This window comes from Sphingopyxis sp. H115 (assembly GCF_001468465.1).
GTDB lineage: Bacteria > Pseudomonadota > Alphaproteobacteria > Sphingomonadales > Sphingomonadaceae > Sphingopyxis.
The window spans coordinates 1-55,401 of record NZ_LNSA01000020.1 but is presented as its reverse complement, the minus strand read 5'-3'; the positions used below and the strand labels follow the sequence as shown (position 1 = coordinate 55,401).

General features: G+C 65.0%; 59 protein-coding genes (1 of these 59 only partly in view). 32 read left to right on the top strand and 27 right to left on the bottom strand.

Features of this window, described 5'->3' with window-relative positions:
* The 3 genes from ftsY to ATE71_RS14505 form a co-directional block, all read left to right on the top strand.
* Positions 1-410: the final stretch of a signal recognition particle-docking protein FtsY gene (gene ftsY / locus ATE71_RS14515; RefSeq protein WP_058804083.1), read on the top strand. Its footprint begins 517 nt before the window's first position; the window shows 410 of its 927 coding nt (coding positions 518-927); its start codon lies beyond the left edge, outside the window; its stop codon occupies positions 408-410.
* The gene (locus ATE71_RS14510) at positions 407-1,078 is read left to right on the top strand and encodes an inner membrane-spanning protein YciB (RefSeq protein WP_058804082.1); all 672 of its coding nucleotides are present in this window, start codon (positions 407-409) and stop codon (positions 1,076-1,078) included. The genes ftsY and ATE71_RS14510 overlap by 4 nt, the downstream gene beginning before the upstream one ends.
* Positions 1,079-1,158: 80 nt before the next feature.
* Positions 1,159-1,731: a urate hydroxylase PuuD gene (locus ATE71_RS14505; protein WP_058804081.1), complete on the top strand. Its 573-nt coding sequence runs from the start codon at positions 1,159-1,161 to the stop codon at positions 1,729-1,731.
* A gap of 148 nt (positions 1,732-1,879) precedes the next feature.
* Here the strand turns inward: ATE71_RS14505 and ATE71_RS14500 are convergent, their stop codons facing one another.
* From ATE71_RS14500 to ATE71_RS14485, 4 genes are all read right to left on the bottom strand, one after another.
* Entirely contained in the window at positions 1,880-2,437 is a 558-nt protein-coding gene (locus ATE71_RS14500; protein WP_058804080.1) for a gamma carbonic anhydrase family protein, read from the bottom strand.
* Positions 2,434-4,689 (bottom strand): spermidine synthase, encoded by a 2,256-nt coding sequence (locus ATE71_RS14495; RefSeq protein ID WP_058804114.1) that lies wholly within the window; start codon positions 4,687-4,689, stop codon positions 2,434-2,436. The genes ATE71_RS14500 and ATE71_RS14495 overlap by 4 nt, the downstream gene beginning before the upstream one ends.
* Positions 4,690-4,738: 49 nt before the next feature.
* Positions 4,739-5,737, bottom strand: a complete 999-nt coding sequence (gene hemB, locus ATE71_RS14490; RefSeq protein ID WP_058804079.1) for a porphobilinogen synthase — start codon at positions 5,735-5,737, stop codon at positions 4,739-4,741.
* Positions 5,738-5,798: 61 nt separating this feature from the next.
* Complete coding sequence (locus ATE71_RS14485; protein ID WP_058804078.1) at positions 5,799-7,343, bottom strand: M23 family metallopeptidase; 1,545 nt, start codon at positions 7,341-7,343, stop codon at positions 5,799-5,801.
* A 273-nt stretch (positions 7,344-7,616) separates the two neighbouring features.
* Between ATE71_RS14485 and ATE71_RS14480 the strand changes: the two genes are divergently transcribed.
* The 7 genes from ATE71_RS14480 to ATE71_RS14450 all read left to right on the top strand — a co-directional run bounded on the left by ATE71_RS14480 (position 7,617) and on the right by ATE71_RS14450 (position 16,924).
* Positions 7,617-10,385 (top strand): helicase-related protein, encoded by a 2,769-nt coding sequence (locus tag ATE71_RS14480; RefSeq protein WP_058804113.1) that lies wholly within the window; start codon positions 7,617-7,619, stop codon positions 10,383-10,385.
* Entirely contained in the window at positions 10,385-10,684 is a 300-nt protein-coding gene (locus tag ATE71_RS14475) for an RNA-binding S4 domain-containing protein (protein WP_058804077.1), read from the top strand. The genes ATE71_RS14480 and ATE71_RS14475 overlap by 1 nt, the downstream gene beginning before the upstream one ends.
* A 171-nt stretch (positions 10,685-10,855) precedes the next feature.
* Positions 10,856-11,194 (top strand): ferredoxin FdxA, encoded by a 339-nt coding sequence (fdxA, locus tag ATE71_RS14470; RefSeq protein WP_058804076.1) that lies wholly within the window; start codon positions 10,856-10,858, stop codon positions 11,192-11,194.
* Positions 11,195-11,344: 150 nt separating this feature from the next.
* Complete coding sequence (clpP, locus tag ATE71_RS14465; protein ID WP_058804112.1) at positions 11,345-11,995, top strand: ATP-dependent Clp endopeptidase proteolytic subunit ClpP; 651 nt, start codon at positions 11,345-11,347, stop codon at positions 11,993-11,995.
* A gap of 189 nt (positions 11,996-12,184) precedes the next feature.
* A complete protein-coding gene (gene clpX, locus ATE71_RS14460) occupies positions 12,185-13,453 on the top strand; it encodes an ATP-dependent Clp protease ATP-binding subunit ClpX (RefSeq protein WP_058804075.1) in 1,269 nt (422 codons plus the stop codon).
* Positions 13,450-14,049 carry a hypothetical protein gene (locus ATE71_RS14455; protein WP_058804074.1) on the top strand — a complete coding sequence of 200 codons (600 nt, stop codon included), beginning with the start codon at positions 13,450-13,452 and terminating at the stop codon, positions 14,047-14,049. Before clpX ends, ATE71_RS14455 begins: the two co-directional genes overlap by 4 nt.
* Positions 14,050-14,338: 289 nt before the next feature.
* Positions 14,339-16,924, top strand: a complete 2,586-nt coding sequence (locus ATE71_RS14450) for a TonB-dependent receptor (RefSeq protein WP_058804073.1) — start codon at positions 14,339-14,341, stop codon at positions 16,922-16,924.
* 275 nt (positions 16,925-17,199) lie between these two features.
* Here the strand turns inward: ATE71_RS14450 and ATE71_RS14445 are convergent, their stop codons facing one another.
* From ATE71_RS14445 to ATE71_RS22550, 10 genes are all read right to left on the bottom strand, one after another.
* Positions 17,200-17,610 (bottom strand): SufE family protein, encoded by a 411-nt coding sequence (locus ATE71_RS14445; RefSeq protein WP_058804072.1) that lies wholly within the window; start codon positions 17,608-17,610, stop codon positions 17,200-17,202.
* 132 nt (positions 17,611-17,742) lie between these two features.
* Positions 17,743-17,988 (bottom strand): hypothetical protein, encoded by a 246-nt coding sequence (locus tag ATE71_RS14440; protein ID WP_058804071.1) that lies wholly within the window; start codon positions 17,986-17,988, stop codon positions 17,743-17,745.
* 23 nt (positions 17,989-18,011) lie between these two features.
* Positions 18,012-18,272 carry a hypothetical protein gene (locus tag ATE71_RS14435; RefSeq protein ID WP_058804070.1) on the bottom strand — a complete coding sequence of 87 codons (261 nt, stop codon included), beginning with the start codon at positions 18,270-18,272 and terminating at the stop codon, positions 18,012-18,014.
* A gap of 29 nt (positions 18,273-18,301) precedes the next feature.
* On the bottom strand, positions 18,302-18,565 hold the full coding sequence (locus ATE71_RS14430) for a hypothetical protein (RefSeq protein WP_037554916.1): 264 nt from the start codon (positions 18,563-18,565) through the stop codon (positions 18,302-18,304).
* 11 nt (positions 18,566-18,576) lie between these two features.
* Positions 18,577-18,894 carry a hypothetical protein gene (locus ATE71_RS14425; protein ID WP_058804069.1) on the bottom strand — a complete coding sequence of 106 codons (318 nt, stop codon included), beginning with the start codon at positions 18,892-18,894 and terminating at the stop codon, positions 18,577-18,579.
* A gap of 13 nt (positions 18,895-18,907) precedes the next feature.
* Positions 18,908-19,207, bottom strand: coding sequence for a hypothetical protein (locus ATE71_RS14420; protein WP_058804068.1), 300 nt, complete (start codon positions 19,205-19,207; stop codon positions 18,908-18,910).
* A gap of 53 nt (positions 19,208-19,260) precedes the next feature.
* A complete protein-coding gene (gene pspC / locus ATE71_RS14415; RefSeq protein WP_058804067.1) occupies positions 19,261-19,641 on the bottom strand; it encodes an envelope stress response membrane protein PspC in 381 nt (126 codons plus the stop codon).
* Position 19,642: 1 nt separating this feature from the next.
* Positions 19,643-19,918 (bottom strand): envelope stress response membrane protein PspB, encoded by a 276-nt coding sequence (gene pspB, locus ATE71_RS14410; protein WP_058804066.1) that lies wholly within the window; start codon positions 19,916-19,918, stop codon positions 19,643-19,645.
* A gap of 12 nt (positions 19,919-19,930) precedes the next feature.
* The gene (pspA, locus tag ATE71_RS14405) at positions 19,931-20,593 is read right to left on the bottom strand and encodes a phage shock protein PspA (protein WP_058804065.1); all 663 of its coding nucleotides are present in this window, start codon (positions 20,591-20,593) and stop codon (positions 19,931-19,933) included.
* 102 nt (positions 20,594-20,695) lie between these two features.
* The gene (locus tag ATE71_RS22550; RefSeq protein ID WP_160328042.1) at positions 20,696-20,866 is read right to left on the bottom strand and encodes a hypothetical protein; all 171 of its coding nucleotides are present in this window, start codon (positions 20,864-20,866) and stop codon (positions 20,696-20,698) included.
* 178 nt (positions 20,867-21,044) lie between these two features.
* Between ATE71_RS22550 and pspF the strand changes: the two genes are divergently transcribed.
* Complete coding sequence (gene pspF, locus ATE71_RS14400) at positions 21,045-22,076, top strand: phage shock protein operon transcriptional activator (protein WP_058804064.1); 1,032 nt, start codon at positions 21,045-21,047, stop codon at positions 22,074-22,076.
* A gap of 119 nt (positions 22,077-22,195) precedes the next feature.
* On the opposite strand, the gene ATE71_RS14395 is transcribed toward pspF, so the two are convergent.
* Positions 22,196-22,720 (bottom strand): hypothetical protein, encoded by a 525-nt coding sequence (locus ATE71_RS14395; RefSeq protein ID WP_235588032.1) that lies wholly within the window; start codon positions 22,718-22,720, stop codon positions 22,196-22,198.
* A 225-nt stretch (positions 22,721-22,945) separates the two neighbouring features.
* On the opposite strand from ATE71_RS14395, the gene rplU reads away from it, so the two are divergent.
* From rplU to ATE71_RS14380, 3 genes are all read left to right on the top strand, one after another.
* Positions 22,946-23,434 carry a 50S ribosomal protein L21 gene (gene rplU / locus ATE71_RS14390; RefSeq protein ID WP_058804063.1) on the top strand — a complete coding sequence of 163 codons (489 nt, stop codon included), beginning with the start codon at positions 22,946-22,948 and terminating at the stop codon, positions 23,432-23,434.
* A 48-nt stretch (positions 23,435-23,482) separates the two neighbouring features.
* Positions 23,483-23,752: a 50S ribosomal protein L27 gene (gene rpmA, locus ATE71_RS14385; RefSeq protein ID WP_058804062.1), complete on the top strand. Its 270-nt coding sequence runs from the start codon at positions 23,483-23,485 to the stop codon at positions 23,750-23,752.
* A 240-nt stretch (positions 23,753-23,992) separates the two neighbouring features.
* The gene (locus tag ATE71_RS14380) at positions 23,993-24,601 is read left to right on the top strand and encodes a GNAT family N-acetyltransferase (protein ID WP_058804061.1); all 609 of its coding nucleotides are present in this window, start codon (positions 23,993-23,995) and stop codon (positions 24,599-24,601) included.
* 32 nt (positions 24,602-24,633) lie between these two features.
* Here ATE71_RS14380 and ATE71_RS14375 read toward each other — a convergent pair whose 3' ends face one another.
* Positions 24,634-25,236, bottom strand: a complete 603-nt coding sequence (locus tag ATE71_RS14375) for a DUF937 domain-containing protein (RefSeq protein ID WP_058804060.1) — start codon at positions 25,234-25,236, stop codon at positions 24,634-24,636.
* A gap of 172 nt (positions 25,237-25,408) precedes the next feature.
* Here ATE71_RS14375 and ATE71_RS14370 point away from each other — a divergent pair, with 172 nt between their 5' ends.
* From ATE71_RS14370 to ATE71_RS14360, 3 genes are all read left to right on the top strand, one after another.
* Positions 25,409-25,807, top strand: coding sequence for a DUF3597 domain-containing protein (locus tag ATE71_RS14370; protein WP_058804059.1), 399 nt, complete (start codon positions 25,409-25,411; stop codon positions 25,805-25,807).
* Positions 25,808-25,931: 124 nt separating this feature from the next.
* Complete coding sequence (locus ATE71_RS14365) at positions 25,932-27,776, top strand: DUF885 domain-containing protein (protein ID WP_058804058.1); 1,845 nt, start codon at positions 25,932-25,934, stop codon at positions 27,774-27,776.
* On the top strand, positions 27,773-28,708 hold the full coding sequence (locus ATE71_RS14360; RefSeq protein WP_058804057.1) for a DUF2268 domain-containing putative Zn-dependent protease: 936 nt from the start codon (positions 27,773-27,775) through the stop codon (positions 28,706-28,708). Before ATE71_RS14365 ends, ATE71_RS14360 begins: the two co-directional genes overlap by 4 nt.
* On the opposite strand, the gene ATE71_RS14355 is transcribed toward ATE71_RS14360, so the two are convergent.
* Complete coding sequence (locus ATE71_RS14355) at positions 28,705-29,154, bottom strand: hypothetical protein (RefSeq protein ID WP_058804056.1); 450 nt, start codon at positions 29,152-29,154, stop codon at positions 28,705-28,707. The two genes, ATE71_RS14360 and ATE71_RS14355, sit on opposite strands and share 4 nt — an antisense overlap.
* A 48-nt stretch (positions 29,155-29,202) precedes the next feature.
* Positions 29,203-30,804 carry a phosphoenolpyruvate carboxykinase gene (locus ATE71_RS14350; protein WP_058804055.1) on the bottom strand — a complete coding sequence of 534 codons (1,602 nt, stop codon included), beginning with the start codon at positions 30,802-30,804 and terminating at the stop codon, positions 29,203-29,205.
* Between the two features lie 246 nt (positions 30,805-31,050).
* Between ATE71_RS14350 and ATE71_RS14345 the strand changes: the two genes are divergently transcribed.
* The 8 genes from ATE71_RS14345 (at position 31,051) to ATE71_RS14310 (ending at position 37,205) form a co-directional block, all read left to right on the top strand.
* A complete protein-coding gene (locus ATE71_RS14345) occupies positions 31,051-31,761 on the top strand; it encodes a response regulator transcription factor (protein WP_058804054.1) in 711 nt (236 codons plus the stop codon).
* Position 31,762: 1 nt separating this feature from the next.
* Positions 31,763-33,376 carry a sensor histidine kinase gene (locus ATE71_RS14340; protein ID WP_058804053.1) on the top strand — a complete coding sequence of 538 codons (1,614 nt, stop codon included), beginning with the start codon at positions 31,763-31,765 and terminating at the stop codon, positions 33,374-33,376.
* 53 nt (positions 33,377-33,429) lie between these two features.
* Positions 33,430-33,876 carry an HPr kinase/phosphorylase gene (locus ATE71_RS14335; RefSeq protein WP_058804052.1) on the top strand — a complete coding sequence of 149 codons (447 nt, stop codon included), beginning with the start codon at positions 33,430-33,432 and terminating at the stop codon, positions 33,874-33,876.
* Positions 33,877-33,886: 10 nt separating this feature from the next.
* On the top strand, positions 33,887-34,825 hold the full coding sequence (gene rapZ / locus ATE71_RS14330) for an RNase adapter RapZ (RefSeq protein WP_058804051.1): 939 nt from the start codon (positions 33,887-33,889) through the stop codon (positions 34,823-34,825).
* Between the two features lie 14 nt (positions 34,826-34,839).
* Positions 34,840-35,268 (top strand): PTS sugar transporter subunit IIA, encoded by a 429-nt coding sequence (locus ATE71_RS14325; RefSeq protein WP_058804050.1) that lies wholly within the window; start codon positions 34,840-34,842, stop codon positions 35,266-35,268.
* Positions 35,265-35,543: an HPr family phosphocarrier protein gene (locus ATE71_RS14320; protein ID WP_058804049.1), complete on the top strand. Its 279-nt coding sequence runs from the start codon at positions 35,265-35,267 to the stop codon at positions 35,541-35,543. The genes ATE71_RS14325 and ATE71_RS14320 overlap by 4 nt, the downstream gene beginning before the upstream one ends.
* A 4-nt stretch (positions 35,544-35,547) precedes the next feature.
* Positions 35,548-36,363, top strand: coding sequence for a TrmH family RNA methyltransferase (locus ATE71_RS14315; protein ID WP_058804048.1), 816 nt, complete (start codon positions 35,548-35,550; stop codon positions 36,361-36,363).
* A gap of 131 nt (positions 36,364-36,494) precedes the next feature.
* The gene (locus tag ATE71_RS14310; protein WP_058804047.1) at positions 36,495-37,205 is read left to right on the top strand and encodes an META domain-containing protein; all 711 of its coding nucleotides are present in this window, start codon (positions 36,495-36,497) and stop codon (positions 37,203-37,205) included.
* A gap of 52 nt (positions 37,206-37,257) precedes the next feature.
* Here ATE71_RS14310 and ATE71_RS14305 read toward each other — a convergent pair whose 3' ends face one another.
* From ATE71_RS14305 to ATE71_RS14285, 5 genes are all read right to left on the bottom strand, one after another.
* The gene (locus tag ATE71_RS14305) at positions 37,258-38,616 is read right to left on the bottom strand and encodes a DNA recombination protein RmuC (RefSeq protein WP_058804046.1); all 1,359 of its coding nucleotides are present in this window, start codon (positions 38,614-38,616) and stop codon (positions 37,258-37,260) included.
* Between the two features lie 67 nt (positions 38,617-38,683).
* Positions 38,684-39,127 carry a PH domain-containing protein gene (locus ATE71_RS14300; protein ID WP_058804045.1) on the bottom strand — a complete coding sequence of 148 codons (444 nt, stop codon included), beginning with the start codon at positions 39,125-39,127 and terminating at the stop codon, positions 38,684-38,686.
* Positions 39,128-39,255: 128 nt separating this feature from the next.
* Positions 39,256-39,714, bottom strand: a complete 459-nt coding sequence (locus tag ATE71_RS14295) for a hypothetical protein (RefSeq protein ID WP_235588031.1) — start codon at positions 39,712-39,714, stop codon at positions 39,256-39,258.
* Positions 39,711-40,187 carry a hypothetical protein gene (locus tag ATE71_RS14290; protein ID WP_058804044.1) on the bottom strand — a complete coding sequence of 159 codons (477 nt, stop codon included), beginning with the start codon at positions 40,185-40,187 and terminating at the stop codon, positions 39,711-39,713. Before ATE71_RS14290 ends, ATE71_RS14295 begins: the two co-directional genes overlap by 4 nt.
* A gap of 7 nt (positions 40,188-40,194) precedes the next feature.
* Positions 40,195-40,731 carry a copper chaperone PCu(A)C gene (locus ATE71_RS14285; RefSeq protein ID WP_058804043.1) on the bottom strand — a complete coding sequence of 179 codons (537 nt, stop codon included), beginning with the start codon at positions 40,729-40,731 and terminating at the stop codon, positions 40,195-40,197.
* A gap of 166 nt (positions 40,732-40,897) precedes the next feature.
* On the opposite strand from ATE71_RS14285, the gene dnaK reads away from it, so the two are divergent.
* From dnaK to ATE71_RS14270, 3 genes are all read left to right on the top strand, one after another.
* Entirely contained in the window at positions 40,898-42,805 is a 1,908-nt protein-coding gene (gene dnaK / locus ATE71_RS14280) for a molecular chaperone DnaK (RefSeq protein ID WP_058804042.1), read from the top strand.
* A gap of 60 nt (positions 42,806-42,865) precedes the next feature.
* Positions 42,866-43,993: a molecular chaperone DnaJ gene (gene dnaJ, locus ATE71_RS14275; protein WP_058804041.1), complete on the top strand. Its 1,128-nt coding sequence runs from the start codon at positions 42,866-42,868 to the stop codon at positions 43,991-43,993.
* 100 nt (positions 43,994-44,093) lie between these two features.
* Positions 44,094-44,465 (top strand): VOC family protein, encoded by a 372-nt coding sequence (locus ATE71_RS14270; protein ID WP_058804040.1) that lies wholly within the window; start codon positions 44,094-44,096, stop codon positions 44,463-44,465.
* On the opposite strand, the gene ATE71_RS14265 is transcribed toward ATE71_RS14270, so the two are convergent.
* Complete coding sequence (locus ATE71_RS14265) at positions 44,462-46,774, bottom strand: patatin-like protein (RefSeq protein WP_058804039.1); 2,313 nt, start codon at positions 46,772-46,774, stop codon at positions 44,462-44,464. The genes ATE71_RS14270 and ATE71_RS14265 overlap by 4 nt on opposite strands.
* A 122-nt stretch (positions 46,775-46,896) precedes the next feature.
* On the opposite strand from ATE71_RS14265, the gene ATE71_RS14260 reads away from it, so the two are divergent.
* Positions 46,897-49,092 carry a TonB-dependent receptor gene (locus ATE71_RS14260; protein WP_058804038.1) on the top strand — a complete coding sequence of 732 codons (2,196 nt, stop codon included), beginning with the start codon at positions 46,897-46,899 and terminating at the stop codon, positions 49,090-49,092.
* Positions 49,093-49,095: 3 nt separating this feature from the next.
* Positions 49,096-50,181, top strand: coding sequence for a PepSY-associated TM helix domain-containing protein (locus ATE71_RS14255; protein ID WP_058804110.1), 1,086 nt, complete (start codon positions 49,096-49,098; stop codon positions 50,179-50,181).
* Positions 50,182-50,540: 359 nt separating this feature from the next.
* On the opposite strand, the gene ATE71_RS14250 is transcribed toward ATE71_RS14255, so the two are convergent.
* Entirely contained in the window at positions 50,541-51,761 is a 1,221-nt protein-coding gene (locus tag ATE71_RS14250) for a polyhydroxyalkanoate depolymerase (RefSeq protein WP_058804037.1), read from the bottom strand.
* A 233-nt stretch (positions 51,762-51,994) separates the two neighbouring features.
* Here ATE71_RS14250 and ATE71_RS14245 point away from each other — a divergent pair, with 233 nt between their 5' ends.
* The gene (locus ATE71_RS14245; RefSeq protein WP_058804036.1) at positions 51,995-53,794 is read left to right on the top strand and encodes an ABC transporter transmembrane domain-containing protein; all 1,800 of its coding nucleotides are present in this window, start codon (positions 51,995-51,997) and stop codon (positions 53,792-53,794) included.
* A 25-nt stretch (positions 53,795-53,819) separates the two neighbouring features.
* Positions 53,820-54,356, top strand: coding sequence for a DUF1993 family protein (locus ATE71_RS14240; protein ID WP_058804109.1), 537 nt, complete (start codon positions 53,820-53,822; stop codon positions 54,354-54,356).
* 22 nt (positions 54,357-54,378) lie between these two features.
* On the opposite strand, the gene ATE71_RS14235 is transcribed toward ATE71_RS14240, so the two are convergent.
* Complete coding sequence (locus tag ATE71_RS14235; protein WP_058804035.1) at positions 54,379-54,819, bottom strand: ExbD/TolR family protein; 441 nt, start codon at positions 54,817-54,819, stop codon at positions 54,379-54,381.
* 232 nt (positions 54,820-55,051) lie between these two features.
* Positions 55,052-55,401 (bottom strand): OmpA family protein (locus ATE71_RS14230; protein WP_152998793.1); only part of this gene is annotated, 350 nt, incomplete at its 5' end.

Sequence of the window (55,401 nt, the reverse complement as noted above, 5' to 3'; positions counted from 1 at the left end):
GCATCGTATTCGATGCGGTGAAACAGGCGACCGCGACCGGCATCGACGTGCTGATCGTCGATACCGCCGGGCGGCTTCAGAACAAGCGCGAGCTGATGGACGAGCTCGCCAAGATCAAGCGCGTGCTCGGCCGGCTCAATCCCGCGGCGCCGCACGACGTCGTGCTCGTACTCGACGCGACGACGGGGCAGAATGCACTGTCGCAAATCGACGTGTTCCGCGAAGTTGCAGGCGTCACCGGCCTCGTCATGACCAAGCTCGACGGCACCGCGCGCGGCGGCGTGCTCGTGTCCGCCGCCGAGCGCCACGGGCTTCCGATACATGCCATCGGCATCGGCGAAACAATCGACGACCTTCGTCCGTTCGATGCCGACGAGATCGCGGCTATCATTGCAGGAAATATCAGATGAGCGACGTGCTTCCCTCGGGCCCCGAAGCGGTTCCCGCGCCGCCGCCGGCGAAGCATGGCTGGCTCAACTTCGCGATCGACTTCGGGCCGCTGCTGATCTTCTTTCTCGCCTATAAATTTTCGTCGGGCGGCGAGGGCGCCTTCGCTGCGACCACCGCGGCGATCAAGGGCACGGTCGCCTTCATGGTCGCGATCATCATCGCAATGGCGGTGTCGAAATGGAAGCTCGGCAAGATTTCGCCGATGCTGTGGATGTCGAGCATCCTCGTCCTCGGCTTCGGCGCGCTGACGATCTGGTTCCACGACGAGCGTTTCATCGTAATGAAACCGACGATCATCTATGCCGCTTTCGCCGCGCTGCTTCTCGGTGGTTACTGGTTCAAGCGGCCGATGCTCAAATATCTACTCCAGTCGGCGCTCGAAGGGCTGACCGAGCGCGGCTGGCTTTTGCTCTCGCGCAACTGGGGAATTTTCTTCGCCGCGCTCGGCATCGCCAACCATGTGATGTACGAGCTGATCCAGTCGAAGCAGATGAGCTTCGACCTGTGGCTCACGATCAAGGTCTGGGGCGTCACCGCCCTCTCCTTCCTTTTCACGCTGAGCCAGGTGCCGGTGATGCTGAAGAACGGCCTCGCCGTGCCCGAGGAAGCCGTCACCGACAAAAATTGATGCATTTCCTTCTTGGACTGGCATAGCTGCGTCACGGCACCGGGTCGCACACGGCGCCACAATAAACAGGGGGAACTGCCATGGACAAATTTTTCGGAAATCTGCACGCGGTACTCGGCACAGGGCTGGTGCTGGCGATCGTCCTGATGCTGTGCCTGAACGGCCAGAATTTCGAGGACGGCATCGCCGCAGGCAATGCGATCATGCGCTGGCTGCATACCTTCTTCGGCGTGCTGTGGATCGGGCTGCTTTACTATTTCAACTTCGTTCAGATGCCTACGATGCCGAAAATTCCGGCCGAACTGAAACCCGGCGTGTCTAAACATATCGCGCCCGCCGCGCTTTTTTGGTTCCGCTGGGCGGCGCTGCTCACCGTGCTTCTTGGTCTCGCCATCGCCGGCCACGCCAAATATCTGGCGCCCGCACTCGGCCTTCAGGACCCGTACAAGCTGATCGGCGTCGGCATGTGGCTCGGCCTGATCATGGCATTCAACGTCTGGTTCCTGATCTGGCCCAACCAGAAGAAGGCGCTGGGCATCGTCGAGGCCGACGACGCGACGAAGGCGAAAGCCGCCCGGACCGCGATGATCTTTTCGCGGACCAACACCCTGCTGTCGATCCCGATGCTCTATGCGATGGTGAACTTCAGCTAAGGCGGTCAGCACGACAACAAAAGGGGCGCTTGGGGAAACCGGGGCGCCCTTTTTCGTTCCCGTTCGTGCCGAGCGAAGTCGAAAGCCTCCTCGCCATAGCGCCAAGCCGAGGGCATCTCGACTTCGCTCGATGCGAATGGGCTTAGGTTTAGCCTTGCTCGATCGCCGCCTTGTGCATGCGGCCGTTCAGCACATAATGCGCGACGCCCATCTGCATCCCTGCGGCCTGGGCATCGTCGATCTCGCGAACTCGCCGCGCGGGCGCGCCCGCCCAGAGTTCGCGGTCCGGAATTTCCTTATTCTCGGTCAGCAGCGCGCCCGCCGCGAGCATCGCATCGCTGCCGATCCGGCAGCCGTTCATCACCGTTGCCTTGAGGCCCACGAAGGCCCGGTCGGCCAACGTGCAGCCGTGGACCATGGCCATATGGCCGATCAGCACATCTTCTCCGATGATTGTCGGAAAGCCCTCGGGCCGATGCGGCATCGGGCCGTCGCAATGGACGATGCTGCCGTCCTGGATGTTCGACCGCGCACCGACGACGATATGGCTGACATCGGCGCGCAGCACACAATTATACCAGATGCTGACGTCGGGGCCCACGCGCACATCGCCGATGATCCGGCAGCCGGGCGCGATGAAGGCGCTGGAGTCGATCTGCGGCGTCTTGCCATTGACGCTGATGATGCTGACGTCGGTGTAGGTCATTCGTCACGTTTCCCGATAATGTGATCCCATAGCAAGACCGGCAGCGTCGAGGCGTAATCGTCGGTCCAGCGTTCGAAATCTGACCGCGATTCGAGCGGCACCCACGCGCCGTCATCCGATGCCTCGGTGCGCGGACGGATGCCGCCGGTCAATTGTCGCATCCGTTGCGGCGTCGCGGTCAGCGCGACCCAGTTCGATCCCGCCAAGTCGCCGAATTCATCGTCGGCCGGGCCGGGGTCCATGCGGATTGCCGCCGTCCAGCCACGCGCGCGCGCTTCTTCGGCCAACACCGGTTCCAGTCCGAAAAAACGGTTCGAGATATGAATGAGAAGGATGCCGTCGGGTTTCATCGCGCGCCGATAGATGCCGATCGCTTCCTTGGTGAGCAGGTGAAGCGGGATCGCGTCGGACGAAAAGGCGTCGATGACGATGATGTCGAACCGCCCCGCCGGTTGCTTCGCGATCTGAAGCCGCGCGTCGCCAAGGACGATCGGGGTGTTGCCGGCGCAGTCGGACAGAAAGGTGAACTTCGCCGGGTCGCGCGCGATTTCGACCATCGCCGGATCGATCTCGAAAATCGTCCATTTCTGCCCGGGTTTGCGATAGCAGGCGAGCGTCCCCGCCCCCAGCCCGACGATCCCGATCGATGCGTTCGGCCCGGCCAGCGCTTCGGCCTTGTCGAGGGTCAGGCCCACGCCCGATTCATGGCCGTAATAGGTGGTGGGATCGCGGCGATGCGCGGCATCGGTGCGCTGAAGGCCGTGCAGCGTCGTCCCGTGCGCTAGCCGCCGCTGGTTCGATGCCGGATAGTCGGTGACCGTATAGACCCCGAAATAGCTGCGCACGCGCGATCCTGTGAAGCTTTCCTGGATCGTGTCCCAGCCGCCGACACCGATCATCAGCAGCGCCAGCACCGGCACGAACGCCCAGCGCCAGCCGATGACGAGGATACCGATCGCGAAGATCGTCAGCCCCCACGCCGCGGTCGCGCCGTCGATCCGTCCCGTCCAATTGCCCATCATGCTCCGCGCCGCAAACATCGCGACGGCGATCAGGAGCAGGAGGACGAGCCGGACCGTTCGCGGTTCGAGCTTCAACCATCTGTTCCACGGGAACAGCGCGGGCAGCGGTAGCAACGCCGCTGCCGCAAGGATCAGGATCGGATGTTCGTACACCCAGTCGAACAGCAGCGGCGCGACCAGCGCGGCAAACAGCCCGCCGAGCACGCCGCCCGCCGACATGATGAGATAGAAGAGCGTCAGATGCTGCGCCGCGGGGCGAAGATGATAGAGATATCCGTGCAGCGCGGTCGCGATCACGAACAGCATCGCGAGGCTGGCGAGCGCGATTATCATCGATCCGCCGCCCGAGCTAAGCAGCCCCAGCCCGCCGACCGCGAGCAGGACCACCGGCGCGATCAGCGTGATGATCTGCGTCGGCCGCTCCATCGTCGAAAAGGCGATCACGAAACTCAGGAGATAAAGGCCGAGTGGCAGCACCCAGAGCAGCGGCATCGCGACGATGTCGGTCGTGAGGTGCGTCGTCGTCGACAGCATCAGCCCCGACGGGACCGCGGCGATCAGCAGCCAGTGAACCTGCCGCCGCCAGGTCGGGCGCGGCTCGTCGCCGGCGTCGGCGCCATGGGCCGCAGCTTCGGCGGGACCGTGCCAGCGCGCCGCCGCGCTAGCCGCGACGAGCAGCACGAGCAGCGCATAGCCCGCCGTCCAGCCCCAGCTTTGCGCGGCTAGCGGCAAGGTCGGTTCGACGAAGGCGGGGTAGCTGATCAACCCCGCAAAGCTGCCGAGATTCGACGCGGCATAAAGATAATAGGGGTCGCCAGCGCGGCTGTCGGCGGCGAACCAGCGCTGCATCAGCGGCGCCTGCGCCGACACGACGAAGAAGACGGGACCAATCGATGCGAGCAAGAGCAAAGGCACCCACAGCGCCTCCTGCCCCGCCGCGGGCGGCGCGATCTGCGCGATCCCGATCGGAAGCCACAGCGCCGCGACAAGGAACAGCGCCAGATGGATGATCGCCTGCTTGCGCACCGCGAAGCGGCCAAGCCAGTGCGCGTAGGCATAGCCGCCGAGCAGTAGCGCCTGATAGACGAGCATCGCGCTGTTCCACACCGCCGGCGCGCCGCCCAGCCGCGGCAACACCATCCGTGCCACCATCGGCTGCACCTGAAAGAGCAGGAAGCTGCCGACCAATATGGTCAGCACGAAAAGCCAGCGGCGCGGTGTGCCTGTCATCAAATCCCCACTTTTCCGGTTGCCGATTGGCCGGTCCCGGCGGTCCCCGTCATTGTCCAAGAAGCCGCGCCGCGTGCAGCGCATGATAGCTGAGCACGCCAGAGGCACCGGCGCGGCGGAAGGCGAGCAGGGTTTCGAGGACGAGCGCGTCGCGGTCGCCCGCGCCGGCCGCCGCAGCGGCCTCGATCATCGCATATTCGCCCGACACCTGATACGCATAGACCGGCACGGCGAAATTCGCCTTCACCGCCGTGACGATGTCGAGATAGGGGAGCCCCGGCTTGACCATCACGCTATCAGCGCCCTCGGCCAGGTCCTGCGCCACCTCGCGCAGTGCTTCCTCGCTGTTCGCGGGGTCCATCTGGTACGTTTTCTTGTCGCCTTTCAGCAGCCCGCGCGAGCCAACCGCATCGCGAAACGGACCATAGAAAGCCGACGCATATTTGGCGGCATAGCTCATGATCTGGACATGCCCGAAGCCTTCGGCCTCCAGCGCCTGCCGGATGGCGCCGATGCGGCCGTCCATCATGTCGCTGGGCGCGATAATGTCGGCGCCGGCGCGCGCCTGATTGAGCGCCTGCCCGACAAGCACCGCGACCGTCTGGTCGTTGAGCACGTAGCCTTCGGCGTCGATCAGCCCGTCCTGCCCATGGCTGGTATAGGGGTCGAGCGCGACGTCGGTCAGCACCCCGATCTCGTCGCCGAGCGCATCCTTGATGGCAGCGACCGCGCGGCACATGAGGTTATCTGGATTGAGCGCTTCGCCGCCGTCCTCGCTGCGCCGACCCGCCTGCGTATAGGGAAAGAGCGCGAGGCAAGGGATGCCTGCGGCAACGGCGTCTTTCGCGCGCTCGACGATCCGGTCGACCGACCAGCGCGATACGCCGGGCAGGCTCGCCACCGGTTCCTCGCCGCCCGACCCGTCGCACACGAACAGCGGCCAGATGAGGTTCGCGGGCGAAAGATGGGTTTCGCGCACCATCGCGCGGCTCCAGCCGGTGCGGCGGGTACGGCGCAGGCGCAGATCGGGAAAGGCGGCTTGGGTCATGCGGCGTGCATAGCCGCGCTTCGCCGCCGGGCAAATGGATATTGCCGCACCTTGAGCGCGATCAGATCCCACCCTCGGCGCGTTTCGATGCGACGTCGGCAAGGCTGCCGAGCTTTGGTCCTTCGACCTGCTTCGGCGCGATCGGGGTCAGCGCGGCGCCGGGCGCGATCGACGTCAGCGCGCGAATGCGGGCGCGGAAATCGGCGAGCGCCTTACCTTCGAGCAGCGCGCGCGTGACGAAGGTCACCGACGCCGGATTGACCGCGCGGCCGTTGCGATACAGTTCATAGTGGAGGTGCGGACCGGTCGAGAGGCCCGTCGAACCGATATAGCCGATCACCTGCCCGCGAGTGACGCGCTGGCCGGGACGCACCGCGATACGGCTCATATGCCCATAGCCGGTGCCGAGACCGCCGCCATGGTTAAGCTTCACATAATTGCCAAAGCCGCCATGGCGACCGGCGATCGTCACCACGCCATCGGTCACCGCGTAAATCGGGGCGCCATAGCCGCCGCCGAAATCCATTCCGCTGTGCATGCGCCGATAGCCGAGGATCGGATGGCGACGCATCCCGAAGGTCGAGGTCACGCGGCCGTTCGTCGGACGCACCATACCGCCGCGCTGTTCGCCGACCCCTGACGCCTCGAACCATTGGGTCCGGCCGTCGACCGTCCATTCGAGCATCGAGAGCTTCGGCTTCCCGTTGCGGATCAGCCCCGCGTACAGCAGCTTGCCGGTTTCGCTTTCGCCCGTTTCGGCGCGGCGGTAGTCAAGGATGATGTCGAATTCGTCGCTCGCGCGGATGTCGCTTCCAACCGAGATCTGCTTGCCGACAACGCGCAGGTACGACTGGATCGCTTGCGCGGGCGCGCCTGCGGCGCGTGCCGAGCGGTACAGGCTGTCGCCGACCCGGCCGCGGATACGCAGCGGCGTCGTATCGACGGCAATCGGGATGCGCCGCATCACCAATTGCCCGCCCTGCCGTTCCATCTCGATCCGAAGGTCGAAGCGCGCGCGCATTGCCAGCGCCTCGACCGGGCGCGGCATCGTACGCGCGGCGCGGCGGCCGAGGATCAGGTCGATACGCGTCCCCGGTGCGATATCGGCGAGCGGAACCGCGCCCGAGACCTGATTCGCCAATGCCTGGGCTTCGCTGCTGCCGACGCCCGACCGTTCGAGCAGGCGCGCGAAACTGTCGCCGCGGCCCAGCGTCGCGGTCAATTCGATTTGCGGCCGTTCGGGGGTCTGGGTCAGCGGACGGACCGCGTCGGTCGCCGCCATATGGCGCCCGGTGTCGCCGCCGAACGCCAGCGGCACGATCATCTGCGCACGCGCTTCGTTGAAATCGGCGGCGTCGAGCGCCGGCGCCCCGCCGACCGCGAAGGGCTTGATCCCCGGGAAGGTGGCGATCGCTGTTCCGCACAGCAGGGTTAATGTTGCAAGGCCACGCCACCATTCGCCCGAACCGATATTGTCGCCGAGGTCGGGAACAAGGTCGAGCCCGGCCAGCCGGTCGCGCCAGCCGAGCCGCGGCTCGGCGTCCGAATCGACGCGCCGCAGCGAGATCGCTTGCGACATCGTGAGCGCAGCCGCATTGCCGGACATGCCCGCGATGGGTTCGTGACGCTGGAACAAATGCAACCCCCGCCCGGCAAGCCTCCCGTAAACCCGGCCGCCGAATGATGTTTTCACGCGTTTGTGTGTAAAGAAAGGTCGTTAAAGTCAATTTAATGGCGGGTTCGTCGAAAGGCGTTGCGGCGAATCGTGTCGGGGTTGGGATATTATGCAAGCGCCAGCGAAAAAACCGCCTCGCCCCTGCCGTTCGACGATCGGCTGTTGCGCCGCGGCTGCGCTCATGCCAGCTTGGCGGGCAAGATAATGACACCACCCTCTTCCCAACCGGTCAAGGCTGTCCTTGGCCCCACCAACACCGGCAAAACCCATTTGGCGGTCGAGCGCCTGACCGCCCGATCCAGCGGCATGATCGGCTTTCCGCTGCGCCTGCTTGCGCGCGAAGTCTATGACCGCGTCGTCGCGATCAAGGGCGCGGCGCAGGTCGCGCTCGTGACCGGCGAAGAGCGGATCATGCCACCCGACGCGCGCTACGTGCTCGGCACGATGGAAGCGCTGCCGGTGACGCGCGATGTCGCCTTCGTCGGGATCGACGAGGCGCAGCTCGGCGCCGATCCCGAACGCGGCCATGTCTTTACCGATCGCCTGCTGCGCGCGCGCGGACGTGAGGAGACGATGATCCTCGGTTCGGCGAGCATCCGTGGCCTGGTGAAGGGGCTGGTTCCCGACGCCGAAATCATCACCCGCCCGCGCTTTTCGACGCTGAGCTATGCCGGGTCGTCGAAGCTGTCGCGCCTGCCCAAACGATCGGCGATCGTCGCCTTCTCGGCCGAGGAGGTTTATGCGATCGCCGAAATGCTGCGCCGATTTTCGGGCGGCGCCGCGGTGGTGATGGGGGCGCTCAGCCCCAAAACGCGCAACGCGCAGGTCGCGATGTTCGAGGCGGGCGAGGTCGATTATCTCGTTGCCACCGACGCGATTGGCATGGGGCTCAATCTCGACGTCCAGCATGTCGCCTTCGCCAGCTTGCAGAAATTCGACGGACGGCGCCTCCGCCGCCTGACGGTTGCCGAAATGGCGCAGATCGCGGGCCGCGCCGGGCGTCACCAGCAGGACGGCAATTTCGGTACCGTCGGCCTGCCGCAGGGCGGTTTCACGCCCGAGGAAATCGCGGCGATCGAGGGCCATTATTTCCCGCCGCTGTCCAGCTTGTTCTGGCGCAACCCAACCCCGCGCTTCGGCTCGCTCGACCAGCTGCTCGCCGATCTTGCCCAGCCGCCGGACCAGCCGATGCTGCGCGCAGCGCCCGAGGCAGTCGATATCGCGGTGCTGCGGCATCTGGCGGGAGACATGGAAGTGCGCGCGCGCGGCGGCGATTTCGACGCCGTGCAGCGGCTGTGGGACGTTTGCGGTCTTCCCGATTTCGAACAACTGGGCGCGGAGCATCACAGCCGCACCGTGTTCAAGCTGTGGCAGTGGCGCACGAACGGCAACGGGATGATCGATCCCGACTGGTTTGCGCGCCGCCTGGCGCGGCTCGACGATGTTGAGGGCGACATCGACCAGCTTGCGAGCCGCATCGCCGCCGTCCGCACGCTTTGCTTCATCGCGCAACGCGGCGACTGGACCGCCGATGCGGCGGGATGGACCGAGCAGGCGCAGCTGCTCGAATCGCGGCTGTCCGACGCGCTCCACGCGGCGCTGGCGCAGCGCTTCGTCGACCGCCGCCTAGCGCTGCTGTTGCGCGATGCCGGGCAGCGCCATGCCGCGCTGCCCGTCGCGGTCGGCGCCGACGGCACCGTCGCCGTCGACGGCGAGCCGATCGGCACGCTCAAGGGCTTTCAGTTCAAGGTCGATCCGTTCGCCAAGGCGAGCGACCACCGGCTGCTGCTCGCCGCCGCCGAAAAGCATCTCCGCGCCGAACTTGCGCGCCGTGCGACCGCGCTGGCCGAAGGCGACGACGGCGCGCTGTCGCTCGTCGCCGAAGCGGGAACCGCGCCGCGGCTCGCCTGGCACGGCCACGTCGTCGCCACTCTCACGCGCGGGCCGACGCTGGTGCAGCCCGCGATCCAGATCGACGCGTCGCTCCGCCGCCTCGAACCCGCGCAGGTTCAGGCGATTTCCGAACGGTTGCAACGCTTTGTCGCGGCGCAGCTGGCGCGCCACGCCGGGCCGCTTGCCGCGATGGGCGAAGCGGCGGGCGACCTTTTCACGCCGCCGCGCGTACGCGCGCTGCTCGCGGCGCTGACAGATACCAGCGGCACGATCGCCCGCGCGGCAGTCGAGGACCAGCTTGGGGCGCTGACGCCCGAGGAACGGCCGCAGCTGCGCAAGCTTGGCTTCACCATCGGGTCGCTCGACATTTTCCACCCGCTGCTGCTGAAGCCCGAGGCGGTGCGCTGGCGCGCCGCGCTGATCGCGGCGCAGCAAGGCACGCCGGTCCCCGCGCTGCCCCCGCACGGCGCGGTGCTGCAAAAGAACGGCAGCCAAGCGGGCCTCGCCATCGCCGGCTTTCGCCGCTGCGCCAATGGCTGGCTGCGCATCGATATGGCGGAAAAACTCGCGCGGCAGGCGCATGCGGCGCGCATGCAGGCCGCGGCGCCGCCAACGTCGCCGGTGGCGGGCGGCGACGACCATCATCATGACGACCATAGCGAGGAAGCGCACGGCGCGCCGCCGCCCGGTTTCGTGATCGATCCGGCGCTCGCGACCTCGCTCGGGCTCGACGAAGAAACCCGCCGGGCGCTGCTCGGCAGCTTCGGATTCCGCGCCGTTGGCGAGCCCGCGCTGCAACGCTGGCGCTGGTCGGGGCTGCGCAAGGCGGCCGAAAAGCGTCAACGCCGGAAGGGACAGCCCCGGCGCCCCGAACAGGCAAGATCGACGCCGGCGAACGGCGATGCGAAGCGCGCGCCCGAGCGCGCGGCGAAGGGCGCGCACCAGGGCAAACGCAGCAAGCCGCCCCGGACCGCCACTCCGCCCCCGCCGCGCGGCGAGCGCCCCGCACGGCGCGGCCCTTCACCCCACAGCCCCTTTGCCGGGCTGGCGGCGCTGCTCGCCGAAAGCCGCGAGGACTGATGCCGACCCCGGGCGCTGCGGGAAGCATCCGGCTGGACAAGCTGCTGTGGTTCCTGCGCTTTGCCCGGTCGCGCAGCATCGCGCAGGCAATGGTCGAGGCGGGGCATATCAGGCTCGACGGGCGGCGCGTCACGCGCTCGTCCGCGGCGGTGCACGCCGGATCGACGCTCGTGCTTCCGGTCGGCGAGCGGATCGAGGTGATCCGCCTGCTCTCGCTGCCGCTGCGCCGCGGCCCCGCACCCGAGGCACAGGCGTGCTACCTTCGCCTCGAGGCCGAAGCGCCCGCCGCCCCCAGCTGAACTATCGGGGCAAGAGGAAAAGCTGTCGCCCGAAACCGTCGGCTTTTGCATATCGATTGAGAGTGATTCGCAACTGTCGCTTTGCGTTGACGTGCCGCGTCCGCGCGGAATAGAGGCGGGTCCAATGGATGTCGGACGGCAAGGGTGCCGCCGACAAAGGGAGCTGAACCCATGACCTATGTCGTCACCGATGCCTGCGTCCGGTGCAAATATATGGACTGCGTCGAGGTGTGCCCCGTCGATTGTTTCTACGAGGGCGAGAATATGCTCGTCATCAACCCGAACGAATGCATCGACTGTGGCGTGTGCGAACCCGAATGTCCCGCCGAGGCGATTCTGCCCGACACCGAGAGCGGCCTCGAAAAATGGCTCGAGGTGAACAGTAAGTTCAGCGCCGAATGGCCGAACATCACGGTCAAGAAGGAAACCCCCGCCGACGCCGACGAGTTCAAGGGCGTCGAGGATAAGTTCGACAAATATTTCTCGCCCGAACCGGGCGAAGGCGACTGATCGCTTCGATACGAGACAGCGGGGCGGGACTTTCCCGCCCCTTCTTTTTGCCCTCTTGAAACAGGTCCGTTTGGCGACGATGTAGGATGGCGAAGGGGCCAGCCCGCCGGTTCTCGGCAGGGCGCTTCTATAATGAAGGACGAATTTCCAATGATCGACCCGCTCGCCGCCCTTGTTCCCGTCGTCGTCGAACAGACGAGCCGCGGCGAACGCAGCTTCGACATTTTCTCCCGCCTGCTGCGCGAACGGATCGTCTTCGTGACCGGCGAGGTCGAGGACAATATGGCCTCGCTGATCGTCGCCCAGCTGCTGTTCCTCGAATCGGAAAATCCGAAGAAGGACATCTATATGTACATCAACTCGCCGGGCGGTGTCGTCACGGCGGGCATGGCGATCCACGACACCATGCAGTACATCCGCCCGCGTGTCGGCACCGTGTGCATCGGCCAAGCCGCGTCGATGGGCAGCTTCCTGCTCGCCGCCGGCGAGCCCGGCATGCGCGTCGCGCTGACCAACGCGCGCGTGATGGTCCACCAGCCGTCGGGCGGCGCGCGCGGCATGGCGTCGGACATCGAAATCCAGGCGAAGGAAATCCTGCGTATCCGCAAGCGGATGAACGACCTATACGTCAAATATACCGGCAAATCGCTGAAAGAGATCGAGAAGGCGATGGACCGCGACACCTTCCTCGAAGCCGACGAGGCAAAGGAATTCGGTATCGTCGACCATGTCTACGACCGCCGCCCCGGCTTGCCCGGCGACGAAGCGCCCAAGGATGTAAGCGAAGGCCCGACGCCCTGATGCGCCAGCGGGGCCGCGCCGCTCACCGGCGAAATCCCCCGGTAACCGCGTTTGTTGACATCCGCTTGGCCGGTTGGCGCTAGGCGGAAACATTGCGCCCATGTCACCCAATTGCCATATTGTAATTGGGTGACCGGGGGCTAGGATAAGGACGGCAGAGCCCCTTTTGCGCTCTCCATAGGAAGTTTTATGACGAAATTGAGTGGCTCGGACAGCAAGAGCACCCTTTATTGCTCCTTCTGCGGCAAGTCGCAGCACGAAGTCCGCAAGCTGATTGCCGGGCCGACCGTTTTCATCTGCGACGAATGCGTCGAGCTGTGCAACGACATCATCCGCGAAGAGATCAAGGGCGGAATTGCGGCGCGCAAGGACGGCGCGGTGCCGACACCCCTCGAAATCTGCCAGCATCTCGATTCCTATGTGATCGGCCAGAACAAGGCGAAGCGCGTCCTGTCGGTGGCGGTCCACAACCATTACAAGCGTCTTGCGAACAGCGGCCGCGGCGAAGATGTCGAACTGGCGAAGTCGAACATCCTGCTCGTTGGCCCGACCGGCAGCGGGAAGACCCTGCTCGCGCAAACGCTCGCGCGCTTCCTCGACGTCCCCTTCACCATGGCCGATGCGACGACGCTGACCGAGGCGGGTTATGTCGGCGAGGATGTTGAGAATATCATCCTGAAGCTGCTGCAGGCCAGCGACTATAATGTCGAAAAGGCGCAGCGCGGCATCGTCTATATCGACGAAATCGACAAGATCAGCCGCAAGGCCGAAAATCCGTCGATCACCCGTGACGTGTCGGGCGAAGGCGTCCAGCAGGCGCTGCTCAAGCTGATGGAAGGCACGACCGCGAGCGTCCCACCGCAGGGCGGGCGCAAGCATCCGCAGCAGGAATTCCTGCAGGTCGACACGACGAACATATTGTTCATCGCGGGCGGCGCGTTCAGCGGCCTCGAAAAGATCATCGGTGACCGCCTGCAGGGCAAGTCGATCGGGTTTGGTGCGCATGTCGCCGGCCCCGACGAGCGCCGCCAGGGCGAAGTGCTGAAGAATATCGAGCCCGAAGACTTGCTGAAATTCGGTCTGATCCCCGAATTCGTCGGCCGTCTGCCGGTCATCGCGACGCTTGAGGATCTCGACATCGACGCTCTCGTCAAGATCCTCGGCGAGCCCAAGAACGCACTCGTCAAACAGTATAAGAAACTGTTCGACCTCGAAGACGTGTCGCTGACCTTCACCGACGACGCGCTGGTCGCGGTCGCCAAGAAGGCAATCGAACGCAAGACCGGAGCACGCGGGCTGCGCTCGATCGTCGAGGCGATCCTGCTCGACACGATGTTCGACCTGCCCGACCTCACCGATGTGGTCGAGATTGTCGTCGACAAGGACGTCGTCGAGGGGCGCAAGGATCCGGTGCGCGTCTATGCCGACAAGGCGAAAGAGGCCGGCGACGCCGCATGAAGAGGGGCGCGTCCGGCCTGATCCTCGCGGTCGGCACGGCGCTGGTCGCCGCGACGCCCGCTTTTGCCGAACCCGTCTCCAAACTGGTTGCCGAAGTCAGCGATACGGCCGATGTCCTGCGCGACGGCGACCGCTTCATCCACCGCGCCTCAGGCTATATCTTCCCGAGCAGTCTCGGCGACATGCCGGCGCGCAAGGTCACGGTCTTCGGCCCCGGCGACGTGTCGGTGCAATATACGGTGAAGGGCGGGGCCGGTGGTGACGCGTGGGTCGACCTCTATGTCTACCCCGCCGACGGCGAGGCGATCGAAACCGCGGGCGCCGGCGTAGTCGACGCGATCGCCAGAAATTTTCGCGCCACCCCGGCGCTCGCGCCCGAGGGTACTACGGTCGATGCGACCGGCTTGCAGAGCGGATGGTTCGACGGACGCGTGCGTGAGATGAGCCTGAAGACCGGATTTTATCTGGTGAAGCGCGGCGACTGGCTGATCAAGATCCGCGCGACGATGCCCTCGCCGCCCCCGGCCGAGATGGTCCGGCGCACCGCCGCGGCAATCGCGGCGGCGAACCTTGGCCCCCTGCCGTCGCAACCTTAGGATCCTGACCCCGGCCGTTTTCACGACTCGACAGCCGCTCCCACTCTAAAATTGTTGCAATGCAGCAACAGTAGCCGGAAAAAGCGACGCATGCGCTGTGGATAATTCGCGGCGGCCGATGGAATTTCGCGGTTTTCCGGCGGGCGGCCGTTCTGCGGGGCGCGCAGGGATTGCACTGTCACAATTGCTGTCACAATCGTGCCACATGCGGGCTTCAGGGGCGCTCGCAGGTCAAGCGCGCCCCAGTGTCGCGCGCCAGCCGATTGTACCACCAAGGGGACATCCTGAAATGAAATTCCGTCACACGCTTGCCGCCAGCTGCGCGCTGTTTCCGGTCGCGCTGCTTTCCACGCCCGCCTTTGCCCAGTCGACGGGTTCGTCGGACTTTGATGATGAAATCGTCGTTACCGGTTCGACCTCGCGCGATGTCGCCGGCATCCAGATTCCTGATTCGCCCAAGGCCAAAGTCGTCGTCGGCGCCGAACTGATCCAGCGCCAGCGCCCTGGCCAGTCGATCAACGAAATCATCAACCTCGTCCCCGGCGTCAGCTTCACCAACAACGATCCCTGGGGATCGAGCGGCGGCAGCTTCACCATCCGCGGTTTCGAATCGGATCGTATTTCGCAGACCTTCGACGGCATCCCGCTGAACGATTCGGGCAACTATGCGATCTACACCAACCAGCAGGTCGATCCCGAGCTGGTCGAAACGATCAACGTCAACCTGGGCTCGACCGACGTTGATAGCCCCACCGCTGCTGCGGTCGGCGGCACGGTCAACATCAACACCCTGACCCCGAGCGACGAACTCGGCGCGATGGTCAGCGCATCTTACGGCAACATCATCGCGAAAGGTTCGGGCGACCGTCCCTATCACCGCGTCTTTGGCATGATCCAGACCGGCACCTTTACGCCCTGGGGTACCAAGGCCTGGTTCTCGGCCTCGACGACCAGCAACGTTGCCGCTTTTGCCAACTATGGTGACATCAAGAAGCAGCAGTATAACGGCAAAATCTATCAGCCGATCGGCGACAATGGCGACTTCATCGCAATCGCCGGCCACTATAACCAGAACCGCAACAACTTCGGCGGCTCGCCGTTCCGTGCCAATGCCTTCACTGGCGACAAGGACGGTCGCTTTTATGAAATCAGCGGCGGCTTTCCCTGCACGCTCAGCGAAACCGGCACGCCCAACCGTTGCGGCACTGATTTCGAGCGACGCTATAACCCGTCGAACACCGGCAATATCCGTTGGCAGTCGCTCTTCACGCTGACCGATCGCCTGACCTTCTCGCTCGACGGCGCCTGGCAATATGTGAAGGCCAATGGCGGCGGCACGACCTCGGCGAACGAAGCTGCCTTCGTCCAAGAGGACGATGACGGCAATGTGATCTTCACCGGCACCGGCAACTATGGCGGCCAATTCTACTTCGGTCGCGATCTTAACAACGACGGCGCCGCTGACGGAAGGGTTACCGTTCTTCAGCCGAGCCAGACGAATACCCGCCGCTGGGTCGCGATCGCCAACCTCGCCTATGAGATCAACGATTTCAACCGTGTTCGCCTGTCGTACAGCTTCGATCGCGCGCGGCACCGGCAGACCGGCGCCGCCGGCTTCCTGTTCCCCAATGGCGAGCCGACCGACGTTTTCGCGATCAACGATCCGATCCTCGATCCCGATGGCAATATCCTGCAAAAGCGCAATCGCCTGTCCTACGCGACGCTGCATCAGGTGGCCGGTGAATATCGCGGCGAGTTCCTTGACGAACGGCTTACGGTCCAGCTTGGCCTGACGGCGCCTTTCTTCAAGCGCGAACTTGATCAGCGTTGTTTCACCACCAGCACGGGCGGCTTTGTCGACTGCGTTCCGGAGGATCAGGTGGCTGCCTATATGGCTGCCAACCCCTATTCGTTCGACCCCGCAACAGGTCGCGCGACCGGATCGGCTGTTCCCCAGGAACGGACGCTGAAATATGACAAGCTGCTGCCGTCGGCCGGTTTGGCCTTCAAACTGACGCCCGCATTCAGCCTGGCCGCCAGCTACAAGAAGAATATCTCGGTCCCGGGCACGGACGCGCTGTATAACGCGTTCTCGTTCCCAGACGGCAGTGCCGCCGCATTTCGCGAGGCGGAAACGTCGGACAGCTTCGACGCAGGCGTACGCTATTCGACGTCGCAGGTTCAGGCGGCCGTTACCGGCTGGTACTCCAAGTACAAGAACCGCCTTGTCACCGCCTATGATATCGATGGCAACGGCACCGTCACCAACCTCGGCCCGGTCGAGAAATATGGTGTCGATGCGAGCATCGCCTACAAGCCGATCCAGCAGCTTTCGCTGTATGTCTTCGGTTCGTACATCAAATCGAAGATTCAGGACGACGCCGTTACGTCGCGCTGCGCGATCGACAGCGATATCGAGCTCGCGGATCTCTGCTATGTGGAGGGTGGCGTTGCCTATCTTCGCACCAGCGGCAAGCGTGAACGCGGAGCACCCAAGTTCCTCTACGGTGGTCGCATCGAGGGCAATCTGGGTGACCTCACCCTTGGCGTCCAGGCGAAGCGCACCAGCTCACGCTTCCTGAACGACATCAATGGCGTCATCCAGACCGCCGTCGACAGCAATGGGGATAGCAAGCTGATCTTCCCCGGCGCCAAGTTCAAGGGTTACACCGTGGTCGATCTCGACGTGCGCTACTCGCTGGCCAGCGCCGGTCTGGAGAATAGCTATATCCAGGTCAACATCAGCAACCTGTTCGACAAATTCTATGTCGGCTCGTTCAGCGGCGGCCTGGACACGCTCGCGAGCTCCAGCTCGTCGTTCGTGAACTTCGGCTCGCCGCGCGCCATCAGCGCATCGTTCATCGTCGGCTTCTAAGTCGCGGCAAACGAAGGAAAAGGGGCGCGGGAGGCAACTCCCGCGCCCTTTCCTTTTGGATGGACGGCGGACTTAAGCGGCGGGTTTCGACCGTTTGCTGCCACTCGAGATGTGAACCCCGGCAAAAGCCGGCCAAGAATTCCAGCACTAACCTTGCGCTTTCCGCACTGGGCCCCGGCTTTCGTCGGGTTCACCAAGGGGGACGATGGGGCAGTTCCTCCACCTGCAAAACTGCCCTCAAGCCGCAGCCCCGCCGGGCGACGACGCGGCGCGCCTCAGACGGCGGCGATCCGCCGCGCGGTGTCCTGCACCAGCGCGATCATATTGGGGACACCCTGTGTCCGGTTCGACGACAGCTGGCGCGTGAGGTCGAAAGGCGCGAGCGCGGCGGCGACGTCCATCGCTGCGACATCGGCCGCCGATTTCTCCTGCACGGCGGCGAGCACCAGCGCGACGATGCCCTTGGTAATCGCGGCATTGCTGTCGGCGAGGAAATGGAGCTGCCCGTCTTCGCGCGGCACGGGATAGACCCAGACACTGGCCGAGCAGCCGCGCACGAGCGTCGCGTCGGTCTTGAGCGCATCGGGCATCGGCTCCAGCCCGCGGCCGAGCTCAATGAGTAGGCGATAACGATCGTCGCCGTCGAGAAAATCATATTCTTCGAAAATGTCGTCGAGGCTGCGCATGGGCGGGCCCCTCGCACAGATGCCGCCAAGTTGGAAGGGCCTGAAACGACATCGGCCCGCTCCGCTGTCAGCCGCCGGACGGAGGGCGACTGACAGCGGAGCGGGCCGATGCCGCGTCGGACAGAGGGACGTTTAGAGGTCGACCCCCGCCGCGATCGCTTCCAGTTTGCGCAGCCGTTCCTTGAGGTCGGCGATCTCGATCCGCGAACCCGCGTGCGGCACCGTGGGGTCGTGCGCGAGCGGCGTGTGGCCCGCCGCGAGTTCCTCGCGCTTCAGCTGGATCCAGTCGCGCCAGCCACGCAGCGCGACCAGGCTGACGATGCTGAGCCCGCTGAGCGCGACGGCGGCGGTGGTGAAGTCGGGGGTGATGAAAGCCATGAGCGTCGCTCCTTTGCCGGCGTTCAGATTTTGCTACTGTCGCGCAGTTTCTCGATTTCCTGATCGAGCGTGACGGCGCGGTTGTTGTCGGTGGCGATGCGTTCGAGCACCTGGATCCGGTCCTTGAGCGCGCGAATCTCGGCCTGCAGCGCCTTGGTCTCGGCGTCGTTTCCGGCGACATAGTCGTTACCGTGGCGATCGCGACGGATACCATGCTTGGCGCGGACGATGCTGCCGATCGTCACGATGAGGACGATACCGATGACCATTTCAAACGGGCCCATGGGGAGGTTCCTTTCCTATCTTTTTCTTATCAGTTGAGCGGGGCGTCGCGCAGCTTTTCGATCTCGTCGGCGACATCAATTCCCTTGTCGGTAACGATGCGCTCGAGAACGCGGACGCGCGCCTCCAGCCGTTCGGTGTGCGCCGCATATTGAGCGGCCTTTTCGGCAGTCTCGTTGGTGATCGCCTTGAACTGCCGTTCCTTAAACTTCAGGTGGCGCTCATAAGCGGCGTAGCCGATGCCGAGGGTCACGGGCAGTCCGACAACGATCAGGAGGATGACGATGGCTTCCATGGCTGCTCTCCTCAGTTCGCCGGGCGCCGCAGCGCCTCGATCTCATGGCTCAGCCGGTGGCCCTCGTCGGTGACGATGCGCTCGACCACCGCGAGGCGGTCCTTCACCGAACCGAGTTCGGCGCGCAGCTGGGCATTTTCCTGGCTGATCAGCTTGACGCGTTCCATCGCCTCGTCGCTTGTCTTGGGATAGACGGCCTTGCCCCAGCTGTTTTCGAGCGGATAGCCGTTCTTGACGCGGAGCCAGGTGGTGAAAACCCAACCAGCGACCCCGGCCAGGCCGACGATCGCGGCGACGGGGGCAATGGTGTTCAGCACATCCAAATTCATCGTCTATATCCTCTCAGCGCAGGCGGTCGATCTGGTCGGCGAGTTGCGCCGCCTGTCCATGATTTTCGGTGGCGATGCGTTCGAGCACCGAAATTCGTTCTTCCAGCCGACTGACCTGATCCGCCAGCTTGGCATTGTCGCCCTCCAGCAGCGCGATTTTTCGATCAGCGTCGGGGTCGGATCGATGAACCGTACCGCCCCATTCATTTTCAACCGGATAGCCATGCTTGGCACGGATCCAGGTGGTGAACATCCAGCCGCCGATCGACAATGCGATAATGGCGAGGACGAAACCGGTACCACCGAAATTCATTTTCTATCTCCCTGTTGCCTTGCCCGCCGGGGCGCTCCGCTCAGCGCGCCGCGTTACCGAAGCGCGTCGATCTCGTCGGCGAGGCGGCGGTTGTGGCTGGTATAATATTGCTCGATGTCGGCAAGCCGGCGATCGATGTCGCGGAAACGCGAGCGGATGTCGCGGGTCGACGCGCTGGGGTTCGAGCGCACGCCCTGCCAGAATTTCGCTTCCTCGTTCGAGCCGTAGAGCGCGAAGGGTTTGGGCGTGCCCATCCAGGCGACCATCCAGTAAGCGATCAGCGTCCAGGGGAACCCGCCCATCAGGGTGAGCAGCACCGCGCCGACGCGGACCCAGAGGACGTCGATCCCGCTATAGTCCGCGATCCCGGCGCACACACCGCTCCATTTGGCGTTCTGCTTGTCGAGGTAGAATTTCGTGCGGCTGGCAGACATCTCAGTTCCTCCTGGTCATATTTTCGAGTTGCGCCAGGTCTTCATCGCTACGCACCGCGGGGCGGAAGTCGGGATGGTCGGCGCTGATGATGCGTTCGACAGTATGAAGACGATTCTCGAGCCTGCGAGCCGTATCATATAGTTCGTCGAGCAGCTGTTCATCTTCTCCGGTCAGCGTCTTGGCCTGTTTCCACTTGGTGATATAGTGGAGGATAAGCCAGGGCAGACCGAGGAAGAGCGTTCCGATGACGATCGGGACGATGATGATTTCTTCCATCGGTCCGGCTCCTTATTTCTTGCCCTGCGCGGCCTTCAGCGCGGCGAGTTCGTCGGCGACCTTGTCGGCGGCCTGCAACTCGGCGATCTCTTCGTCGAGCGACTTTTTGTAGCCGAGGTTCAGCGCATCGGCACGGCCTTCGGCTTCGTCGACGCGGCGTTCGAGGATCTCGAAACGCGAGAAGGCGTCTTCGACGCGGTCGCCGCGGGTCATCTCGCGCAGCTTGTAGCGATTCTCGGCGCTTTCGAGACGGTTTACCGCGCTCGACTGACGCGCCCGCGCTTCGCTGAGCTTCTTCTGCAGCTTGGCGATATCGTCTTCATAGCCCTTGAGCGCGTCATCGAGGACGGTGATCTCGCCCTTCAGCCGCTCGGCCATGTCGCCGGCCTTCTGCTTTTCGACAAGCGCGGCGGTGGCAAGGTCTTCGCGGTCCTTCGACAGCGCGAGTTCGGCCTTTTCCTTCCAGCTGTCCTGCAGGCTTTCGAGCTTGGCAACGTGGCGGCGCATTTCCTTCTGGTCCGCGATCGTGCGGGCCGCGGAGGCGCGGACTTCGACGAGCGTTTCGTTCATCTCGAAGATGATCTGGCGGATCATCTTTTCGGGATCTTCGGCCCGGTCGAGCAGGTCGGTGACATTGGCGGCGATGATGTCGCGGGTTCGTGAGAAAATACCCATTTTGAAACTCCTGTCGAAAATCTTGAGACTGTGTCTGTTCTCAGAAAAAAGGCTGGTGCCGGGGCGGGGCAAGGGGGGAGAGTGCCCCGGCACCAGTGCCGGTCAGACCAGAGGCCCGACCGCCGGGGACATGACAGCGGCAACCAGCGGGCCGGCAGGGGTGCCGGTGATGCTGGCGGCGGCTTGCGGCTGGTCGATCACGCCGACGAGGATGGCCAACGCGCCTGCCGTGCTGAGCACGAAGGTGGCGGCTTGGGCAAACATCGACTTCATGGGACAACCCTCCTCTGCTTTTCGCTGCACCGGCACGATCTGCGCCGGTTCGTCGAAATCATTGCAGGAGGCGTGCCAATTGCACCAAGCGGCGGAAAAGCGCGAAATTTCACGCTTAAACGGCCTCGGGTATCGATTTGACTTGCCAATCAACGGGAGATTTTGCCAATGATTGGGAATGGAGCGCGAAACGCAATTCATCGGTCAATCGGCAGCCTTCCAGGACGCGGTCGAACGCACCAGCCTCGCCGCCGCGCTCGACCGCCCGGTGCTGGTGATCGGCGAACGCGGGACGGGCAAGGAATTGATCGCCGAGCGCCTGCACCGCCTGTCGGCGCGCTGGGATCGCCCCTATGTCATCATGAACTGCGCCGCGATGCCCGAAACGCTGATCGAGAGCGAACTCTTCGGACATGAAGCGGGCGCCTTCACCGGCGCGACGCGCAGCCGCGCCGGGCGCTTCGAAGAGGCCGACGGCGGCACGCTCTTTCTTGATGAACTCGCGACCCTATCGATGGGTGCGCAGGAACGGCTGCTCCGCGCGGTCGAATATGGCGAGGTGACGCGCGTCGGATCGTCGCGCCCGATCCGCGTCGATGTGCGCATCGTCGCGGCGACGAACGAGCATCTGCCCGCGCTGGTCGAGGAAAACCGGTTCCGGGCCGACCTGCTCGACCGGCTGTCGTTCGAGGTCATCACCCTGCCTCCGCTGCGCGCGCGCGAAGGCGATATTGAAGTGCTCGCAACCTATTTCGGGCAGCGCATGGCAGCGGTGCTCGGTTGGGAAGAGTGGCCGGGCTTCGGCCCACGCGCGCTCGCGGCGATGGAGGGTCACGACTGGCCCGGCAATGTCCGCGAACTGCGCAATGTCATCGAGCGCGCCATCTATCGCTGGGCCGATCCCGAAAAGCCTGTCGACGCGCTGACCTTCGATCCCTTTGCGAGCCCCTGGCAGCCCGCTGTGCGCAAGGCGGCAGCGAAGGCAGAGACGCCCGCGACCGCCGTGAGCGCGCCGGCGGCGACCGGCGCCACCGCGCCGCCCTCGGGCCCCGTGAGCGACCTGCGCGCGGCAGTCGATGCCTATGAACGGCAGATATTGTCCGACACGATGGCACGCTGCCGCTTCAACCAGAAAGTCGCGGCCGAAGCGCTGGGCCTGAGCTATGACCAGATTCGCCACGCACTGAAGAAGCATGGGCTGAATCAGTAGCGCGACCCCCACGTCATTGTCATGATTGCCATGCCTGACTTGATCCGGCATTCACCGCATCGGCCCGCGAATGGCCCGGGATCAAGTCGGGGGTGTCCGGGTAACGAATGCGGGACGCCCTATTGCCCCGACAACTGGCTGCTCAAAGCCTCGATCACTGCATCCTGCGTCGAGACAAGATCGGCAAGCCGGTCACGCAGCGCATAAATATCGGGCAGGCCGTCGATCGCCTCGTCGACGCTGCGTTCGAGATAGAGCCGGTCGATATCGGCGAGCGCGCCGGTGAGCGGCGCACGCGTGGCGATCAGGCGCGAGATCGCCTGCTGCGCCACAACCCAGCGTTCGCTGGCGACGGGGGCGCCCGCCGCGGCGGACACGAGCGCCGCGGTGGAGGCGCGTTCGGCGGCAAAGCCCTGCTGCCCCGCCGCACCATCGGCCTCCCACCGAGCAAGGCGCCCCGCGAGGTCGGCGGGCAGCGGCCCCGGCGGCGCGACGACCACCGCGGGCGGCGCCACGTCCAATCGCCCCTCGACCGGGCGCTTTGCAAGCGATGGCGCAGAGCCGTTCTGCGCCGATGCGCAGGCGGTCAGCGATAGCGAGGCAGCAGCCGACAGGGGCAATAAAAAGAGGGCGCGCTTCATCATGGCTCCTGATATGGGCGGCAAGCCCGGGCAGCAAGCGCGAATCGGGGCGCAGCGCCGTCCGATTGCTCCGCCCGTGACAAAACCGCAAAAAGCGCGGAAATATGCGGTTGACAGCGCGCCCCTGGCTCGCTAGTGGCGCTGACTTTCCCGCATGCCGGAAAAATCGCCTGCTTTGGCGGGTGACTGGCAGCGCGGGTGTTTTAGTTTCTGATTGGATGGAAGACCATGTTCGCAATCGTGCGCACGGGCGGCAAGCAGTATCGCGTCGCCGCTGGAGACAAGATCGCCGTTGAGAAGATCGACGGGGAAGCTGGCGACACCGTGTCGCTCGGTGACATCCTGCTGGCCGGCGACGGCGGCGAAGTGAAGAGCGCCGAAGGCCTCGTCGTTTCGGCCGAGATCATCGCCCAGACGCGCGGCGAAAAGGTCATCGTCTTCAAGAAGCGCCGCCGGCACAACTACCGCCGCCGCAACGGTCATCGCCAGTCGTTGACGCTGCTGCGCATCCTCGCCGTCGGCGACGCAAAGAAGGCCGCGCCGAAGAAGGAAGCCGCTCCGAAGACCGAAGCTGCTCCCGCCGAAGCCAAGGCTGCTCCCGCGAAGGAAGCTGCGCCGAAGAAGGCCGCCGCTCCCAAGAAGGAAGCCGCCCCCAAGGCCGAAGCCGCCGAAAAGAAGCCCGCTGCCAAGAAGGCAGCCCCCAAGAAGGACGCCTGAGCGCGGTAACGCGGCTCGGCCCCTCGAACGAATTAAGGAGCATCAGTCATGGCACATAAGAAAGCAGGCGGTTCTTCGCGCAACGGTCGCGACTCAGCCGGCCGCCGCCTTGGCGTGAAGAAGTTCGGTGGTCAGGAAGTGATCGGCGGCAACATTATCGTGCGCCAGCGCGGCACCAAGGTTTACCCGGGTGTCAACGTTGGCATGGGCAAGGACCACACGCTGTTCGCGACCGCGGACGGCCGCGTCCGATTCCATGACGGCAAGCTCGGCCGCAAATATGTATCGGTCGACATGATGGCCGAAGCCGCCGAATAAGGACGATCGCCAAAGGGTCGTCCATCCAAGGGATGACCCGGAGCTGTCCTTTCCGCCTCAAGCGGAAACAAGGTTCGAAAAGAGGGAGACGGGTCACCCCGGACTCCCTTTTTTCTTGCTCGAAATCCGTCACTTGAGACGATCGGGCGCGAAAACGGGGCCATCCATCTCCCTCGATATCGAATGTCGTCAAAGCGTCACCATCTGGCGCCATGGCGACAGGCATTGGGAGTTAGAAGAATGTTCGCGCGTACCGAAAGACTGTTGCTGCGGCCCGGCTGGCTGGAAGACGCCCCCGCGCTCGCCCGCGCCATCGGCGAAGAGGCGGTGGTCCGCAACCTTGCGACCGCCCCCTGGCCCTATGGCGAGGCGCAGGCGCAGGAATTCCTCAGCAAGCCGATCGACCCCGATCAGCCGCGTTTCCTGATTTTCGCCCGCACCGGTGGCGCACCGCGCCTTGTCGGCGGCTGCGGCATTTCGCCGAGCCCTGACGCCGATTTGGAGGGCGCCCCCGAAATGGGTTATTGGATCGCGCGCCCCTATTGGGGTCTCGGTTTTGCGACCGAGGCCGGACGCCAGCTGCTCCACATCGCGCGTGCGATGAACCTGCCGAAACTGTCGGCGGGGCACTTCATCGACAATCCCGCATCGGGCGCGGTGCTGCGCAAGCTCGGTTTTCGCCCGACCGGCAAGGTCGCGCAGCGTTACAGCCTCGCGCGCGGCGGCGAGGCGGCGTGCGCGCTGTTCGAGGAAGGCGATGCCGATGCCGATGCTGGTGTCACCCCGATGCGAAGCCGCATCGGGGTGGACGAGGATTTCCGCGAGGAATTGCGCCTGATGGCGGCGTAAGCGCGTCCCTCCCTTGCGGGAGGGGACGCCACCTATCCGCGCATCTTGTTCACCATGCCCATGATATCGTCGAGCGGGTTACCGTCGCCGTCCATGTCGAGCATCTTTCCCAGGCCGCCAAGGCCGCCGAGACCACCTGCCGAGGGCGCGGTACCGCCGCCCAGCGCGCCGCCGAGCACATTGCCGAGCATCCCGCCCAGACCGCCCGAAAGCCCGCCGCCCTCGCCGGACTGCCCGCCCTGCTTCGCCATATAACCCGCGACCATCATCGCGAGGATCGGCAGCATCTGTTTGAGGATGCCTGAATCGATCCCCGTTTGCGTCGCTGCCTGCCCCGCGACTGTCCGGCTGACGTCCTTCGACCCGAAAATCTGCCCGAGCACGTCATTGCCCTGTTCGACCGGCGTCGGCTGCGGCCCCAGCACCGAATCGAGCAGCCCGCCACCGCCGAGCTGGCCGAGAAGCCCGCCGAGCCCCTCGATCCCGCCACCCGATTGGGCCTGTTTCTTGAACCCGCCGAGAATCGCGGGAAGCAAAGCGTCGGCGCCCTGCTTGGCCATCGCGGGCGGGATGCCCAGCTCTTTCGCCATCGATTCGATGCCGCCGGCTTGCGCCAATATGTCGGTCAGGTTCATGCTGTCATACTCCCACTCCGGTACGGGGCGAACCGTACCCGCAACGGGAGTATAGCAGGGTGCGGGCCGAGGACGAGCCGTTCATTTGACTGTCATTTTCAAATGCATAGTCCTAGCCTGCGGTCGTTCGACTCGCCCCCGGGCCGGGCCGCATCTAGTGGGAGCCAAGACAATGAGCATTTTCGGCAAGATCAAGGACGCCATCTTCGGCAAGAAGGCGGTCGCCGCGGAACCCGCGGCGCCCGCAGCCCCCAGCCCCGTCGGCAGCGCGCTCGACGCCGCGACGCAGGCGATGGCGTCCGCGACCGCCGCTCCGGTCGATGTCGATGCGATCCTCACCGCCGAGGCGGCGAACGCCGGACAGGATCTCAACTGGCGCACGTCGATCGTCGACCTGATGAAGCTGCTCGGCATCGATTCGAGCCTCGCCAACCGCAAGGAACTAGCGCAGGAACTCGGCTATACCGGCGAACTCGACGGCAGCGCCGAGATGAACATCTGGCTGCACAAGGCCGTGATGCGCGAGCTGGCCGCCAACGGCGGCAAAGTCCCCGCCGACCTTACCGACTGACAAAAAGCCGATAAATTTCGACGAGGGGCCAGGGGCGCGCAGGCTTTCCCGGCCCCTTTTCGTTGACCGCGACGCACGCGTCCCTAGACAGGTTTCAACAGAAACAAGTCGCAGGGAGCCGCCAGTGCAACATCCGCTTTCCATCCCCGTCAGCCGCCGTCAGACGCTCGCCACGCTCGGCGCAGGAACCGCCGGCCTGGCGCTCTCCGGCCCAGCTGCCGCGCTGCAAGGCCCCGCAAAGACCGGCGCGCATGCCTTGCTCGATTCGATCGCCGACAATCTTCTCGCCCTCTCGCCCGAGGGCGCCACCTCGCTCGGCATCGACACCGGCGCGCGCGCCGCGGAACGTGGCAAGCTTGGCGACCGCTCGGCGGCGGGGCAGAAGGCCGTGGTCGACACGCTGAAGGCCGACATCGCGCGCGTGCGCGCGTTCAACAAGGCCGGGCTCGACCACAGCACGCGCACCAGCCTTTCGGTCGTCGAAAGCGCCTATGGTGTCGCGCTCGACGGCTTTGCTCTGCCCTATGGCGACGTCGCGGTCGGCGGGTGGCGCAACATGCCCTATGTCGTGATCCAGAATGTCGGCGCCTATCTCGACATTCCGAAGTTCCTCGACAGCGACCATCCGGTGAAGACGTCGGCCGATGCCGAAGCCTATCTCTCGCGCCTCAACGCCTTTCCCGGCGTACTCGACGGCGAGACCGAACGGCTGAAAGCCGCGGGCGGCCAGGGCCTGATCGCGCCCGCCTTCCTTATCGACAAGGCGGTCAAGCAGATGGAAGCGACAATCGCCGACGCCAAGGGCGGCGGATCGATGGTCGAAAGCCTCGTCCGCCGCACCGGCGAGGCGAAGATCGGGGGCGACTGGAACGCCCGCTCGGCAAAGATCGTGCAGGGCCCGGTCGTCGCCGCGCTCGAACGCCAGCTTGCGGAATTGACGGCCCAGCGACCCAAAGCGACGATGGACGCGGGCCTGTGGGCGCGCCCCGGCGGCGACGAATGGTATGCGTGGGGGCTGCGCGCCTCGACGACGACCCGGATGACGCCCGAAGAGGTCCACCAAATGGGCCGCGACGAGCTGGCCGAACTGCACGGACGGATGGACCCGATCCTGAAGAAACTGGGCTATACGCAGGGTTCGGTCGGCGACCGGATGAACGCGCTCGCCAAGGATCCGCGCTTCAAATTCCCCGACAATGATGCCGGCCGCGCCGAAATCCACGCCTATATCCAGACCTGGCTCGGCAAGATCCGCGCAGAGTTACCGCGCGCGTTCCGTACCTTGGTCAAGGGCAATGTCGAGGTGAAGCGCCTGCCGCTCGCCGAGGAGCCTGGTGCGCCCGCAGCCTATGGCGGTGCGGGGTCGATCGACGGGACGGTGCCGGGCAAATTCTGGATCAACCTGCGCACCACCGAATTGCACAGCAAATATTCGCTCCCCGACCTGACGATGCACGAAGCGATTCCGGGGCATGTGTGGCAGGGCGAATATGCCAACCAGATGCCGCTCATTCGCACGATGCTGGCGTTCAACGCCTATTCCGAAGGGTGGGCGCTCTATGCCGAGCAGCTTGCCGACGAGCTCGGCCTCTACGACGATTTCGAGGTCGGACGGCTCGGCTATCTCCAGTCGCTCGCCTTTCGCGCCTGCCGCCTTGTCGTCGACACCGGCCTCCATGCAAAGCGCTGGACGCGCGAGCAGGGCGTCGAGTTTTTCGTCAAGGAAAACGGCTCGAACCCGCTCGAAGTCGCCAGCGAGGTCGACCGCTATTGCAGCTGGGCCGGGCAGGCGTGCGGCTACAAGGTCGGGCACAGCGAGATTGTCCGGCAGCGCGGCTTGGCGCAAAAGGCGCTGGGCGTAAAATACGACCTCAGGGATTTCGACGATGTCGTGGTCAAGGGCGGCAACGTCCCGCTCGACGTGCTGGCGCAGAATGTCGCCGAATATATTCGGGAGACGAAAGCATGAGCCGCCGCGCGACCACGGCCGTTGCGCTTGTGGCGGCCCTAACCGCCGCCGCGGTAGCCCAAGCCTCGGCTTCCCCCGCCGCGACGCCGCGCGTGGTGATCGAAACCTCCGACGTCGAGCGTTTCTTTGCGCTCTACGACGATCCGAAATTCGCATCGGACCCCGACGCGCTTGCCGCGCGCTACCTTGCCACCCCGTCGCCGGGGCTGGTCGAGTTCATGGCGATGCGTCGGATCACGCCCGAACGGGTCGCGGCAGCGCTGCGCAACAAGCCCGAGCTCTACCGCGACGCGCGGAGCTGCGCGAACACGCTCGGCAATGTTCGTGGCCGCTTGATCGCGGCGACCGACCGACTGGCGGAACTCTACCCGAAAGCGATATTTCCCCCGATCACGATTGCGATCAGCCGTGGTACGCCCGCCGCAGCGGCCAACGCCAAGGGGCTGTACGTAGGGCTTGAAGCCTTGTGTTCGGCCAAATTTATCGAAGCGAACGACGAGGATCGCTTCGTCCATGTCATCGCGCACGAATATATCCATGCCCAGCAACCGCTGGCGCAAACCGAAAGCCGCGACGAGACGGTGCTCCACGCCGCGCTGGTCGAAGGTGCTGCAGAGTTCGTCGCCGAACAGATTTCGGGCTCGGTCGGTTTCCCCTTGCTCCACAAATGGACGAAGGGCCGCGAGGCCGAGCTGGAAACCGCCTTCCTGGCCGAAAAGGATCAGGTCGCGATCGGGTCACGCTGGCTCTATAACCAGCAGGGCAGCGATGGCTGGCCGGGCGACCTTGGCTATTGGGTGGGCTATCGCGTTGCTAAGGCGCATTATGCGCGGTCGCCCGACAAGAAGGCGGCGCTGCGCGAGATCATCGAAATGCGGGATCCCGCCACCTTCTTGGCAGAAAGCGGATGGACGCCGGGGATGGCGCTTTAAGCCGGCAAGGGCGCCAGATCCGGCTCGACAAACCCCCGCCGCGCCGCGACCGAGAATAATCGCTCGCGGCTGTAAAAGCGCAGCGGCCAGTCGCGGCGGCCCATCGGCGCGTGCAGCAGCGCGTTGACGCGCGCGGTCAGGCCGGTCTCGGCCGTCTCCGTCAGGAAGCGCCGGACCCCCGCGACATAGGCGCGGGTGATGCTGTCGTGATAGCCATTGTGGTCGTCGTTCACCCCACCAACGCTTTCGTTGAAGCGGCGGATGATGGTGCCGATGTCGGCGTCGATGTCGATGTCGGGGCGCTCGGCGAGCAGCCACAGGCATGCGGCAAGATGCGCCTCATGCGTCCACGCCTCGCGCGGCAAGGCGCAGGCGAGCAGCCCCTCGCCCAGCGCGCGGATGTCGGAGTCGCGCTCGAACAGGCGCGGCGAATAATCGATGGTCATTGTCCGGTCCTTCCGGGTGAACTGCCACCCGGAAGCGATCCGGGTCAATTATGCGGCAACGGCTGCCTGCGGTGCAGCCTGGCGGACGCCTTCGTCGACATGGTTGGCAAATTGCGCGAAATTGTCGATGAATTGGCCGACGAGCGTTTGCGCGGTGCGATCATAGGCGGCCTTGTCGGCCCAGGCCTCGCGCGGATCGAGCAGCGCCGAATCGACGCCCGGGACCGCGACGGGAACCATGAAGCCGAAGTTCGGGTCCTTGCGGAATTCGGCGTCGTTCAGGCTGCCGTCGAGCGCGGCGTTGAGCAGCGCGCGGGTCGCCTTGATCGGCATCCGCTTGATACCGTCCATCGTCGCCATGCCGCCAGTCCAGCCGGTGTTGACCAGCCAGCACTGGACGCCGCCCTTGGCGATGCGGTCCTTGAGGAGATTGCCGTAAACCGACGGGTGGCGCGGCATGAAGGGCGCGCCGAAACAGGTCGAGAAGGTCGCCTCGGGCTCGGTCACGCCGATTTCGGTCCCGGCGACGCGCGCGGTATAGCCCGACAGGAAGTGATACATCGCCTGATCCGGTGTCAGCTTCGCGATCGGGGGCAGCACGCCATAGGCATCGGCGGTGAGCATGATGATATTCTGCGGCACCGGCCCCATATTCTGGTCCGACGTGTTCGGAATGAAGTCGATCGGGTACGAGCCGCGGCTGTTCTCGGCGAGGCTCGCGTCGTCGAAATCGAGTTCGCGCGTTTCGGGGTCCATCACGACATTTTCGAGCACGGTGCCGAAGCGCTTGGTCGTCGCGAAAATCTCGGGCTCGGCCTCGGACGAGAGGCGGATCATCTTGGCATAGCAGCCGCCCTCGAAATTGAAGACCGCGGTGTCCGACCAGCCATGCTCGTCGTCGCCGATGAGGGTGCGGCTGGCGTCGGCCGACAGCGTCGTCTTGCCGGTGCCCGACAGGCCGAAAAAGACTGCAGTATCGCCCCTCGGCCCGATATTCGCCGAACAGTGCATCGGCATCACGCCCTTCACCGGGAGCAGATAGTTGAGGATGCCGAACACCGACTTCTTCATTTCGCCGGCATATTGCGTGCCACCGATCAGGATCAGCTTTTCGGTGAAGTTGACCGCGATCACCGTTTCGCTGCGCGTGCCATGCTTCGCGGGGTCGGCGCGGAAGCTGGGCAGGTCGACGATCGTATATTCGGCCGCGAAGCCTGCGAGCTCGGCCGCGGTCGGGCGGCAGAGCAAGGTGCGAATGAACTGGCTGTGCCAGGCAAATTCGGTGACGACCTGCACCGCGACGCGGTGTTCGGGCTGCGACCCGCCGAACAGCTGCTGGCGATAAAGGCGCGGACGCGCGGCGAGGTGCGCGAAGAAATCGGCCTTGAGCGCCGCGAAATGATCGGGGGTCATGGGGACGTTGGTCTTGCCCCACCAGATGGTGTCGCGGGTTTCATCGTCCTGGACGATGAACTTGTCCTTGGCGCTGCGGCCGGTGTGCTTGCCGGTTGCGACCACGAGCGGGCCGTCCTTGGCGAGGCGGCCTTCGCCGTGGCGGACCGCATCCTCGACCAGCTGTGCGGTGCCCCAGTTTTCGGCCACTTCCGCCTGCGTTTCGACGCTGTCGCTGCCGATCACAACCTTGGTCATCTCTCTCGCCTTTCCTTGGCCCGCGACCCTTCTGCATAGGTATGCAACACATGTCATGCAAAAGCGTTTGGGCCCGCATGAACATGGGGTGCCGACGGGTCGTCGATTCCGAAATCCCGGCCGCGTTAGCGAGGATGCGCGCCGAGGTCAAAAGATTATAGGGTGAATCGGCGATGGACCGTGCGCGGTTGTCCCTGGGCGACGGATCGGCTAATCCGCGGATCAAGGTCGGCCAACGGAAAGAGCATGACGGCAACCATCGCGCTGGTCGACGACGACCGCAACATCCTGCAATCGCTGTCGATCGCGCTCCAGGCCGAAGGCTTTGTGACGCGCGTCTATTCGGACGGCGAGGCGGCGCTGAAGCCGCTGATCGACAATCCGCCCGACCTCGCCGTCTTCGATATCAAGATGCCGCGCATGGACGGGCTCGAACTGCTGCGCCGCCTGCGCGAAAAAAGCCAGCTTCCCGTTATCTTCCTGACCAGCAAGGACGACGAGATCGACGAGGCGCTCGGCCTTGCGATGGGCGCCGATGACTATATCGCCAAACCCTTTTCGCAGCGCCTCGTGATCGCGCGCATCCGCGCGATCCTCCGCCGCGTCGAGCTCAACCGGCAGACGCCCGGCGACGACGACGAACCCGTCGCCGAGCCGATCACGCGCGGCCGGCTGAGCATGGACCCCGCACGCCACAAGGTCAGCTGGGACGGCAAGGATGTCACGCTGACGGTCACCGAATTCCTGATCCTCGAAACGCTCGCGGGACGGCCGGGCATTGTGCGCAGCCGCAACCAGCTGATGGACGCCGCCTATCAGGAGGATGTCTATATCGACGACCGCACGATCGACAGCCACATCAAGCGACTGCGGCGCAAATTCCGCGAGGTCGATCCCGAATTCGACGCAATCGCCACCCTCTATGGCGCGGGATATCGCTTTGCCGACGAGGCCTGACATGCCCGGCCCCGCCGCCCTGAAACCCGACGCGAGCATCGCCGAGCAGGAGGAATCGCCGCTCGTCTGGTCGGCACGCTGGTCGCTTACGACGCGCATCCTCGCGGTCAATATCCTTGCGATCGCCCTGCTCGCCGGCGGCTTCTATTATCTCGACACCTATCGCAGCCGGCTCGTCGACACGCGGATCGAGGTGATGAAGGACCAGCTGGCAATGCTCGACCGCGCGCTCGAGGCAGCGCGCCCCGACCAGCGCGCGCGGCTGATCGACGAATTTGCCGCGGCGACCGAATCACGGCTGCGCTTCTATGCCGCCGACGGCACGCGCATCTCAGACAGTTTCGAAACCGGACCCCCGACCTATACGCTGCGCGACCCCGATCTGCAGCCGTGGAAACGCGATGCCGCGCGCGCAATGGACCGCGGCATCGACTGGATCGTCGGTGCGCCGAGCTACCCCGACTTCACCGAACCCAGCGTCGACAACGCCCGTGCTTGGCCCGAAGTGATGGAAGCGCAGACCGGCGACATCGCGACGAGCCGCTTCCGATACGCCCCCGAACGCACCCCGCTGCTCAGCGCCGCACGTGTCGTCGATATCGAAACGCCGCAGACGGTGTTGATGACATTGAACGCGCGCGACATCACGCGCACCGTCCGCGCCGAGCGCTTCCGCATCGCGATCGTCCTTCTGGTCGTGCTACTCGCCTCGGTGCTGCTGTCACTTTTCCTCGCGCGTACGATCGTCCGCCCGCTACGCCGCCTTGCGCGGGCCGCGGTGCGCGTCCGGCTCGGCCGGGCGCGCGAGGTCGTCGTCCCGCGCCTGCCAAGCCGCCGTGACGAGATCGGCACGCTCGCCCGCGCGCTGTCGGACATGACGCAGGCGCTGCGCGAACGCATCGACGCCGGCGAGCATTTCGCCGCCGACGTCACGCACGAGCTCAAGAATCCGATCGCCTCGGTGCGTTCGGCAATCGAAGGGCTGGGACGCGTCCATAGTGACGAGCAACGCGCGCAGCTGCTCAGCATCGCCGACGAGGACGTCCGCCGGCTCGACCGGCTGGTCAACGACATCAGCGAGGCAAGCCGTGTCGACGCGCAATTGTCGCGCACCTTGTTCGAACCGATCGACGTCGGCATCATGATCGAATCGATGCTCGCCTCGCGCGCGGCGCGCGTCGACGACGCCGATGTGTCACAGCCGCGCATCGCTTTCGCGCGCCCGCGCAAGGGCACGACGATGGTGATGGGCGACGGCCACCGGCTCGAACGCGCCATCGACAACGTCATCGACAATGCGATCAGCTTCTCCCCCCCCTCCGGCCTTGTATGCATCTCCGCGACCCGGCTCGGCGACGAAGTGCATGTGAAGGTTGAAGACGACGGTCCAGGCATCGATCCGGCGCAACGCGAGGCTATTTTCCGACGCTTTCACAGCGAACGGCCCGCCAGCGAAGCCTTTGGCCGCCACAGCGGGCTAGGCCTCGCGATCGCGCGAACGATCGTCGAGGGCCATAGCGGGACGATCAACGCCAAGGACCGCGACGACGGCAGGCAGGGGGGCAGCCTGCTGATCACGCTTCCGGCGCGCGAAGGCGGGACAGAATCGGCCTGATCCGATCCGCCTATCGCCTTGCCGCACCGCTTCGTCGCCGGTAAGCGTCGTCCATGCTGCCGAGCCGGACCAGACCCGACTTCACCAACATTCACGCAAGCTGTGTGGCTGCGGGGAGTCGCGGCGTCCTGTTGCTTGGCCTCTCGGGTCAAGGGAAGTCGGATCTCGCGCTGCGATTGATCGATCGCGGCGCGCGGCTCGTTGCCGACGACCGCTGCGACATCTGGTTCGAACGCGGCCGCCTGTGGTGCCGCCCCCCCGCCGAACTCGCCGGCAAGATCGAGGTCCGCGGGCTTGGCATCGTCGAACAGCCGTGGACCGCCCCCGTCCCGCTCGCGCTCGCGGTGCGCCTCGCCGAACGCTATGAACGCATGCCCTCCGAAGGACAGGCCGAAAGTGTTGCCGGCCACGCCCTGCCATTGCTGGTGCTGTCGGCGTTCGAAGCATCCGCCCCGATCAAGATCCTGCTCGCGCTCGACCGGCTGGGCGGCAGCAAGTGAGGGCGCGGCGATGACCGATGCAGCTGAACCGCGCCTGCTGCTCGTCACTGGCCTGTCGGGGGCGGGCAAATCGACGGTGCTCAAGGTGCTGGAGGATCTGGGTTGGGAGGTCGTCGACAATCTGCCGCTCGCGCTGCTCGAGGCGCTGATCGCCGCGCCGACCAAGGGCAGCGAGGCGACACGTCCGCTCGCGGTCGGGATCGACAGCCGCAGCCGCGGGTTCAAGCCGGCCAGCCTCGTCAAGCAGATCAAGGCGCTGCGCGAAACCGGCGGCCGCGATGTCCAGACCTTGTTCATCGACTGTGCGGGTGCCGAGCTCGAACGACGCTTTTCGGAAACGCGGCGGCGTCACCCGCTCGCCGAAGATCGTCCTGCGGCCGACGGTATCGCGCGCGAGCGCGAGATGATGGAGTCGTTGCGCCGCTGGGCCGAGCATGTCGTCGATACGACCAATTACAGCAGCAACGACTTGCAGCAGGAAGTGCGCCAGCGTTTCGGCGACACCCACACCGACGAGCCGGTGCTGACGATATTGAGCTTCGGTTTCGCGCGCGGCCTGCCGCGCAACGCCGACCTGGTGTTCGACATGCGCTATCTGCGCAACCCGCATTGGGACCCGAAGCTCCGCCCTGGAACGGGACTCGACCCCGCGGTCGCGGCCTATGTCATCGCCGATCCCGCCTATGAAAGCAGCATTTCGCAGATCGAGGCGCTGCTGCTGACCTTGTTGCCGCGCTACCGTGCCGAGGGCAAAAGCTATGTCACCATTGCCTTTGGCTGTACCGGCGGCCGGCACCGCTCGGTCCATGTCGCCGATCGTGTGGCCCGAACGCTCCGCGCGGCGGGCCATGCGCCGACAGTGACCCACCGCAACCTTGACTCTGCCCCGCAAGATGGGCTTGAGGGCAAGCCCCCGTCCGCGGCGTCCGCGTCCGGCGGCAACACATAAGGGTCGACGACTGCATGCCGAACGATAAGGCTCTGCCGCTTTTGGGAATGGTGCTGGTGACGCACGGCCGCCTTGCCGAGGAAATGGTCCGCGCAATGGAGCATGTGGTCGGTCCCCAGCGCGCCGTCGCGACCGTGTGCATCGGCCCCAACGACAATATGGAAATGCGTCGCAAGGAAATCGCCGATGCGATCCGCCAGGTCGACGAGGGGCGCGGCGTCGTGATGCTGACCGACCTGTTCGGCGGCACGCCGTCGAACCTTGCGATCAGCTTGCTCGAGTCGGGCCGGACCGAAGTGATCGCCGGGGTCAATCTGCCGATGCTGATCCGGCTCGAAAGCGCGCGCAAGACGATGGAGCTTCGCGCTGCGGTGATCGCGGCGAAGGAAGCAGGCCAAAAATATATCTCGGTCGCGTCGGAAATGCTGGGAGTAGGCCCTTGACCGAAAATAGCGAGACCGTCGAAATCACCAACCAGCGCGGACTCCACGCGCGCGCCAGCGCCAAGTTCGTCACCTTCGTCAGCCGCCTTCCCGATACCGTGTCGGTGGAGGTCGAAAAGGGTGGATCGCGGGTCAACGGAACCTCGATCATGGGATTGATGATGCTCGGCGCCGCCAAGGGCGACTCGATCACGATCCATACCCGAGGCGACGGTGCCGATGCGGCACTGCTGAAGCTCGTCGGGCTGGTCAAGGACAGCTTCGGCGAGGATTGAGCCCATGGCGATCGGTCGCCGTTCCCAAATCGAAAGCCTGTCGAACCCGCTGATCAAGCGGATGCGATTGCTGCGCGAAAAACGCCATCGCCGCGCCGAACGCCTTTTCCTTGCCGAAGGGCTGCGCATCGCGACCGAAGCGCGCGAGGCGGGTGTGCTGCCGCAATGGTTGTTTCTTGGTCCCGAGGGCGCGGCGCATCCGTTGGCGAAGGCGCTGGCCGATGCGACGATGGCGGCGGGCGGCGAGGTGATCGACACCACGCCCGCGATCCTTTCGAAACTGTCGGGCAAGAACAATCCACAGACTGTGGTCGGCATCTATGCCGAACCCGAAACGACGCTCGCCGATATCGACCGCGACACGGCGCCGATCTGGCTCGTCGCCGAACGGCTGCGCGATCCGGGTAACCTTGGCACAATGCTGCGCACCGGCGACGCTGTCGGCGCGGGCGGGCTGATCCTGCTCGACGAATCGACCGATCCCTATGCGGTCGAGGCGGTGCGCGCGAGCATGGGGGCGATCTTTACTCAGCGGCTGGTCGTGGCGCGCTGGGAGGAGTTTCTGCCGTGGCTGCGACAGGGACCCGGCCAACTCGTCGCAACCTGGCTCGGCGACGATACGGAGGATTACCAGGCGGTGCGCTATGCCGCGCCGACCTTCATCCTGACCGGCAATGAATCGCAGGGCATGCCGGCCGACTATGCCGCCGCCGCCGACGTGCGCGTGAAAATGCCCATGATGGGCAAGGCCGACAGCCTCAACGCTGCGGTCGCGACCGCGGTCATGGCCTATGAAGTGCTGAACCAGCGGCGTCGATAGTTTCGTCCGGCAAACTGCTATAGACTTCGTCATGCTGAACTTGATTCAGCATCCATTCTCCCTCCGGCCCATAAGCCGCCGCCGAATGGGTCCCGGATCAAGTCCGGGATGATGAAGAGAAAGGCCTTTGGATGATCCGCAATCTGCCCCTGCTCGCCCTGCCCCTACTCGCCGCCTGCGCGCCCGCGACCGAGTCGCCGCCGCAGACCTCAGGCGACCCCCCGGCCGCCGCCTATATGGCGCTCGGCACCGAGCCCGGCTGGACGCTCGAAATCACCCCCGACCGCCTCAACTATGACGGTGACTATGGCGCGACCAAGATCATGGTACCGAACCCCGGCGCCAAGCCGTCGCTGGACGGCCGCACCTATGTCAGCGCCCGCCTGTCGGTGATGATCACGACCGCCCCGTGCAACGACGGGATGAGCGACCGGCGCTACGCCGATACGGTGCGCGTCATCGCCGACGGCAAGACGCTGAACGGCTGCGGCGGCAAAGTCTTGCCGCCCGATACGCTGGCGGGATCGAACTGGACCTTCGTGTCGATCGGCGGCGTCGCGGTGGCGCAGGACCGCCCGACATCGCTGCAATTCGACGGCACGCGGCTGAGCGGCAGCGCGGGCTGCAACCGTTTTTCGGGCAGCTACAAGGCCGCCGACGGCACGCTGACCGCCGGGCCGCTGATGGCGACCGAAATGGCATGCCCAGGGGCGGGCATGACGCAGGAAGCGGCGTTCTTCCAGTTGATGGCAACGCCGGTGAGCCTGACCTTTGCCGATGACGGGACGCTAGTCTTGACCGGGAGCGAAGGGCGGACAGCGGTGTTGAAGCGGGTGATTTAAAGCGGCCTCATCATTCCGTTCGTGTCGAGCGGTTACAGCGGTCAGCGCCTGACTATTCCCCCGCGTCGTTCACCGCCGCCGGGGCCACCGCCGCCAGCTTGGCCATCGGCCGCGCCGCCTGTTCCACGACCGGCAGCGCCGCAATCTCCTTGTCGCCGGTTTCGACGTCGAGCGCCTCGAACCGCTTTGCCTGCGTCAGCACCTGCGATTCGAAACTGCCGACAAAGGCGTTGTACGCGCCGGTCGCCTGATCGAGATTGCGCCCGACCTTGGCGATGTGCGCGCCCATCACCGACATTCGCGCGTAGAGCTCCTTGCCGAGCGCAGCGATTTCGCGCGCCTGATTGGCGAGCTTTTCCTGCCGCCAAACCGCGGCGACAGTGCGCGCGATCGCAATGAGGTTCGTCGGGGTCGCGAGCAGCACCTTACGCTCGAACGCATAGTCCCACAGCCCTGCATCCTGATCGAGCGCCGCGGCGAGGAAATGCTCGCCCGGCACGAACATCACGACAAAATCGGGGGTATCGTCAAACTGGTTCCAATAGGCCTTGGCCCCCAGCGTGTTGACATGCGCCTTCATCGCCGCGGCATGGGCGGCGAGATGCAGCGCCTTTTCACGCTCCTCGACGGCGCCGAAGGCATCCTGATAGGCGTTGAGCGACACTTTGGCGTCGATCACGAGGCTCTGCCCGCCCGGCACCTTGACGACGACGTCGGGGCGCAGTCGCCCGCCGTCGCCGTCGGTCACGCTGACCTCGGTCTGGAAATCGGCATGTTCGGAGAGGCCGCAGCTTTCGAGGACGTTCTTGAGCTGCTGCTCGCCCCAGCGCCCGCGCGCCTTGGGGGCGTTGCGCAGCGCGTTGACCAGCTTTGCCGCTTCGCTCGACACGCGTTCGGTGCCTTCGCGCATCGCCGCGATCTGGCCGTGAAGCAGGCCGAAGGCATCACGCCGCTCGGCCTCGACCTTGCCGACCGCTTCCTCATATTTCTGCAGCCGCTCGTGGACAGGGTTCAGCAACGCCTTCAGATTTTGCCCCGCGGTCGCTTCGCTCTCCTTGAACCGTGCTTCGGCGCGCTCAAGGAACGCCTTTTGCGCGCTGTCGAGCATGGCTTGCCCAACCTCGCGAAACTGCGTCGTGAGCGCCGCCTGTGCATCCTTGAGCTGTGCAATCTGCGCATCATGCGCTGCGTCGCGGGCGCGCTGTTCGCTGAGCAGCGAGGCGAGCTGGATGTCGGCGGCCTTGCGTGCCTCGGCCTCGGCGGCCAAGTCGGTGACCGCAACCTTGAATCGCTCCGACAGTCCGTCGCGCTCGGCCTTGAGGGCGCCCGACTGACGACCGGCAAACAGCCAGCCGATCAGACCGCCGATCGCGAGAGCAACAAGGGCGACGAGAAACGACATTCCATCCATGTGCGGAACATAGGACGAACGCCGCCCCGCTGGCTAGCCCGTAATTGCCCGCGCCGCTAATCTCGGCTCAGAGCAAATCGCTCGAAACATCGAGTTCGCGCACCCGCCGCTTCTGCCGCGCCGCGTCGACCAGCCGGCGCATTTCCTCGCGCCGCTCGGCCGCGCGCTCGATATAGGGCATCACCAGCGCGCCCGCGCGCGTCGTCTCGTCGCTCGAATCGATGCCGATCGTGCCGATCCCCGCCCATTGGTTGATCAGGGTGAAATCCATCCGGACGTCCTTGACGCGGTACAGCTCGATCTCGTCGATGCTTTTGACAAAAATGCCCTTGCGCAGGATCAGCCGGTCCTCGGTCAGTTCATAGGTCACGTCGAGAAAGCGGATCCACTGGACGAGGATGATCAGGAAGCCGACGCCGACGAGGCACAGGAGCAAGGTCAGCCATCCGAGCAGCGTTCCCCGCAGCCAGCCCCAGGTCGAAGAACGAAAGCGGTCGAGGACTTCGGGCATGGGCGTCTCCTGCGTTCAGATGAGATAGATCACAACATAGCGCGCGACCAGCAGCGAAAGGATCGCGATGCTCCAGCGGCGATCCTTGACGACCATTGCGGCGGCCATCAGCGCCACGAGAACGAGGGTCATGATCCACGCGATCGGGCGCGCCAGACTTGCCGCCAGGTCGGGCAGCGACAGATAATAGCCCAGCTGCGCAACAGCAGCACCAGCAACAACCCCAGCACGATGCGCCGGACGCGGAAATAATGGACGTCGAGATTGGCGAACCCCTCCGGGTGCGAGGGAAAGACCAGCCGCGCGGCGAGGAAATAAACGCTGGCGAAGGCGGCGACCGCCATCAGCGTGGTGGTCGACACCGCGATGCTGCCGCGCGCGACCCACGCCGCGCTCCAGAAGGATAACAGGTCGAGCATGACAAAGATCGCGAGCAGCGGGGTCAGCCAGCCGATCGAAAACGCCTCACGCTCCGCCTGCGCCGCAAAGCGCACCTCGAGCGCGCGGCCCAGTCCGCCGAGCAGTTCGACCATCGAGAGGCCGAGCAACAGGCTGTAGAGAGCGAAGACAAATTCGAAATCGCTCATGCAGCGCTCCATTCTTCGGGCAGGATCGCGCGATACGCCGCAACCCCCGGCGCGCCGCCCACGACGACGCCCTGCATGAGCAGCCAGTAATGGCGCACGATCTCGGCTTGCTGCTCCAGCCCATAGCGTTCCAGCAGCCAGCCAGGTTTCAGGCTGTAGCCATAGGTCGCGAAGGGGTGGCGCATCAGTACCAGATACCAGCGGCCGCGCGTCTGCGCCTGCCACACATGCGTCATTTCGTGGATGAACAGCCCTTTGAGGCGCTGCGACGCGGCACTGAAATCGTCGCAGTACAGATTGCCGTGCGGGTTGAAATGCAGGCTGCCCATCGGCGCCATCACGACGCCGCGCGGCTGGAAGAATATCCATTTATGGTGACAGATGCGCACGCAGTCATAGGCGATCGCGTCGCCGAACACGGTCCGGGCGAGCGCGATTTCCCCCGGCGTCAGCGGTCGCGACGGACGCGGCACCCCGCGTTTATTTCTTCGCAGCGTCCGGCGCCGCCGTTTCGGCGCCCTTCTCCATCGAACCATGGCCCATTGCGCCATGGTCGGCGGTGGCCGCGCCGCCTTCGGCGGGCTTGATCACCATGTCGAAGAGGATGCGTTCATTATTGTTGTTGGTAAAGACGAACGCCATCGGCAGCTTGCCGGCGCGCACGGCGGCGCCGTTGATGCCCCAGATCATCAGATGCTTGCCGCCTTGCTTGAACACCAGTTCGCCCTTGGCGGGAACCTCGGCGCGGAGCAGCGGCTTCATCGTCATCATGCCGTTTTCCTTGACGCTTTCGTGCATCTCGACGCGCTGCGCGAGGTCGGCGGTGACCGCGACGAGTTCGACCGGCTGCGGCCCGCCTTGGACGCGGAAATAGCCCACCGCCGGACGATCCGGGGTCGCCCCCATCACGATATGTCCGCTGACCACGTTGAGCGGCTTTCCGGCGCCCAGATTTTCGCCGCAGCCCGTCAGGCTGAGCGCGGTGGCGGCAAGGGCGGCAAGGGCAAAGGGTTTCATTTTGGGAGGACTCCGTAAAAGCGCGATATTTTCGGATTCCAGATAGGCGGTCAAAACCCTTGTGCCAAGGATTAGCGCACCTATATCGCCCCCATCAAACCCCATGGGACTCAACGGACGGCGTGCCTTTTCAGGGCGCCGGAGAAGCAACAAGGACCTATTATCAATGGCCAAAGTGATCGGGATCGACCTCGGCACCACGAACAGCTGCGTCGCGGTGATGGAAGGCGGAAAACCCAAAGTTATCGAAAATGTCGAAGGCACGCGCACGACTCCGTCGATCGTCGCCTTTGCCAAGGATGGCGAGCGCCTGATCGGCCAGCCGGCGAAGCGCCAGGCCGTCACCAACCCCGAAAACACGATTTTTGCGGTGAAGCGCCTGATCGGCCGCCGCTTCGACGATCCGATGACCAAGAAGGACATGGAACTCGTCCCCTATACCATCGTCAAGGGCGCCAACGGCGACGCGTGGGTCAAGGCGGGCGGCGAGGATTATTCGCCGTCGCAGATCAGCGCGTTCATCCTCCAGAAGATGAAGGAAACCGCCGAAGCCTATCTGGGCGAAAAGGTCGAGCAGGCGGTGATCACCGTTCCCGCCTACTTCAACGACGCACAGCGCCAGGCGACCAAGGACGCCGGCAAGATCGCGGGCCTCGAAGTGCTGCGCATCATCAACGAGCCCACCGCGGCCGCGCTCGCCTATGGCCTCGACAAAACCGAGAACAAGACGATCGCCGTCTATGACCTTGGCGGCGGCACCTTCGACATCTCGATCCTCGAAGTCGGCGACGGCGTGTTCGAGGTGAAGTCGACCAACGGCGATACCTTCCTCGGCGGCGAGGATTTCGACAGCAAGCTGGTCGAATATCTCGCCGACGGGTTCAAGAAGGATGAAGGCATCGACCTGCGCGGCGACAAGCTGGCGCTCCAGCGGCTCAAGGAAGCCGCCGAAAAGGCGAAGATCGAGCTGTCGTCGGCCGCGACGACCGAGGTCAACCTGCCGTTCATCACCGCCGACGCCAACGGGCCGAAGCACCTTGTCAAGACGATCACCCGCGCCGACCTTGAAAAGCTGGTCGAAGAGCTGGTCAAGCGCACCCTCGAGCCGTGCAAGAAGGCGATCAAGGACGCCGGTGTTTCGGCGAGCGAGATCGACGAAGTCGTGCTCGTCGGCGGCATGACGCGTATGCCGCGCGTGCGCGAAGTCGTGAAGGATTTCTTCGGCAAGGAACCGCACACCGGCGTGAACCCCGACGAAGTCGTCGCGATCGGCGCCGCGATCCAAGCGGGCGTGCTGCAGGGCGACGTCAAAGACGTGCTGCTGCTCGACGTGACCCCGCTGTCGCTGGGTATCGAGACGCTGGGCGGCATCATGACCAAGATGATCGACCGCAACACGACGATCCCGACCAAGAAGTCGCAGGTTTATTCGACGGCCGACGATAACCAGTCGGCGGTGACGATCCGCGTGTTTCAGGGCGAGCGCGAAATGGCGCAGGACAACAAGCTGCTCGGCCAGTTCGATCTCGTCGGCATCCCGCCCGCCCCGCGCGGCGTGCCGCAGATCGAGGTGACCTTCGACATCGACGCCAATGGCATCGTGTCGGTCCATGCCAAAGACAAGGGCACCGGCAAGGAACAGCAGATCAAGATCCAGGCCAGCGGCGGCCTGTCGGACGCCGACATCGACCAGATGGTCAAGGACGCCGAACAGTTCGCCGAAGAGGATAAGGCGCGCCGCGAAGCGGCCGAAGCGAAGAACAACGCCGAAAGCCTGATCCACTCGACCGAACGCCAGATCGCCGAACATGGCGATAAGGTTGACGCGGGCCTGAAGTCCGAGATCGAGGCCGCGATCGCCGAAGCCAAGAGCGCGGTCGAGGGCGGCGACGCCGCTGCGATGACCGAAAAGGCCGGCGCACTCGCGCAGGTCGCGATGAAGCTCGGCCAAGCGATCTACGAGAAGGAGCAGCAGTCGGCCGCGTCCCCCGGCGCCGATGATGCCGGCGCGGCGAAGAGCGACGAAGACGTCGTCGATGCCGAATTCTCGGAAGTCGAAGACGACAAGAAGTAAGAATGAAACTCTCTCCGCCGCGCCCCTTAGGTGCGGCGGAGTTGAGGGGGCTTTTGGACTATGTCGCTCGACATCGATTATTACGAACTGCTGGAAGTCGAACGCACCGCCGACGATGCGGCGCTGAAGGCGAGCTACCGCAAGCTCGCGATGAAATATCACCCCGACAAGAATCCGGGGTGCGGCGACAGCGAAGCGCGCTTCAAGGCGATCAGCGAAGCCTATGACTGCCTGAAGGACCCGCAGAAACGCGCTGCATACGACCGCTTCGGCAAGGCCGGCGTCAACGGCGGCGCGGGCGGTTTCGGCGGCAATGGCGCCGATTTCGGCGACATCGGTGATATTTTCGAATCGATTTTCGGCTCGGCCTTTGGCGGCGGCCGCCAGCAGCGCGGACCCGCGCGCGGCGCCGACCTGCGTTACGACATGGAAATCCGGCTCGAGGACGCGTTCACGGGCGTCACGCGCGAAATCCAGGTCGACGTCGCGGCACGCTGTGAGACGTGCGACGGATCGGGCGCCAAGCCCGGCACCCAGACCAACCGCTGCACGACCTGCGCCGGCCACGGCAAGGTGCGCGCGCAGCAGGGTTTCTTCATGGTCGAGCGCACCTGTCCGACCTGCCAGGGCGCAGGCGAGGTCATCGCCGACCCTTGCAACGCCTGCCACGGCGAAGGCCGCGTTGACCGGCGCAAGACGCTGACCGTCAACATCCCGCCGGGCGTCGACGAAGGAACGCGCATCCGCCTGTCGGGCGAGGGCGAGAGCGGCGCGCGCGGCGCGGCGCCGGGCGACCTTTACATCTTCCTCCACATGGCGCGCCACAAGGTGTTCGAGCGTGAGGGCACGACGCTGTTCACGCGCGCGCCGATCAGCTTCACGACCGCGGCACTCGGCGGCGAGATCAGCATTCCGGGCCTCGACGGCAAGAAGCACGACATCAATATCCCGGCGGGCATCCAGTCGGGCAAGCAGCTCCGCCAGCGCGGCGCGGGCATGCCGGTCCTGAACGGCCGCGGTCACGGCGACCTCGTCATCCAGATCGACGTCGAAACGCCGACGCGGCTCACCGCCCGGCAGAAAGAACTGCTCTGCGAATTCCGCGAGACCGAGACGGGCGAGGAATGCCCGGCAAGCCAGGGCTTCTTCGGCCGCATCAAGGAAATGTGGGACGATCTGACCGATTAACGGCGTTCACCCCAGTCCGCCAAAGCATGGCGAAGCCGTCCATAGCGGTATAAGCTACCCTCTATAGCTCCGCTATGTTCGCAACGACGAAGGGGACGATATGCAACTCGGCGTTTTTTCGGTCAGCCTCGCGGTCAAGAATCTAGCCGCATCGCACGCCTTTTATCGCAAGCTCGGCTTTGAGGACCTCGGCGGCAACGCCGAGCATGGCTATCTGATTCTGAAGAATGGCTCCACGGTGATTGGCCTGTTTCAGGGGATGTTCGAGGGCAACATCCTGACTTTCAACCCGGGATGGGATGAAAATGCCCAGTCCGTCGATCCCTTCACCGACGTGCGCGAGCTTCAGCAACGGTTGAAGGACGCCGGAATCGAGCTGACCTCCGAAGCCGATCCGACAGGCAGCGGGCCAGCGAGCTTCACGCTGGTGGATCCCGACGGCAACGCCATCCTGATCGACCAGCATCGCTAGGGTCGGCCAATCTCGCCTCTGAGTTCGGCGATGAGGGCTTTCACCTTGGGCAACCGCCCCTCCTCTTCGTCGAGGATCGCGTGGAACGCGTGGCGCTTGATCGCTTTCAGCTCGTCCGCCGCCAGCGCTCCCTCGCCCGTGACGCTGCTCGCGACGATGTCGATCAGCCGGTCGGCACCGTGGAGCCGTCCCCACAAATAGTCGTTCTCGCGGTACGCGCGGCTGAAGAAGGCCCCGAAGCTGTTGAACTCGACCCCCTTGAGCATCGCCGCCGCGCCGCCGGTGCGGATCGCGGTCGCGTCGGAGGGCGAGATGCGGTCGATCTTGATCGGGTCGAATTCGTCGAACCCCTCCCCCTGCAACAGCGGCAGCGTCGCGATGTCGTAAAAGGGATAGCCCAGATAGGCGAAGAGCATCGTCCGCCGGTCGTCTCTGGGCAGTTTGGCGAGCGCCGCCGCGATCACCTCGTCAGTCGCTGCATCGAGCGCGACAAGGTCGCGGCGCGCGGCGATCGCGTCGATCCACTGCCCGGGCTCGGTATCGGCAGGCACGTCGAGGTCGGCGAGCCACGCATCACCCTCGCGCTCGAGATATTGGCCGAGCGCGGCAAAGATCGTCTCGCGCATTTGTTCGCACGCCGGATCGCGCCGCTCGCGCGTCGCCTCGACCGATGCGTCGAGTTCCCGCGCAAGGAAGCGCAGGCGGCGAATACGGAAACCAAGGTCGTGGGTGCGGAAAAATTCGATCGCCTCGCCGCTCGCACCCGCACCCTTCTTGCCCGAAATCCGGTCGAGCCCGCGCGCGCGCGCTTCGGTCCACATCGCAATCCGGCGGTTGATCACATGCACCGGCCCCTCGGGCGGGACGAGCCGGTCGACGACGTTTGCGATTTCGTCGATCACCGCCGACAGCTTGAGATGCCCATAGGGCGCAAAGGCGAAACCCGCGCGCGCCGCCGCCTGATCCTGCGCCTTCGCGCGCCATTTCGCGAGCCGCGCCGGGGTCGGCGTGTCGAGGAAGAAGGTCGTGCCGAACAGCGCCGCGACCTGCTCCTCGACCTCGACCTTCATCGCGTCGATGATGTGCTGCATGCGGCGAATGCGGCGCGACATGCCCTCGATCATCTCGATATTTTCGCGAATCGGCTGTTCGCGCGGGATCGCCGACAGCGAGCCGAGGATCGTCGGCAGGAAGCCGGGAAGCTGACCCTGTTCGTCGGGTTCCCCCGGCCTGCCGATGCTGATCGATTTATAGTCGGGCTTGGGATCGATATAGATGAAGCGCCGGTCGATCTCGCGCCGCGCCGGGCGCTGCTTGAGCGCCGCGATCGCCGGCCGGAAGGGCGCGTTGGCGAGCACCGACCCGTCGATGAGCACGCGGTCGGCGGGGTCGGCATCGCGTGCGCGCGGCAACTGCGCGCGGATGAAGGCGTCGCGGCCGGGCCAGCGGGCGCCGCGCTTTTCCAGCGCCGTGTCGAGCTCGCGCAGCGTGAAGGGCGGAAAGGCGCCCGGAAAACTTGCGGTCGCGCGCGCCGCAGCGACGAGCCCCGGCACATCGTCGAGCCGCTTGCCCGCGCGGCCGTCCTGCCGGAATTGCATGACTAGCCGATGCTCCTGCTCGGTCACGCGCGGCGGACTGTTGAGCGTCAGCTGTTCCTTGTGCCCGGCAAAATCGGTGACCGATACGATCAGGTCGATGGGCTGCGCGGCGGGGACCAGCGGCGGGCCGTGCGTGCCCGCGTCCATCGCGTCGAAGGCGTCGAGGAGCAAGTTGGTGAACGTCTCGCCGCCAAAGGGCGGTTCGAACCAGCGCGCGCGCACGAACCGCGACAGCTTCGCGCGCACCTCATCCTGCGCGCCTTCGCCGACGGTGCGGTCGATCGCGTTGCCGCGCCGCTTCATCGCCCAGCCGGCGATCGGCACCGCCCAGAATTTCGTCATCGCCGACAAGGGCCGCGCGTCGGGATCGAGCAGGCTATCGACGTCGGCGTCGTCCAGCCACAGTTCGGTGAGCGGATCGAGCGATTTGCCCGTCGCGAGCCCCCGCGCGAGGAAGATGCCGTTGATCCCGCCCGCGCTCGCCCCCGCGATGATATCGGGGAGGACGCGCAGCTTGATGTTGGCCCGATCGGCGATCGCGGCGAGCAGGTCGCGGTAGACGCCGCCCGACCCCGCCATCGCCTCGCGGTCGTGAAAAGCGCGCGAGGCTGCGGCGAGCCGCCAGATCTCTTTGGTGATGCCGTGCATATAAACGGCGAGGCTGATGCCGCCGTAACAGATCAGGGCGAAGCGTAGTTCCTTTTCCCGCATTGCTGGAGTGATAGCGCGCTTTGACGAGCCTGTCCCCTGTCCCTTGGTCGACACAGGCTTGCCTTTCCTCTTGCTTTTGCGAATGTGTCGCACTAGCGCGCGCTCCGACACAGGAGTTTTAGATGAATCGCACATTCGCTCTCGCCGCGCTCGCCTGCACGGCGCTGTCCTCGCCCACGTTCGCGCAGGATATGGCGCCCGCCGACACGACGGAGGACGAAGGCACGATCATCGTCACTGCGGCGCGCACGATCCTGCCGCCGAACGCGCTGCCTCTGACGATCGAGGTGATCGACAAGGATGCGCTCGACCAGCAGATCGCAATCGCGGGGTCGGTCACCGACGCGGTCGCGACGCTCTCGCCCAGCTTCTCGCCGACGCGCCAGAAACTTTCGGGCGCGGGCGAAACGCTGCGCGGCCGCTCGCCGCTCTATGCGATCAACGGCATCCCGCAATCGACCCCGCTGCGCGACGGCAGTCGCGACGGTTTCACCATCGACGGCTTTTTCGTCGACCGGGTCGAGCTGATCTTTGGCTCGAACGCGCTGCAGGGGATTGGCGGCACCGGCGGCATCGTCAACCAGGTCACCGTGGGCGCGCCGACCGAAGAGGGCGTGTCGGGCCGCGCGCTGCTCCAGGCGACCGCCGACAATGATTTCTCCGACGAGGGCATGGGCGGCAAGGTCGCGGGCCTGGTCCAGTATAAGGCGGGGCGCTTCGATGCGTCGGTCGGCGCCGCCTGGGAACGGCGCGGCGTCTTTTTCGACGGCGAGGGACGCCCGGTCGGGATCAATCTGACGCAAGGCGAAACGCAGGATTCGGAAACGCTCTCGCTGTTCGGTCGCTTCGGTTACGCGGTGACCGACACGATGCGTCTCGATCTGATCGCCAGCCGCTTCGAACTCGAAGGCGACGGCGATTATGCCGCGGTTGCGGGCAACAAGCTTGGCGGCGTGCCGACGAGCGCGGAGCCGGGGATCGCGCCGGGCGTCCCCGCAACGGGGCGCACCGAAAGCGTCGCGCTGTCGCTCACCGACACCGACCTTGGCGGTGGCAATTTCATCAGCCAGATTTTCTGGAACCGCAGCCGCGACACCTTCGGCGGCGAACCCAACCCGATCGCGACCTTTCAGGACCCGGCGATTGCGCAGACGGGCACGCTGTTCGACCAGTCGCAGAACCGCAGCCGCAAATATGGCGGCAAGCTGAGCTATGAACGCACGGTGCCGGGGCTCGATGCGCTGACGCTGATCGCGGGGTTCGACGCGCTGTGGGATTCGACCGAGCAGCGGCTGATCGCGACCGACCGGGCCTGGGTGCCGCCGACCGATTTCCGTAGCCTTGCGCCCTTCGGGCAGGCGAACCTCAAGCTCGCAGACGGTCTTGTCCGGCTCGCGGGCGGCGTGCGCTACGAAAATGTGAAGATCACGATCGACGATTATCGCACGCTCGCGTCGACCACCTTCGTTGCCTGCTCGGCGACGGTGACGACCAATTGTGGCCCATCGACCTATGGCGGCGTCGCCGTCGCGGGCGGCAGCCCGACCTTCGACGATGTGCTGCTGAACGGCGGCGTGATCGTTGAGCCGGTGCCCGGCATTCGCGCCTATGCAAGCTATGCCGAGGGCTATACCGTCCCTGACGTCGGCCGCATCACCCGCGCCGTCCGCACGGCGGGCACCGACATCGACAATTTCCTCGACATCTCGCCCATCGTCTCGAACAATCGCGAACTGGGGGTCGAGGTAGCGCGCGGCCCGCTTGATGCCAGCGCAACCTATTTCTGGTCGTCGAGCAAGAAGGGTCAGTTGCTCATCGCGAAGCCCGACGGCATTTTCGAGGTGCTGCGCCAGCGCGTCGAGATCGAAGGGCTCGAAATCAACCTGGCGGTCAAAATGCCGATCGACGGGCTTACGCTCTCGGCGGGCTATGCGCATATCACCGGCCGGTTCGACGACGACGAGGACGGCGTCGTCGAAACCGACCTCGACGGCGCGAATATCTCGCCCGACCGGCTGAACCTCGCCGCAGCCTATGCCAACGGCCCCGTCTCGGCGCGCGTGCAGACGCAATTCTACCTGGCGCGCACCTTCCGCGGCCCGAACCGCGACGCGCGCAACGATTTCGAAGGCTACAACCTCACCGACGCGATCGTCCGCTATCAGACCGGCCTCGGCGGGGTCAGCTTCGCGGTATCGAACCTGTTCGACAAGCAATATATCAGCTACGCGAGCGACACCCAGCGCCCGACCGACAATTTCTTCAACTTCGCGGGGCGCGGGCGGACCTTCACGCTCGGCTGGGACTACCGCTTTTAAATGATGAAGCTGCTCGACACGCTCCACCGCTGGACGGGGGGCCTGATCGGCCTGGTGCTCGCGATGCTCGGCCTGTCGGGCACGATCCTGCTCTACGAGCATCTATGGATCGGGGTGCCAGGCACGGGCGATGCGCTGCGCAGCGACCTCGCGACGGTCGCCGCGACCACCGAAAAGCTGATGGCGATGCCCGGCGCGCAGGGCATCATCTACGCAGACGAGCGCTTCAGGCTGCACCAGCTACGTTTTGGAGAGGGCGCGGGCGCATACGCCAGCCAGTCGGGCGAGATCGCGACGCGCTGGGCGAGCCAGTGGGAGCGGCCCGAACTCTGGATCTTCGACTTCCACCATCACCTGTTCGCCGGCGACAGCGGCGAATGGGTGATCGGCGTCGCGGGGCTGTGCGGGCTGTTCTTCGTGATCAGCGGCGTCATCCTGTGGTGGCGCACGCGGCGGACATTCCAGCTTCGCCTGTGGCCGAAGCGCCTGTCGCGCCCGTCGATCCTCATGCACCACCGCGACCTCGGCATCGTCGTCGCGCCCTTGCTGCTGATCTCGATCGTCACCGGCACGATGATGATCTTCCGCCCCTTCGCACTCGGCATGGTCGCGCCCTTCGGCCCTGTCGCCGAAACCGCGAAAGCGCTCGAGCCACCGAAATACCGGGGCGGCCCGCTCGCCGAAAAACCCGACTATACCGCGATGTTAACCGAGGCACGCCGCCGCTTCCCCGACGCCGAATTCCGCATCCTCAGCCTGCCCCGCAAGGCGGGCGATCCGATCAGCCTCCGAATGAAGCAGCCCGACGAATGGCTGCCCAATGGCCGTTCGACGCTGGCGTTCGACGCCGCGACGGGCGAGGTGCTCGGCGCGCGCGACGCGCTGAAACTCCCGCCCGGCGCGCAGGCTTTCAATAAGGCTTTCCCGATCCACGCGTCGAAGGTCGGCGGCTGGGCGTGGCGCATCCTGCTCACGATCTCGGGCCTCGCGATGGCGATGCTCGGCAGCCTTGCTGTATGGACCTTCTGGTTCAGGCGACCGAAAGCCGCGAAGCACCCGGCAAAGAAGACGGCGCTGGCGTCGATATAGACACGAGCTTATGCTTGGGGTGGCGTCGTCATTTTCCAAAGTTCAGTGAAGTTCAACCTTCTGCAGCCCCTATTGGCTGCGCCCGAGGAGAACACGCGCGCGCTTGCTGGCCGCTTCCTCAACCCGGGCTGCGACCGGTTTTGCCCACATATTAAAGGGCCGAACCAAGGCTGCCACAGCCGGATAATGTAGGACAGCGCTCCTTTTTTTGCTGCGGATATCCGTTTTGGCGTGGTCAGCGGACGTTGCGGCCCCACCCTTCGTCATCCCGGACTTGATCCAGGATCCATCGTACCGACGAAGTCATGGACCCCGGATCAAGACCGGGTGACGATGAAATGAAGATCGGTCTTCGGGCGTCACCCACCGTTTGCGCGAATCCATTTTTCGACCACCGGCGCAATCTCGTCGCGCCATTTGCGGCCGTTGAAAATACCGTAGTGACCCACGCCCTTCGCCATCAGATATTTCTTCTTGTCGGGGGGTAGCGTCTTGGCGAGCGTCAGCGCCGCCTTGGTCTGGCCGATTCCCGAAATATCGTCGCGTTCGCCCTCGATCGCCAAGATCGCGATATCCTCGATCGCGCCGACATCGACCGGTTGGCCGCGATGCGTCATCTCGCCCTTGGGCAGCAGATGGCGCTGGAACACGACATCGACCGTCTGGAGGTAGAATTCCGCCGTCATGTCGCACACGGCGCGATATTCGTCGTAAAATTCCTTGGTCTTGTCGGCGCTCTCGCCATCGCCGTCGACCAGATGTTTGAACATCTCCCAATGGCTCATCATATGATTGCCGAGGTTCATCGACATGAAACCCGCGAGTTGCAGGAAGCCCGGATAGACGCGGCGCCCGGCGCCCGGATACCAGGCCGGAACGGTCGCGATCACATTTTCCTGGAACCAGGCATAGGGCCGCGTCGTCGCATGTTCGTTGACCGCGGTCGGCGCCTTGCGCGTGTCGATCGGCCCGCCCATCATCGTGAGCGTTCTGGGACGGCACTTATGCTTGTCGGCAGCCATGACCGCCGCGGCGGCGAGGCTGGGCACCGACGGCTGGCACACCGCCAGCATATGCGCGCCCGGCCCGATATGCTCGAGCCACGCGATCAGATAGTCGACATAATCGTCGAGGTCGAACTTGCCGGCTTCGAGCGGGACGTTGCGCGCATCGCGCCAGTCGGTGATCCACACATCATGGCCGGGCAGCATCCGCTCGACCGTGCCGCGCAGCAGCGTCGCATAATGACCCGACATCGGCGCGACGATCAGCAACTTGGGCGCACCCTTGCTTCCCTTGTGCTTGAAATGCTTGAGCTGGCCGAACGGCTTGCGCGCCTCGATCGCCTCACTCACGCGGACCGTCTCGCCGTCAACGATCGTCTCGTACAGCTCGAACCCTGGCTTGCCGCGCGGCGCCGCCGCATGCGCAAAGACTTCGAGCGCCGAGGCGAACATCGGGCTGCCGCCGAAATAGCCGAGCGGATTCGCCGGATGCTGCATGACCTGGGCGCCCGCGGTCGCGAGCGCACTCGCCCCGGCGAGCCAATTCTTCTGCATGTCAAACGCGTGATACAGCATATTCAAATCGTTCCTTGCGTAGCCCGGCGGCGCTCTGTCGGCACCTGCTCCTTGGCGGGCAGTCTAGGGGCTCGATTTCATTGTGCAATGCATCAAAATCACTGCGGGGCGTATCGAAAGCGAATAATCGTTGCTGCCGCGCGGCTTTATGATCGCGCCGCTTCAAAGCGCGTGAAGTCAGGCCGCATTCTGCATCGTTGAGCGCTGAGGTCGGCGCTGCTAGGGCCGGTGCGATGGCAAGCCAACCCGATCTTTCCGACGCGAAAGCCTCCACCGAACCCCGCCGCAAGCTCGGCAGCCTGCGCATGGTGTGGCATTATGCCAGCCGCTATCCGCTGCAACTGGTGATCGCCGCGATCGCGCTCGGCATCGCCGCGCTCGCGACGCTTGCCATCCCCTGGCAGTTCAAGGCGATGATAGACAGCGGCTTCATCGCCGGCGGTGGCGACGTCGCGCCGCATTTCCGGCTTTTCTACGCCATCTGCGTCGCGCTCGCGCTTGCCACAGCGCTGCGCTTCTACTTCGTCAGTTGGCTTGGCGAGCGCACGGTCGCCGATATCCGGCAGGCGGTCCAACGGAACCTGCTGCGCCTCGCTCCCGGTTTCTTCGAGGAAAATCGTCCGTCCGAAATCGCGTCGCGGATGACGTCGGATACCGCGATCATCGAGCAGGTCGTCGGCACCACCGTTTCGGTGGCCTTGCGCAACACCGTCATGGGGATCGGCGGCATCATCTATCTGTTCAGCCTGTCGCCAAAGCTCACCGCAGGCATCCTGCTCGGCATCCCTGTCATCATCCTGCCGATCGTCCTCCTCGGCCGCCGGCTCCAAAAAGTCTCCCGCACCAGCCAGGACCGCGTCGCCGACATCGGCGCTACCACAGCCGAACAAATGGGGGCGATGAAGATCGTCCAGGCGTTCGGGCAGGAAGCGCGCGAGGCCGACCGTTTCGCCGCAGCGGTCGAGGCGAATTTCGCAACCGCGAAGCGCCGGATTCGCCTGCGCGCGATCATTACCGCGACGGTGATCGGCCTGCTCTTCGGGGCGATCACCACCCTGCTCTGGTACGGTGCCGAGGGGGTCGCCCAAGGGACGATCACGGGCGGCACCATCGCCGCCTTCGTTCTTACCGGGGGCCTCGTCGCGGGTGCTTTCGGGGCGCTGACCGAAGTCTATGGCGACCTTCTCCGCGCCGCCGGCGCGGCCGAGCGCTTGAGCGAATTGCTGAACGCCGAAGCGACGATCGCCCCGCCCGCGAAGCCGAGCCGCTTTCCCGAACCGTCGGTCGGGACGCTCGAGTTTGCGAACGTCGAGTTCCATTATCCGACGCGCCCCGACGCCCCCGCACTCCACGATTTCAGCCTTGCGATCCGCCCGCGCGAGACGGTCGCCATCGTCGGCCCGTCGGGCGCGGGCAAATCGACGCTTTTCCAACTCGCCGAGCGCTTCTACGATCCGCAGCGCGGGCAGATCCGCCTCGACGGCGTGCCGCTCATCGACGCCGACCCCGCGGACATCCGCGCGCGCATCGCGATGGTACCGCAAGAAACGGTGATTTTCGCTGCCTCCGCGCGCGACAATCTGCGCTATGGCAATTGGGACGCCACCGACGAGCAATTGTGGAATGCGGCGCGCGCCGCCAATGCAGAGGAGTTTTTGCGCAAACTGCCGCAGGGGCTCGACACCTTCATGGGCGAAGGCGGCGCCCGCCTGTCGGGCGGCCAGCGCCAGCGCGTCGCGATCGCCCGCGCGCTGCTCCGCCGCGCGCCGCTCCTGCTGCTCGACGAAGCGACCTCGGCGCTCGACGCCGAATCCGAAAAGCTCGTCCAGGACGCGCTCGAAACACTGATGCACGACCGCACGACGATCGTCATCGCGCACCGCCTCGCGACCGTACGCGCCGCCGATCGCATCGTTGTGATGGACGACGGCCGGATCGTCGAAGAAGGCAAGCATGACGAACTCGTCGCCGCCGACGGCCTTTACGCCCGCCTCGCGCGGCTCCAGTTCCAGGACAGTCTCGCCGCAGCCTGACATCCACCCACCGAAGGATATGACGATGCTTTACGACCTGACCGTACCGGCGTGGCAGAATGGCCTCAAAGCGCTCTCCAGCGAATTGGCGCGCGCACGCACCTGGGGCGAGGAAAATGCCGTGGGTGAATTGCAGTTCGCCGTCGCGCGACTCGCGCCCGACATGTTCCCGCTCGCATCGCAGGTCCGCTTCAGTTGCGCGCAGACGTTGCAACCACTCGCGCGGCTCGCCGGTATCGACATACCGGACTTTGCCGAGGACGCTCCCGGTTTCGGCGGTATGCAGGAGCAGATCGCGGCGGCGCTCGCCATTCTCGAAACGGTCGACCGCGACGCCATGGGCAGCGATCCCGATCATATGGTCAGCTTTACCCTGCCGAACGGCATGACCTTCGACATGCGCGCCTTCGACTATGTCCGCGACTGGGCCCAGCCGCAGTTTTTCTTCCACCGCACGACGGCCTACGCGATCATGCGCCATATGGGCGTCCCGCTCGGCAAGGCCGATTATGTCGGCTATATGATGCGCTATCTGCGCGCCGGCACGGCCCCGGCGGCCTGACCGGCGGCGGGCGCCGCCCGCGTCAGATCAGCCCGCTATATTGGTGGATGCCGGGAAAGGCGAGCTTGGTCCCGCCGTTGCGCCGGATCGCGCCGATCGCTTCGTCGACGCGCAGATAGCGCGCCCGCGCATCGGGTTCGAGCAGGATCGCCGCGGGCTCGGGCCGCTCGGCGGCCCGTTTCACCAACAGGCCAAGTTGGGCAAGGTCGACCGCCTCGTCGTTCCAGCGGATCACGTCAGCGGTGTCGATGGTCACGCGATTTTCTTCGAGTATACGGCTGTTCGCTGGCGGTTCGCCGGGCAATGTCACATCGACGCTGTGCGTCGGCCGCGGGATGGTGATGATGAACATCACCAACATCACCAGCATGACATCGATCAGCGGCGTCGTGTTGATATCGGGCCCGCCGCTGGGGTCGGCCCGGAAAATGCTGCGATGGAACAGGCTACGGCGTCTTTGCATCGTCACTCTCCCCGCAAAGGGATGCCCGCATGCGTCGGGCATCCGCCCCGGACGAGGGCTCAAGACCATCCCGCGCCCTCAAAGTGATGGTATATCATCTTTGGAGCTTGGCAAGCGAGATCCGAATCCGCGCCGGTCGGCACCGACGACAGCACGCGCATAAAGAAAGGGCGGCACCTTGCGGTACCGCCCTTCTTTTTCTTCCAGTCCCCGTCGGGGATGGAAATCGGTCTTACATGCCCGAGTTCGGACCGTAAGTGATTTCCACGCGACGGTTCTGGTCGTTGCGGACGCCGTCGGCGGTCGCAACGGCCGGACGGGTTTCGCCGAAGCCCTGCGCGCTGATCGAGCCATCCGAGATACCGCGAGCGGTCAGATAGCTGCGAACCGCGTCGTTGCGGCGGTTCGACAGGCCGACGTTGTACGTCGCCGAACCCGAACGGTCGGCGTGACCGGCGAGCATGACCTGCGTACCCGTGCAGCCACGGTTGTAGGCGCTGATCGCGTTGTCGAGCGTCGAAGCCGCTTCCGGCGTGATGTTCGACTGATCCCAGTCAAAATACACGATGTACGGTCCGGGCG

Coding starts and splice junctions, on each gene's coding strand:
- ATE71_RS14265 (WP_058804039.1), bottom strand. CDS start 46,774: ATGCGGGAAAAGGAACTACGCTTCGCCCTGATCTGTTACGGCGGCATC.
- ATE71_RS14270 (WP_058804040.1), top strand. CDS start 44,094: ATGCAACTCGGCGTTTTTTCGGTCAGCCTCGCGGTCAAGAATCTAGCC.
- ATE71_RS14355 (WP_058804056.1), bottom strand. CDS start 29,154: ATGACCATCGATTATTCGCCGCGCCTGTTCGAGCGCGACTCCGACATC.
- pspB (WP_058804066.1), bottom strand. CDS start 19,918: ATGGAAGAAATCATCATCGTCCCGATCGTCATCGGAACGCTCTTCCTC.
- rplU (WP_058804063.1), top strand. CDS start 22,946: ATGTTCGCAATCGTGCGCACGGGCGGCAAGCAGTATCGCGTCGCCGCT.
- ATE71_RS14500 (WP_058804080.1), bottom strand. CDS start 2,437: ATGACCTACACCGACGTCAGCATCATCAGCGTCAATGGCAAGACGCCG.
- ATE71_RS14315 (WP_058804048.1), top strand. CDS start 35,548: ATGGCGATCGGTCGCCGTTCCCAAATCGAAAGCCTGTCGAACCCGCTG.
- dnaJ (WP_058804041.1), top strand. CDS start 42,866: ATGTCGCTCGACATCGATTATTACGAACTGCTGGAAGTCGAACGCACC.
- pspF (WP_058804064.1), top strand. CDS start 21,045: ATGGAGCGCGAAACGCAATTCATCGGTCAATCGGCAGCCTTCCAGGAC.
- ATE71_RS14250 (WP_058804037.1), bottom strand. CDS start 51,761: ATGCTGTATCACGCGTTTGACATGCAGAAGAATTGGCTCGCCGGGGCG.
- ATE71_RS14340 (WP_058804053.1), top strand. CDS start 31,763: ATGCCCGGCCCCGCCGCCCTGAAACCCGACGCGAGCATCGCCGAGCAG.
- ATE71_RS14420 (WP_058804068.1), bottom strand. CDS start 19,207: ATGAATTTCGGTGGTACCGGTTTCGTCCTCGCCATTATCGCATTGTCG.
- dnaK (WP_058804042.1), top strand. CDS start 40,898: ATGGCCAAAGTGATCGGGATCGACCTCGGCACCACGAACAGCTGCGTC.
- ATE71_RS14305 (WP_058804046.1), bottom strand. CDS start 38,616: ATGGATGGAATGTCGTTTCTCGTCGCCCTTGTTGCTCTCGCGATCGGC.
- ATE71_RS14480 (WP_058804113.1), top strand. CDS start 7,617: ATGACACCACCCTCTTCCCAACCGGTCAAGGCTGTCCTTGGCCCCACC.
- ATE71_RS14370 (WP_058804059.1), top strand. CDS start 25,409: ATGAGCATTTTCGGCAAGATCAAGGACGCCATCTTCGGCAAGAAGGCG.
- ATE71_RS14440 (WP_058804071.1), bottom strand. CDS start 17,988: ATGGCTTTCATCACCCCCGACTTCACCACCGCCGCCGTCGCGCTCAGC.
- ATE71_RS14430 (WP_037554916.1), bottom strand. CDS start 18,565: ATGGAAGCCATCGTCATCCTCCTGATCGTTGTCGGACTGCCCGTGACC.
- fdxA (WP_058804076.1), top strand. CDS start 10,856: ATGACCTATGTCGTCACCGATGCCTGCGTCCGGTGCAAATATATGGAC.
- pspA (WP_058804065.1), bottom strand. CDS start 20,593: ATGGGTATTTTCTCACGAACCCGCGACATCATCGCCGCCAATGTCACC.
- ATE71_RS14425 (WP_058804069.1), bottom strand. CDS start 18,894: ATGAATTTGGATGTGCTGAACACCATTGCCCCCGTCGCCGCGATCGTC.
- ATE71_RS14495 (WP_058804114.1), bottom strand. CDS start 4,689: ATGACAGGCACACCGCGCCGCTGGCTTTTCGTGCTGACCATATTGGTC.
- hemB (WP_058804079.1), bottom strand. CDS start 5,737: ATGACCCAAGCCGCCTTTCCCGATCTGCGCCTGCGCCGTACCCGCCGC.
- ATE71_RS14310 (WP_058804047.1), top strand. CDS start 36,495: ATGATCCGCAATCTGCCCCTGCTCGCCCTGCCCCTACTCGCCGCCTGC.
- ATE71_RS14360 (WP_058804057.1), top strand. CDS start 27,773: ATGAGCCGCCGCGCGACCACGGCCGTTGCGCTTGTGGCGGCCCTAACC.
- ATE71_RS14260 (WP_058804038.1), top strand. CDS start 46,897: ATGAATCGCACATTCGCTCTCGCCGCGCTCGCCTGCACGGCGCTGTCC.
- ATE71_RS14335 (WP_058804052.1), top strand. CDS start 33,430: ATGCTGCCGAGCCGGACCAGACCCGACTTCACCAACATTCACGCAAGC.
- pspC (WP_058804067.1), bottom strand. CDS start 19,641: ATGTCTGCCAGCCGCACGAAATTCTACCTCGACAAGCAGAACGCCAAA.
- ATE71_RS14235 (WP_058804035.1), bottom strand. CDS start 54,819: ATGCAAAGACGCCGTAGCCTGTTCCATCGCAGCATTTTCCGGGCCGAC.
- ATE71_RS14345 (WP_058804054.1), top strand. CDS start 31,051: ATGACGGCAACCATCGCGCTGGTCGACGACGACCGCAACATCCTGCAA.
- ATE71_RS14325 (WP_058804050.1), top strand. CDS start 34,840: ATGCCGAACGATAAGGCTCTGCCGCTTTTGGGAATGGTGCTGGTGACG.
- ATE71_RS14375 (WP_058804060.1), bottom strand. CDS start 25,236: ATGAACCTGACCGACATATTGGCGCAAGCCGGCGGCATCGAATCGATG.
- clpX (WP_058804075.1), top strand. CDS start 12,185: ATGACGAAATTGAGTGGCTCGGACAGCAAGAGCACCCTTTATTGCTCC.
- ATE71_RS14255 (WP_058804110.1), top strand. CDS start 49,096: ATGAAGCTGCTCGACACGCTCCACCGCTGGACGGGGGGCCTGATCGGC.
- ATE71_RS22550 (WP_160328042.1), bottom strand. CDS start 20,866: ATGAAGTCGATGTTTGCCCAAGCCGCCACCTTCGTGCTCAGCACGGCA.
- rapZ (WP_058804051.1), top strand. CDS start 33,887: ATGACCGATGCAGCTGAACCGCGCCTGCTGCTCGTCACTGGCCTGTCG.
- ATE71_RS14510 (WP_058804082.1), top strand. CDS start 407: ATGAGCGACGTGCTTCCCTCGGGCCCCGAAGCGGTTCCCGCGCCGCCG.
- ATE71_RS14435 (WP_058804070.1), bottom strand. CDS start 18,272: ATGGGCCCGTTTGAAATGGTCATCGGTATCGTCCTCATCGTGACGATC.
- ATE71_RS14450 (WP_058804073.1), top strand. CDS start 14,339: ATGAAATTCCGTCACACGCTTGCCGCCAGCTGCGCGCTGTTTCCGGTC.
- ATE71_RS14285 (WP_058804043.1), bottom strand. CDS start 40,731: ATGAAACCCTTTGCCCTTGCCGCCCTTGCCGCCACCGCGCTCAGCCTG.
- ATE71_RS14475 (WP_058804077.1), top strand. CDS start 10,385: ATGCCGACCCCGGGCGCTGCGGGAAGCATCCGGCTGGACAAGCTGCTG.
- ATE71_RS14485 (WP_058804078.1), bottom strand. CDS start 7,343: ATGTCCGGCAATGCGGCTGCGCTCACGATGTCGCAAGCGATCTCGCTG.
- clpP (WP_058804112.1), top strand. CDS start 11,345: ATGATCGACCCGCTCGCCGCCCTTGTTCCCGTCGTCGTCGAACAGACG.
- ATE71_RS14455 (WP_058804074.1), top strand. CDS start 13,450: ATGAAGAGGGGCGCGTCCGGCCTGATCCTCGCGGTCGGCACGGCGCTG.
- ATE71_RS14505 (WP_058804081.1), top strand. CDS start 1,159: ATGGACAAATTTTTCGGAAATCTGCACGCGGTACTCGGCACAGGGCTG.
- ATE71_RS14295 (WP_235588031.1), bottom strand. CDS start 39,714: ATGAGCGATTTCGAATTTGTCTTCGCTCTCTACAGCCTGTTGCTCGGC.
- ATE71_RS14445 (WP_058804072.1), bottom strand. CDS start 17,610: ATGCGCAGCCTCGACGACATTTTCGAAGAATATGATTTTCTCGACGGC.
- ATE71_RS14245 (WP_058804036.1), top strand. CDS start 51,995: ATGGCAAGCCAACCCGATCTTTCCGACGCGAAAGCCTCCACCGAACCC.
- ATE71_RS14350 (WP_058804055.1), bottom strand. CDS start 30,804: ATGACCAAGGTTGTGATCGGCAGCGACAGCGTCGAAACGCAGGCGGAA.
- ATE71_RS14395 (WP_235588032.1), bottom strand. CDS start 22,720: ATGATGAAGCGCGCCCTCTTTTTATTGCCCCTGTCGGCTGCTGCCTCG.
- ATE71_RS14300 (WP_058804045.1), bottom strand. CDS start 39,127: ATGCCCGAAGTCCTCGACCGCTTTCGTTCTTCGACCTGGGGCTGGCTG.
- ATE71_RS14240 (WP_058804109.1), top strand. CDS start 53,820: ATGCTTTACGACCTGACCGTACCGGCGTGGCAGAATGGCCTCAAAGCG.
- rpmA (WP_058804062.1), top strand. CDS start 23,483: ATGGCACATAAGAAAGCAGGCGGTTCTTCGCGCAACGGTCGCGACTCA.
- ATE71_RS14380 (WP_058804061.1), top strand. CDS start 23,993: ATGTTCGCGCGTACCGAAAGACTGTTGCTGCGGCCCGGCTGGCTGGAA.